A 57341-nucleotide genomic window follows, 5' to 3' on the forward strand; every position below is an offset into this window, starting at 1 on the left:
GGCGGTTCGGTCGCAAACGCCGATCCGGCAGCGGATTATCCTGCTGCACTGGTCGGTCTGGGCGCGACCGTCCACACAAACAGCCGGACCGTAGCCGCCGACGATTTCTTCACCGGGATCTTTGAGACGGATCTGGCGGAGAACGAGATCGTCACCAAGGTCAGCTTTCCGGTACCTCAGGCCGCGGCTTATGTGAAGTTCGCCAATCCGGCTTCGCGCTACGCAATTGTCGGTGTCTTCGTGGCCAAAACGGCGGACGGTGTCCGGGTGGCGGTTACGGGTGCCGGCGGCAGCGTATTTCGTGCAAGCGATATGGAAGCAGCCTTGAACGGCAACTTCTCGGCTTCGTCGCTGGACGGCATCGCAGTTGCCTCGGATGACCTGAACAGCGATCTGCATGCCTCGGCCGATTACCGGGCACACTTGGTTTCGGTGATGGCCAAACGCGCGGTCCAGGCCGCCGGCGGCTGACGGAGCCTCATGGGCTAACAAGCAAGGGGAGGCCTAGCCTCCCCTTGTTCTTTTTGATCTAATCGCCTTCACCTTCAAAGCCCCCGATTACCAAGGATTAACCGCGTTCCATGGCCACTGAGCTTCCGACCTCCATCGATCACGTCGCCGAACTTCTGGGTCAGGCTGACTATGTTGCCGACCGCAGCCTGGCAACAGTTCTATATCTCAGCCTCAAAATGGGGCGCCCCCTGTTCTTGGAAGGCGAGGCCGGCGTTGGTAAAACCGAAATTGCCAAAGTCTTGGCTTCGACTTTGGATCGACCTTTGGTTCGTCTGCAATGCTACGAAGGTCTCGACGTGGGTTCAGCGGTCTACGAGTGGAATTACGCCCGGCAGATGATTGAGATTCGGCTTGCCGAAGCGACCGGTGGTGCCGACCGGCAACAACTCGGGAAAGACATCTTTTCGCAGGACTTTTTGGTTAAACGCCCCTTGATGACGGCGCTCGAGGCCTCACCGCGCGGCGCACCGGTGCTGCTGATCGACGAGTTGGACCGTACTGACGAGCCTTTCGAAGCCTACCTGCTCGAGGTTCTCTCGGATTTTCAGATCACCATTCCCGAGATCGGCACGATCAAGGCCGAAGAACCGCCTATCGTCATCGTGACATCAAATCGGACCCGCGAAATTCACGATGCGCTGAAACGGCGCTGTCTCTATCACTGGGTCGACTATCCCGATGCCGAACGCGAACTTCAAATCCTGCGTCTAAAGGCGCCTGGCGCCGCTGAACGGCTCAGCCAGGAAATCGTCGCTTTCATTCAGAAACTGCGCAAAGATGCGGAGCTCTTTAAACTGCCGGGCATTGCCGAGACCATCGACTGGACTCAGGCCCTCACCCAATTGGATGTCATGTCTCTGGATCCCGGCGTGATCAACGACACTCTTGGAGTCTTGCTGAAATACCAGGACGATATCGCCAAAATTCAGGGATCGGAGGCCGCGACCCTCTTGGGTGAGGTTCAGGCCGAAATGGCTGCCGCACCGCAATGACGGGCGGACGCGACATAGGGCCTGATGGTTCGCTCCCCGAAGCAAATGGCGGAAAATTCGCCGAAAATATCATGCATTTTGCCCGCGTACTGCGGCGCGCCGGGCTGCCTGTCGGTCCCAGTAAGGTAGTCGAAGCTTTGCGGGCAGTGGAAATCGCCGGCTTGCAGAGGCGTGACGACTTTTACTGGACGTTGCACGCAATCTTCGTGAACCGCCGTGACCAGCGCGAGCTGTTCGATCAGACCTTTCACATCTTCTGGCGCAATCCCGAACTGCTTGAAAAGATGATGTCGATGATGCTGCCCACAACATTTTTGGAGGACGGCCCGGAACAGGAGCGGGAGAAGGCCAGCCGGCGTGTGTCCGATGCCATGGCGCCTGAGAGCGAGAGCATGCCTTCGTCCAGGGGCGAAGAAGAAGGCGAGACGATCGAGATTGATGCCACTCTGACGTATTCCGACCAAGAAAACCTGCGCAGTATGGATTTTGAATCCATGTCGGCGGAAGAAGTCGCGCTGGCTAAGAAGGCGATCGCTGGGCTGCGACTGCCCATTGTCGCTGTACCAACCCGCCGTTTTAAACCCGACGCGCGCGGGCAGAAGATCGATATGCGCCGGTCTCTGCGGGCTTCCCTGCGTTCAGGTGGCGACAGCATCCCCTTGCGCCGCCGCGCACGGGTCCATCGGCATCCGCCTCTGGTCGTGCTTTGCGATATTTCCGGTTCCATGAGTCAGTACAGCCGCATGTTCCTGCACTTCCTGCATGCGATCACAAACGACCGCGACCGGGTCCATACTTTTCTGTTCGGCACCCGCCTGACCAACGTGACACGCTACCTGCGAACCAGAGACGTCGATGTAGCACTGGAAAAGATCGGTGAATCGGTTGAGGATTGGTCCGGCGGCACGCGAATTGGGCAAACCCTGTCAGAATTTAATGTCAATTGGTCACGCCGGGTTCTGGGACAGGGCGCGCTGGTGCTGTTTATCTCCGACGGCCTGGACCGTGACGCCGGAACCGGTCTGAGCGAAGAAATGGAGCGCCTACATAAATCCTGCCGACGACTTATTTGGCTGAACCCGCTCTTGCGTTACGATGGCTTCGAACCAAAATCGAAAGGCATCCGGGCAATCCTGCCGCACGTCGACGATTTTCGCTCGGTGCACAGCTTAAACTCCCTGGACGAGCTTGCGGGCGTCCTTAGTCGGCCGCCCAGCCGCGTCCAGGAGGGTCACGTTTCGATTCAGGAAGGGAATTTTGCCGCATGACAGAGTCACCTCTCGTTCAACAGGAAGAAGCCGACATCCTGCGTCAAGCCGCTGCCTGGAAGGCCGAAGGTCGGGATGTTGCCATCGCAACGGTTGTCTCGACCTGGGGCTCTGCCCCCCGCCCCGCCGGCAGCCAACTGGTGGTCGACGGAGCAATGAACATGATCGGATCGGTTAGCGGCGGGTGCGTTGAAAGCGCCGTCGTGCAGGAGGCCCTCGATATCATGGAGAGCGGTACGCCAAAGCTGCTGGAGTTCGGCGTCAGCAACAGCCAGGCCTGGGACGTGGGATTGGCCTGCGGCGGCAAGATCCAGGTGTTTGTCGAGCGGCTTAACTGATGAAGAGCGATACTCTTGGGCAGATTCAGTCAGATAGAGACGGCAAAAAACCAGTCGTACGCGCGCTCGACCTGGCAACCGGCGACGAGCATCTGATTCACCCTTTTCAAGGCAACTCGAACGATCCTTTGATTGAAGCGGCACAGACTGCCGCTCTCGCCGACAAAAGCCAGGTGTTCGAGGCTGACGGCAAACGCATCTTCCTACAGGTGTTCAATCCACCCCTGCGTATGATCGTGGTCGGTGCGGTTCATATCTCACAGGCTTTGGTTCCGATGGCTCAAATTGCCGGTTATGACGTGACGGTGGTCGATCCACGCCGCGCTTTCGGCAGCGATTTGCGCTTTCCTGGCGTCACACTCTCCAACGACTGGCCGGATACCGCCCTGGAGACCCTAACCCCGGACCGGCGGACCGCCATCGTCACCCTGACTCACGATCCGAAGATCGACGACCCGGCACTGAACGCCGCTCTCAAATCGACAGCCTTTTACATCGGCTCACTGGGCAGTCGGAAAACCCATGCCGCACGACTCGCCCGTCTTAGCGCCGCAGGCTTCGACGAAGCGGCGCAGGCGCGCATCGACGGACCGATCGGGCTTGCCATAGGTGCTAAGTCGCCTGCCGAGATTGCCGTCTCAATCCTCGCAAAGATTACCCAGACGCTGCGTCAAGGCGCGACCGAGGCCAAGACGGCATCTGTGACGAGACCAGATAAAGCCGAGGCGTCCGCAATGAGTCCCACTGCATGAAGTTCGGCCGCATAGCGCCAAGCGAAGCCGAGGGCACCGTGCTCGGCCATTCGGTGCTGGCTGGCACGCGTAAATTCAAGAAGGGCCACCGCCTGTCGGTGGAAGATGTCGACGCGCTTCTGGCCGCAGGCGTAACGGAAGTGATGGCGGCCAGGCTCGAACCCGACGACATTCCCGAGGATGCCGCCGCAGCCCAAGTGGCGAAGGCCTCGGCCGGCGACGGAGTCGAGGTCGCCGCCCCCTTCACCGGCCGCTGCAACCTCTATGCAAAAGTTCAGGGTGTTGCCGTAATTGAAACGGAGGCAGTAACGCGTCTGAACCGTATCGATGAAGCCATGACCATCGCGACGCTTTCGCCCTATGAACGTGTCACGACGGGGCAAATGTTGGCGACCATCAAGGTCATTCCCTTATCGGCACCGGCGACCGTGGTTGAATCAGCCTCGCACATCGCCTCGGGTGCTCACCCGCTGGTGCGCGTTGCTGCTTTCGAGTCACGGAATGTGGGTCTTGTTCTGACACGCCTTCCCGACACGCGGACTAAGGTGCTGGATAAAACGGTGGAAGTCATCCGGACCCGGCTGGAAAGCCTTGGGAGTCGTCTCGCCGAGCGCCGAACGGTACCGCATCATGAAACCGATGTGGCCGCCGCAGTGTCTGAATTGCTCGCGGCAGATTGCGGCTTGGTTCTGGTATTCGGAGCTTCTGCAATCACGGACCGGCGCGATGTGGTTCCCTCTGGCATTGTCGCGGCTGGCGGCACGATTGAGCACTTCGGGATGCCGGTCGACCCAGGAAACCTGATGCTGCTCGCCCAGCATGGAGAGGTGCCCGTCATCGGTCTTCCCGGCTGCGCGCGTTCGCCCAAGATGAACGGTTTCGACTGGGTGCTCGAGCGGTTGCTGGCCGGTTTAAGGGTCACACGGGACGACATCACAGCCATGGGCGCCGGAGGTTTACTCAAGGAGATTCCAAGCCGGCCTCAACCCCGAGAAGGCGACAGCCCACTGCACGACGGCATTCCGAGGATTCCAAGAATTGCAGCACTGGTGCTGGCCGCGGGACAATCCAGGCGTATGGGCGTTGCCAATAAGCTGCTGGCCGAGATTGACGGAAAGGCCATGCTGGCGCGAGTACTGGAAACCGCTGCTGAGAGTCAGTGCGTCAAGACGATCCTGGTCACTGGCCACGAAGCCGACAGCGTAGGGTTGCTAGCAGACCATTACGGTGTGCCTCATGTTCACAATCCGGACTACGACCAAGGCCTAAGTACGTCGCTGAAGGCCGGCCTCGCTGCTCTCGGCGAAGACATCGATGGCGTCATTGTCTGTTTGGGCGATATGCCACGCCTGAAAGCTAAGACTCTCAACGGTCTGATCGCGGCCTTCAATCCTATCGAAAGCCGGGCGATCTGCGTTCCGACCCACGAAGGCAAGCGCGGTAATCCCGTCCTTTGGGGCCGCCGGTTTTTTGCGGCGATGCGAGCGCTTGCCGGTGATGTCGGCGCTAAACACCTGATCGGCGAGTTTGCTGAACTGGTTTGCGAAGTCCCCATGGACGGCGCCGAGATCTTTCTGGACATCGACACACCGGAGGCACTGGCTCTGCTGAGGGGAACAACGTCCGACGATCAGGAAAAATCGGCGTGAGTGAAGACCTGTATCATAAAACCCTGCTTGATCTGGCAGGTCTGCCCGAACAGCGTTTGGAAAAGCCCGACCTCAGCACGACCGTCGACAATCCGCTCTGCGGCGACCGCGTGACCATTGACGTAGCGCTGGACGGTGGAAAGGTCGCCGGTATCGGCCGCGAAGTCCGTGCTTGCCTGATCTGTCAGGCGTCTGCTGCGGTACTCAGCCGTACGGCCATCGGTCAAAACGCCGAGCAAGTCGCCGCCGCCGCCCAGTCTATACGGGAAATGTTGAAGTCCGGCGGCTCGGCGCCCGACGGCGATTGGTCGGAGATGGCCAACTTTCAGCCGGTTGCCGACTACCGCAGCCGCCACGGTTGCGTTTTGCTGCCGTTCGACGCCCTGAAAAAAGCCTTATCGGAGATATAGGCGTTATTTCATTTGTAGTCTAACGACTTTTCATTCCGCTTCGCGTTGTGCTAATCTGCTCATTTGCAGTGAGGCAATCTGAGCGCGGTTCCTATGGAAGAGCCAGGCATTGGTTTTTGGCTTCTGCGCATCGCCGCAAGCATCGCGGGGGTGCTGCTGATTTACGCCGCTGCCTTCACCTACCCCCAAGAGCGAGAAGGCTTACACAGTAAACTCGAAGACTGGTGGCTTCAGCTATACGAAGCAGGTGATGAAGCTTTGAAGCGTCACGTGGCTTTCATTCAGAAAACTGCGGCCACCGCCAAGAATGGTTTTGACTGGCTGTTCGGGCCGCCGCTTTCGACAAGATTCTTTGTTGTCTCCGGCTTCCTCTCCATGGGCACCTTCGCCATCGGCATGCTGAGCTTTGGCGATTACGGCTGGGCAGTGCCGACAGGAATTGTGCTTTTCACTATTGGGATCTTTGTATTTGCCCTCCTGATCGGGCGACAACAGGACAAGCTAGCTGCAGAGTTAGAGGAAACATCGCTAAAAACGCTACGCAAGTACACCGACGAACCCTTCAATCTTCCCCGCGTCGATGTTCACAAGGCTCTGTTTGCCGACAAGCCGGGATTTGGACGCAGTGCACAGCAATGGCGAGATCTACAGGACGCCCTTTCAGACGATCCACTTTACCGGCAGAAAAAGCCCTGGTGGCAAGACGCGATCTCTTCGGACAACACCTCGAATTTTATCATGCCGGTCGTAATTGCGACCCTGGCATTTTCCTCGACCGGTCTGGTCTTCGCCGGCGCGCAGGACAAGGGCGTCGGCGAAGGCGTCTTCATGATGTCTCTCATAACCGCGTTTATCTGCGATGCGGTCTGCGTCCTGATTACCGTTTTTTTTCTCGAGAAAATTAGTAAAGCCAAGAGCGCGGTTGCGGCAGCAACCTATTTCCTGATCGACGCCGTCGTTGCGGGCGCCATGTTGGCTGTACCCTGGATGCTGTTCGCCTGGGTCGCAGATCAGGATACGACTTTCGCGCACTACCTGGTTTTTGTTGCTGCCGCCAATCTTTCCACCGCAATCCCCAGCGTGGTCTTTCTCCTGGTTGCTGTGACGACCCTGGCCCACAGATTGTTTTGGCCCATCCTGCTTCGGCCCTGCTACAATCTGATCCACGCTGAGAAAATTACGAAACCCAAGACACTTGGTCTCGCCGGCTTGGCCTGCTTCTCGGTTTGGCTTGAAGTTCCTGAGAGTTACCGGGCCAGCCTGAAAGAGTTTCTGAACCTGCTGTGATCCCGAATGAGCAGCTCACGTCTATCGTGATTTCCTTCAATAATACAGTGTTGCTAACATCTGATCACCATAGCGGATCAGGAGATCGCCATGTCATTGCTCGCCGACCGTCCAAGACGCTGGGCTTGCCTACAAGTTATGGCGGCAGGCATAGCAATAGCTGTATTATCCGGCTGCGATGCTAAATCCATCGACACGAACTTTGCTTTCACGCCTGAGACCAAAACCGGACTGATTATCGGATCCGCGTCATCCAGCCGGGAATACAGTCGCTACGCGGCGACGGTCAGGTTTCTTTACGCCAAGGCCGGGCAACAAAGTTCAGCAAGGCAACAGAATACCGGATTTATCCAGTCGCTACCCGTAGATCCTCTCACGCTGAAACCAGGCTCTTCCGAATTGACTGGCACGGATGGAACGCTTTTCGCCATCTCTCTGACGCCAGGCAACTATATCCTGGAAGGCTGGAATATCGATAGCGGAACGGATGCTGTCGTCCGGCCACCCGACCCAAAGCCATTGACCTTTCAGGTTCACCAAGGCAAAGCCACTTACATCGGCAATTTGCACATGTTCGTGCGTATCGGACAAAGTCCCCAGGGTGTTACCGTGATCTCCGGCGCTCAACCGGTCATAATAGACAAATCCGAACGTGACATCCCTTTGCTGCTCCAGCGCTATCGCAATATCAAACGGGAGGACATCGAAGTTTACATCATCGACGACCGTCCCTGGGGCGGGTTAGGGCCGCCGGAGAGGTTGGAGGTGAAACTCGGGCGGCAGATTGGTCGCTCACCTGAGCTCCGCTAAAAAATCGTTTTCAACCGTTCCACCGCTTCGTCGAGCACTTCATCGCGCTTGCAGAAGCAAAAGCGCACATAGTGGTCGACCGCTTCGTCCTGATAGAAAGCGCTGACCGGCACCGTGGTCACGCCGGCTTCCAGAGTAATATGGCGGCAAAAGGCGACGTCATCGCCGTCAAAACCCAAGGGCCGGAAGTCGGCGGTGATAAAGTAGGTCCCCTCGCAATCAATGATGCCGAAGCCGGCATCCGTCAGGCCGGATGCAATCCGATCGCGTTTTGCCTGCATCTCGGCGGTCAGACCATCGAAATAGCTGAGCTCCATCTCCAGACCAAAAGCGACCGCGCGCTGCAGGTTCGGCGGCGTCGTAAAGGTGACGAACTGATGAGATTTCACCACCGGCGCCAAAAGTTCGGGCGCTGCGGTGATATAGCCAACCTTCCAGCCTGTCAGGGAAAAGCTCTTACCAGCGGATCCAATCCTCAGACAGCGCTCACGCATGTTGGGCAGCGTCATCAGGGGAATGTGCCGGCGCGCGTCAAAGACGATGTGCTCGTAGACCTCGTCGCAGATCGCGTAGGCATCATGCCGCTGCACGAGATCGGCAATAAAGGAAAGTTCATCGCGATCGAACACCTTGGCAGCCGGATTCATGGGGTTGTTCAGCAGGATCAGCTTGGTGCGGTCGCTGAAAGCGTCTTCAAGCGCTTGCCGCGGCAGCGTCCAGTTCGGGGGCTCGACCCGCACCAGCTTGGGAATCCCCCCTGCCCGGCGTACGATCGGCAGATAGCAGTCGTAAAGCGGTTCGATCAAAACCACTTCGTCGCCTGGTTCGATCAAGGCAAATAGGCAGTCTGCCAGTGCCTCCGTTGCGCCCGAGGTCACCATGACCTCGCTCTGCCAATCGATATCCAGGTCGTAGAAGCGCTTGTTATGAGCGGCTACGGCCTGACGCAGTTCCGGCAGACCCATCATGGGGGGATATTGGTTCGGCATCTCCAGCAGCGCCTCAGCGGCCTTACGGCGCACTTCAATTGGGCCGTCGGTATCTGGAAAACCCTGCCCAAGATTGATTGCGCCATGTTCCATCGCCAAACGGGACATGACTTCAAAGACCGTCGTGCCGTATCCGGAAAGGATCGAATTCGCTGCTTTCACCGTATACCGTTCCCCTGAACGTGCCGCATCCAGCGCGGCGGAAACGGCAAGATACATGGGTGACGCGCGCGGGACAAACAGACAAAGCTCGCCAATTGGGCAGAGTCCACCGCGCGTATATCCACGGGATTCCCACTTACAAACTCAGCTATCTTTCATCCGTCGGGCGCAGCACCAGACCGGCGCGGGTGTTTGTCGGCCCAACTTTGAGTTAATTCGCGCGGGTGTGTGTGCGAAAAGGCGATCTCCAGGATCAGCTTCCTGCGGACTGCCTGAGCGAAACTGTTTCGGCCATCGACCGTCATAACGAAGCTTCCGGGGCCACCAATGATCCGTTCCGCAAACGCTGCCTCGAGATCATAGCTTACCGGACGGCCGCTGCAGTCCGCTTCGCGGCAGAGGATCGCCAGACCATTGATGGTAATGCGAGCGTCAAGCGCTGCGGCACGCGCCGTTTCAATGGACAATCCGTTCCAGTTATTGGCGCTATCCGCGGAAAAGTCGATCACACGACGCAACCCAGTAATATCGTTGCCTTCAATGAGGGCCTGCGCTTTGGAAATTGCACTCCCAATGGCATTGTAACCATAGGCCTTGCGAGGTGCCGCCAGCAGCGCCTTGGTGAAGTGCCCGGCGCTCTCCTCACCGTCGATGATAGTCCAGGGCACAACGACGTCCTGCGAGAACTCGTCACCCCACTCCACATAAGTGAGAGCGATCCGCCCGGTAAGGCTGTCGGTGATCGCCGCGAGTACCTGAGGATGAGTAAGAGCGGCCGCGTAGCCTTGACGCTGAAACCGGATCTCCGCATCGTCGATAGATCCCGTTGCGTCGGCAAGTAAGACCAACTCAAGGTCAAGCTCCTCCGCCTGCGCGCCCGCAAGCATGGGCCAAGCCGCAACGACAGCAATAAACACAAAGGTGAGAAAACCTAAGCGCATCCCCTGCTCCTCCAGTCTCCCTTTAAGCACACTATAGCACGCCGGAGCGCGCAGGGCTGTTCTGCGAAGCCGGTAATTTCGAATCTCAGTACCTCATGCTAGCTTTTGTAATTCCAGCAAGGAGAGGAGTTAGACTATGGCAAAACAGCACGCGTATCCGGCCCGTATCGTTTGGACCGGCAACCGGGGCGAAGGAACACAGCATTACAAAGGCTATGACCGGACCTGGGATCTTGCAGTCGACGGCAAGGCGGTCGTGTCCTGCTCCAACGATCCGGTGCTCGGCGGCGATTCCTCCAAGTACAATCCCGAAGACATGCTGATTGCAGCGGTCGCATCCTGCCACATGCTGTGGTACCTGCATCTTTGTTCAACTGCGGGTGTGACTGTTCTTGCCTACGAGGATAATCCGGTGGGCCAAGGGGTCATGAATCCCAACGCATCCGGCAATTTCACCAGTGCAACCCTGCATCCGAAGATCACGGTTGCGAGCGGCTCGGACTTGAATAAAGCCCGTGACCTCCATGACGAAGTTCACAAGTACTGCTTTATCGCCCGCTCGGTGAATTTCCCGATATCCTTCGAGCCTGAGATCATCGAAGCGTAATTCCAATGGATCCGGACGGTAATGTTATACGTACTGTCCGGCGGCATAGCCCGACGCCCAGGCCCATTGAAAATTATAGCCGCCCAGATGGCCGGTCACATCGACGACCTCGCCGATGAAGTACAGCCCCGGCACCTTCTTTGCTTCAAAGGTCTTGGAAGAAAGCTCGTCGGTATCAACCCCACCCAGTGTCACCTCGGCAGTGCGAAAACCCTCCGTTCCCTTAGGAAGGATCCGCCAATCGTTGATCGCGGCGGCGATCCGGCGCAGCTTCTTATCGGAAAGGTCCGCGATCCGGCCGAGTGCGCCGAGATTTGAAGAGGCCGACAGATCCTCAACAATATGCAGCGCCAGACGCCGGGGCAGAAGTTCAGACAGGATCGACTTCAACTCCTGCCTCGGGCGCGCACTGCGCGCCTGCTTTAACAACGCAAATACATCGTCGTCAGGCAGAAGATTGACGCCGATCTCTTCGCCCTCCCGCCAGTAGGAGGAAATCTGCAGGATGACCGGGCCGCTGAGGCCACGATGCGTGAAGAGGAGTGCCTCTGCAAAACGGGTCTTGCCACAGGTTACAACGGCATTCAGTGACACACCGGCCAGGTGCTTCAGTTTCGCCAGAGTCGCCTCATCAAAAGTTAACGGTACCAGGGCCGGTAATGGCGGAACGACTATCAAATCGAAGGCCCGCGCGAGATCGTAGCCGAAACCGGTCGCGCCCATCTTGGGGATCGAAGGTCCGCCAGTCGCAACGACGAGGGAACCGCAGGTGGCTTTATCCCGTTCCCCATCCCGCTCGATCGCCACCGAGAATCCCCCGTTGTGCTTTTGCACCTTGCCGACCTTGGCTCCAGTCCAAAGAACAACACCGGCCTTCCGGCATTCCTGCAGCAGCAGTGAAATGATCTGCTTGGACGATCCATCGCAGAAGAGCTGGCCCAAGGTCTTCTCGTGATAGGCGATTCCGTGTGCTTCGATTAGGGCGATAAAGTCCCGCTGGGTGTAGCGTTTCAATGCAGATACGCAGAATCTCGGGTTTTGCGAAAGAAAGTTGGCCGGTGCAGTATGCAGGTTGGTGAAATTGCAGCGCCCGCCACCGGAGATACGAATCTTTTCCCCGGCGGCCTTTGCATGGTCCAACAGCAGAACCGAACGTTTGCGCTTACCTGCTTCGATGGCTGCCATGAGACCGGCCGCGCCGGCACCGATAATGACTACGTCAAAGGACAACATGTTATTTGGGTCGCTCAGTTACGCGGTTCCGAACCTGCATGCCTGTAGACGTGAAAGTCACGTCCTGGAATCGATTGGCTGCGCTCAAATACCGCGCCAACCCGTTCAGCCAGCCTGACCGAGGCAGAATTTTCCGGTTGAATACAGCTGACCAGGCGTGTCCATCCCAGGGTCTCGAAAGCGTGGCTGCGCACACGCAGGGCCGCTTCCGTCGCGAACCCCTTACCCTCGTGGCCCGCCAATACCATCCAGGTGATCTCGCGTTCCGGCCACCCTTCCGGAAACCAAAGTCCCGCCTGTCCCACGAATTCACCGCTGGCCTTTTCCTCAAGCGCCCAGACACCGTAACCGCGAAGCAGCCAATGCCCGGCAAACATAGACATCCTGCGCCAGGCATCGTTCCGGTCGCAAGAACCGCCATAATAGCGCGCCCTGTCGCTGGCGAAGAAGTCGGCATAGGCGTTAAAATCGCTGTCCTTGTAAGGACGCAGAAGCAGTCGATCGCTCTCAATTATGGGAATCATGCTGTTGTTTAATCCTTCGGCTGCCGTTGCCACCTTCGTCATTGAATAGCGTGGAGAAACCATCCGCGGCAATAGCCGGCAATCCTTGCTTCGCTGTTTATACCAATCTGAAGAGATAGCGACCCATTGAGATCACTCACGAAACTTCACAACAGTCTGATCGCGGCAACTCCATAATTTTGTATAGCCCTATATAAAAATGTATAGACTTGCGCCAATCAAACGAGACTGCAACTTAGGGCATAGATACCAACGACCCTACGAGAACCAGTGTAATCGCTTCGATTCGAGGATGCTGGGTCGGAAGACAAAAATGGCAGGTCATGTGTTCGCCCGGCAGGGCCCTTACGCGGCGGCATGATACAACGCCTGAGAGGGAGGTTCGCTATGCTTAGTTGGGACGACTATCGTTTCTTCCTCGCCGTCGCGCGTTGTGGCAGCCTCTCTGCTGCTGCCCGAACCCTTGCAGTCACCCAACCCACTGTCGGGCGGCGTATCGACCAGATGGAATCCGAACTAAAGGTCAAGCTTTTCACCCGGACCGATGCCGGCTTTTGCCTCACTGACGCAGGCGAAGCCGCGCTAAGTTTTGCCGAAGCCATGGACCGCGAAGCCGAAGGCGCCGGCGATTGCCTGGCACGCTTCCTGAACACACCCAAAGAGATCGTCCGCATCGCAACGACCTTGAATCTGGCAACCTGCTGGCTTACGGAAAAACTGGCTGCTTTCAAAACCACCAATCCAAGCGTCCGTCTAGCGATTCGGGTGGGGCTCCAACGCACCGACGTCAGCCGCTACAAGGCCGATATCGCACTGCGCATGGGCAATCCGGGCGACGACCAGCTATTTGGACGCAGGATCGGACAGGTCCATTGCGGTCTCTATGCCTCACAGGCCTATATCGAGGATCACGGTGCGCCATCTGCACTTGAGGATCTGGCAGGGCATTGCGTCATCGATTCCGAGGGCGAAATCGAGAACTTGCCTCAAGTAGCGGTCCTGCGCGATGCCACAGAAAACAATGAAATCGACTTCGGTGCCGATAACACGACAGTCCAAATGGCAGCGGTCCGTAATGGCTTGGGAATTGCTTCGCTACCTTGTTTCATGGCGGATCCGGCGCCTAACTTCGTCCGCGTTCTACCCGATGCCTTCGATATAGCCGTCGACCTGTGGTTGCTGGTCAACCGCGACTTGAAGGAAACCGGTTCGGTGCGCAGAACCTACGATTTCATCGCACGAGCCATCACTGCCGATGCCGCCCTGTTCAACGGCAGGCAACCGCATCTCGAGCGCCAGCACGCACAGCTTAGGGATAGTGACAGGCATGAACACGATATGATGAGTGGCGGAAACTGAAGCTTGCAGCTTGGCCTCTAGCTTTCGACTCCCGGCCGCTCGTTCAGTAGCCAAGTCCGAAACTTCTCCACAACTGACCGGGGTCGCAGCGTGGTCAGCAGATGAAAGTCACCAAGTTCCGCTGCCGGTGCGTCCGGGAGTTCGACCAGAGAGCCAGCTTGGATTTCCCGCAGAGTCATGACAGGCGGCATCAGGATCATTCCAATTCCCGCGACGGCTCCATGAATTGCGGCGTCATCGGTATCGAATCGGTCGACGACACGGATATGTCCGGCAGCATCATTCAATGCGGCACCGACCGGAATCGGCGGTTGAGTGCCTGCGAGCTGGCTCCAACGCAACCAGTCCCAATCGTCCTCGGTCGCACTCAGAACCGGTATCGAAGCAATATCGCTCAGACTGCGATAACCACTCTTGGCGAGCAAGCTCGGTGACAACACTGGCCGGCTGACGTCCTTCATAAGCACCACCGGCTTACCCGCGCGATTACCCGGGGCGCCAGCCGCCTTCTCACGCCGGCCGGACGGCTTGGTTTCTTTCCGGCCGTAATTGATTGCAAGGTCGACGCCGGGACTGAGTGGCGACTGAGAGAGGTGAGTTGTCTCAAGGCGGATTTGAATATGAGGATGGCGCTTTTTGAAGCTTTCCAGACGTGGAATCAGCCAGCGCACTGCCAACGACATGGCGGCGCGTACAACCACTTCGCTTGCGGAGCGCCGCAACGCCTCCGCAGCTCGTTCGATTGTCCCGATGGCTGGGGCTATATCATCCAGAAACTGCCGGCCTGCATCGCTGAGTAGCACCGCATTGTTGCGCCGTTCGAACAGAACCACGCCCAGCCCTTCTTCCAGTGACTTTATCTGGTGACTGACTGCACTAGGCGTAACCGACAGCTCCAGGGCCGCTAGCTTCAGGCTGCCGTTACGGGCGGCCACTTCGAACACCCGGGCCGCATTAAGTGAAATTTGACGGCTTTTCTGCATCAAAATTTTTTAATCAGGATCGAATTAGATCGTTTGATCAAAGTATAGCTCTGTGACGATTATGCAATGACGATCAACAGCCTCCCAGGCTTAACAGCATGGTCGACCTAACTTTGTCGAAAGCCGCGCATGTCATCCAGTTCAACTCAACGGAATCATCGAAAATCCGATAACACAGTGGGCGTTATATGGGTCACGGCAGGCACCGCCCTCTTCACTGTCGTATTTGCATCCGGCAAGTTCGCGGGCGACACCGCCTCGGCTCTGCAGATTCTTTTTATTCGCTACATCGGGGGATTCGCGACCCTGACAGCGATCGCGATTATGGGTGGCAAGGGTTTAAAATTCTATGCCAGCACCAAACCGGCATCTCACTTTTTCCGCGCGATCTTCGGTGCATTTGGCGGCGCCTCAGCCATCTACGCGGCCGCCAACATGCCGATCGCCGACGCAACCACAATCGGACTTCTGGAAGCCATCTTCACAGTTCTGCTCGGTGTATTGCTGTTGGGAGATCGAATCAGCCGCCCGCACTGGTCAGCAATTTCAATCAGCTGCGCCGGGGCCGCCGTCATGATGGCAAGTAAAGGTGCATTTCAGACCGTAACGGCAACCTATCTATGGCCCGCCGGAATCGCCCTGCTGGGCGCCATTCTCATTGCTTGTGAATCCATCATGATCAAAGTCCTGGCGGTGTCGGAAAAACCGATGACAGTGCTGCTTTACGTCAACGCTTTCGGCATCGTTTTGCTATCAATTCCGGCGATCCTCACTTGGCGTTCGACCGAACTGTACGACAACCTTCAGTTCCTTCTGCTCGGTCCGCTCGCGATCACGGCACAGTATTTCGTTATCAAGGGGTTCCGGGTCGCCGACGTGTCCGTGCTCGGCCCCGTCAGCTACACCTGGATCGTTTTTGCGGCGATTCTTGGCTACGTCCTGTTTGACGAAACCCCTGGCGTAGGCACGATCGTTGGTGCAGTCATCATCGTGATCGGTGGAATCAAACTGGCGCTGCTGAAGCCGACCCAGGACTGACGGTCACAGCTGCCGCCATAATTGGCGTTCGCTCTTAACGGATCAGGTCAAGGAAGCGATACGTCCCTTTTTAGAAGTGAGATAAAGACAGCCTTTCGCTTCTCGCGAAGTCGATGAAGAACGCTCAGACTATAGCGCGCAAAGCTATTCTTCGCCTAACCGACGCATGAACTTTGCAGGTACCCGGTTCGTCAGCCAGACCCCGTTTTCAGATTGAAAAAACCTGTGGCCCTTTGCCTGCATTTCACCGGATGCGATTTCCAAGACGACAACTTTACCGTGGCGCTGCCCAACGGCAATCGCAGTCTCCCGGTCTGCCGATAAGTGGACGTGATGGCGCTGACCGGGACGCAGGCCCTCTTCCTGGATAGAGTCGAGGAAGCGCGTCGCGGTCCCGTGAAAAAGGATCGCAGGTGGAATCTTCGGCACGAGTTCGAGGTCCACCTGAACGGAATGCCCCTGATTCGCGCGGATGCGGTCACCATCGGTGGAAAGCGCAAAGCGTTGCTTTTCACTCGTCTTCACGACCTGCTCGATCAGGTCCGTGGTGAGCGCGATTTCGGAAGAGGCCTTCTCAATCAGTTCGGATAGTGGAACCCAGCCGTTAGCATCAAGTACGATACCAATCGCCTCCGGTTTATGACGTAAGACGAAGCTCAGGAACTTGCTGGTTTTCTCCAATTGTTTCTTAGAGGGCATCGATTGGCCTTCCTGGCTGATTTTACGATTACTCAAGTCCCAGATCCTTCTGACGGCAGCAGTCTTTCCTGCGCGCGAAGTCAGATATATCCCGTCTCAATGGACAATGTAAACGAAACCAGCAGTAGTGATGCAACGGGCAGTAAGCCCAGGCAAGACACACCAGGCAGCGGCTTCCGAGCACCTCAACATTTTTGTATAGGCCTATAAAAAAACGATGATTCTCGGCAAGCAGTCGAGGGATTAGGTTAAGGACACCTGTTTCACCCGTACTGGACGTCGGAGCTTTCGCTCCGACGTTTTTTTTAACCAACAGATCGAACAATCAGCTGTCTGGCGTCATGTGTCCGCCCCGCCACAACAGGACTGCAGCCCAGCAGGCGCCCCCTATGACGACAACTGTTCGTTCAGGACGTCGGCCGATAAAAAAGCGGCCCGCCTGTCGGCAGACCGCTTTCATCGACCTATCGTTAGAGCGCCCTACCTCTTGAACATAACAATCAAGACTGGGAAACGCTCTCAAACACTAGGTTGAGGCAGTGACCTTAAGCGGAAACCCGCTCGTCCAGCCTCTGGCCGATCTTCTCGAGCAGATTCTGGGGGGCGGATTCACCATAAGGATCGCTCTCGCAGTTGTCGGAAAAGCCGGGCTCTTCAAACCAGGCTTCGACCGTACCGTCGTCGACGATTGCGGCATAGCGCCAGGAGCGCATGCCAAAACCCAGGTTATCCTTGCAGACCAACATACCCATCTTGCGGGTAAACTCACCCGACCCATCGGGGATCAGCTTGACGTTGATCAAGCCCTGCTGTTTGCCCCAGGCATTCATAACGAATGCATCATTCACGGAAACACAGTAGATCTCGTCAACGCCCCTGCCCTGAAACTCGCCGAAGAGCTTTTCAAAGTCGGGAAGCTGAAAGGTTGAACAGGTCGGCGTGAAGGCACCCGGCAGCGAAAAGATCGCAACGCGCTTGCCCTTGAAATAGTCGTCGGTTGTCTTGTCTTCCCATCGGTAGGGATTGGATCCGCCCAGTGATTCGTCGCGAACACGGGTACGAAAAGTGACGGCAGGAAGCTTTCTTCCAATCATATCATTCATCCTCATTGATAACGTGCAATGAGGTTTGGCACTCGAGACTCAAACCGTGAACCCACTGCACTTGCTTCTTACAATCATTTTAATTTACACAGTAAATTGTTCTTTTCAAGAAGATAATTGATAAAAATTTTGCACTGCAATATTAACCTTACCACCTGCACTGTCAAAACCTCCGGACGGCGCTAATGCCATAGAATCTCACGATTTTCGAATGAAGTTTCAGACCTGACCCAGATGGTCGGCCGGAGTCCAAAGATCTGATCTGTTCCGCAACTGCGTTGTCGGGCACAAGCCGTCGCCGTTGTGACAGCGTTCGTCCGTCATTTGGAGCATTTAAGATGACTGGGACGACAGATTGTGGGCCGACAGCTTGAGAGCTACGCGCGGGACATAGCTTCCCGCTCGGACATTTCGAATCCGTCCCGTACCGGGACAGGCTTTTTACTGCAGGCTTCAGTGAAAATTATTGTTTGTCTGCGAGTGTTAAGCGATCCGGCATTCGAAACCTCCCCATGAGGCTTCTAACGGCTGGTCAGCAAATCAGGTAACGCGCCGAGCCCTATGTCTCAGTCCCTAACCGACAGGTCGTTGTAAATGCAGTTCCGTGTAAGAGATAACACCGAACGCAGTCCAAGGCATGCCCCTCGTCCATCCGACCGCACGGTCCGGTTTCGGATGGGAAGCAGCCCTGCCCTTGGCCACACAGGTGATAAATTTGGTAACCGTAAGCCACACCAACGTGGCTGGCCGCTACGGTTCCTTCAATGGCTTCTTGCCTCCCTTGAATCCGCGGGATCATCATCCGAACATTGCCAGGAACGCGAATGTGACAATGTCGGCGCCGCCGCAGCACTCGGCGAGGTCAGCGAGTATGATCTCTTTCGGGCGGCCTGGTTTGCTTGGTATGGAACCGATGCCGACGGCGCCGAAACGGAGAAACTCTTTGGCGCCTACCTGAACGGAGCCGATCTCCCTTCACACGTGCGGCATTTCGTCCGGCGCCTTTCCTGTACAGCCAGTGATCCCGCCCTAAGCTTTGATCGGGAGCGTTTCGGTCTTGAAAAATTCAGGAGGAAGGAGCCGCTGATATACCTATAGAATCTGATCGTTCCGGATTGACCCAGCCAAACCGGTGAAACTATCAGTCTGTTAGAGCGGTCAAATTGTTGAGCGGCCCCTCCCAATACCCCGAAGCTGCTCAGTAGGAGATTGCCGGGTCCATCGTTTTCGCTTGTTCGACCCAACCGGATACCTGACTCTCAGAGACCGCACCGTTGGTCAGGTTCTTCTCTTCGTTGATCTCGGTCATCTTCGCTGCAAGATTTGCCGCGTTGCGATGTTTAAGCTCCTTGACCGTGTCAACACCGGCGGCTTCCAGCAATTCAGCGAACTGCTTACCCACGCCGCTGATCCGCATGAGGTCGGCCATGTTAGCCCAGGTCAACAGCATCTTCTCGCTAATCCCGGCACTGTCGGCCAGGGATTTCCGGCCAGCGGGTGTACCGCAGGCTTCGAGCAAATCATCTGTCGTAGCGATGCCCGCCCCCACGAGTTTTTCTCCGTATGTGCTGCCGATTCCTTCAATTTCTTCGATCTTGTAGGTCATATGCTTATCCCAAATGTTTTTATCGTTTGGACAGCATTGTCTATAGTGCGTACACCGACAATTCGGTGAAACACGTATGAAAACCAAGGTAAAACTACCGTGCATGAGCGTCGACTTTTGACCAAACAACCGGGCCGTGCTTGATCTCGGTCGAGAGGCTTCGAAATTGATTCAGAACACACAACAGATCGAACACAGGCACACCAATTGCCTGTCTCGTAATCAATAAAACCAACAGGGGTTTCCATGAAAAACGACGGGCAAAACGACGGGACAATTTTCATTGGGGGCAGTGGAAAGCCACAGACCCTCTCCCTCAAATTTGCGAACCGTCATGGTCTTATCGCGGGCGCGACGGGAACCGGCAAGACCGTGACCCTTCAAATCCTGGCGGAGGGATTTTCCAAGGCCGGCGTACCCGTCTTTCTGTCTGATGCGAAAGGCGACCTTTCCGGCATATCACAAACCGGAAAACCCAATCCAAAACTGGAGCAGCGCGCAGCGGAAATCGGATTGGGAGGCTTTGACTATTCGCCTTCACCGACCGTCTTCTGGGACCTGTTCGGTAAGAAAGGCCATCCGATCCGCACAACAGTGTCGGAGATGGGTCCACTCCTGCTGGCCAGGCTTCTCGAGTTGAACGATACGCAGGAAGGCGTCCTGAACATCGCCTTCGAGTTGGCGGACGATCAGGGTATGCTGATCCTCGATCTCAAGGACCTTCGCGCTCTGCTCGCCCATGTCGCAGAAAACGCACGTGAACTCAGCAAGCACTACGGTAACGTCTCATCCGCTTCGGTCGGAGCGATCCAACGCCGTCTGCTCACGCTGAAACAGCAGGGAGCCGAGAAGTTTTTCGGGGAACCGGCACTGGAATTGTCGGATTTCATGCAGTACGCGCCGGACGGAAGCGGCCAAATCAATATTCTAGCCGCCGACAAGCTCATGATGACCCCGCGGCTCTATGCGACTTTCCTGCTTTGGCTGCTCTCCGAACTCTTCGAAGAACTGCCCGAAATCGGCGACCCGGAAAAGCCCAAGCTCGTCTTCTTTTTTGATGAAGCGCACCTGCTGTTCAATGACGCGCCGAAAGCCTTGGTCGAAAAAGTTGAACAGGTCGTGCGCCTCATCCGCTCAAAGGGTGTCGGCATCTATTTCGTTACGCAGAACCCACTGGATGTGCCGGAATCCATTCTGGGACAGCTTGGCAACCGGGTACAACATGCCCTGCGCGCCTTTACGCCACGCGATCAAAAGGCGGTCAAGGCTGCCGCTGAAACTTTTCGCGCAAACAAGTCCTTCGACGCTGCCGTCGCCATCACGGAACTGGGCGTTGGTGAGGCTCTGGTCTCGACGCTGTCAGGCAAGGGCATACCGACCGTCGTACAGCGCACGAAGATCCGCCCGCCATCATCCCGGATGGGACCGGCCAAACCGGCGGAACGTAAGGCAACGATGGCAAGCAGCCCGCTCGCCGGACACTACGACAAGGCCGTGGACCGCCGCTCCGCCTACGAGGTTTTAAACGAAAAAGCGGACCGGGCTGCCAGAGAAGCAGAAGAGCGCGAAGAAGCGGAACGCGCCGCCAAAAGTCGAAAGGCGAAGGCGAAAACCCGCACTCCAGCCCGTCGGACGCGCCGCAAAAGGTCGTCGAGGCGCCAGTCCGTTGGCGAAACCCTGATGAAGAGCGTCGTACGGTCACTGGGTTCGAACATCGGCCGCCAGTTGGTTCGCGGCCTACTGGGTTCTCTCTTTAAGGGGCGCTGACCAACAGCCTCGCGTTTTTACTTGCCGTGGCGCAGCTTGGGCGCCATTGATCACCCTTGTCAAAAGAGCTTGAACGAAGGTTCCAGAGTGCTGGAAATCTATGTCGACGGCGATGCCTGTCCCGTAAAACAAGAAGTGCTGAAGGTAGCTGAGCGCCACGGCCTGATCGTACATATGGTCGGGAATACCTGGCTACGTGTCGGCGACAGTCCATTGGTAAAACGTGTCGTGGTCCCTGAAGGCCCCGATGCGGCCGACGATTGGATTGCAGACCACATTGGTCACGGCGATGTTGCGATTACGTCCGATATTCCCCTCGCCGATCGTTGCTTGAAGGCCGGTGCCGGTGTCCTTGGCCCAACCGGCAAGCCCTTTACCGAAGACTCTATCGGGATGGCACTGGCAATGAGGGATCTAAAGGCTACGTTACGTGAGACCGGTGAAATCTCCGGTGCAGGACCAAGCTTCTCAAAACGAGATCGTTCACGATTTCTAAGCTCCCTGGAAGACGCTATCCAGGCAGCAAAAAAACAATCCAAACTCGCGAGATAAACTTCCCGCCCTGATCAAAATCAGGTTATAGAGTCGAACCTGACGACAGTCGTAGTCGACCTCTCCCAGACTAGATTTTGTCAGCAGCGCCCCTTACCGCCCCTTATGAGCGAGGTTTCCGCCATGACCGCATGCCCCATCATCATCGACTGCGATCCAGGTCAGGACGATGCGATCATGCTGCTCTTGTCGCTGGCGTCCCCGGATGAGCTCGACGTTCTCGGAATTACCACTGTCGCCGGCAATGTCCCTCTGGCCTTTACCTCCCGCAATGCCAGGATCCTCTGTGATCTGGCAGGCAGGCAGGAACTCGGTGTCTATGCCGGCTGCAGCCGTCCTTTGGTGCGGAGACTGGTAACCGCAGAAGAAGTGCACGGTAAAACTGGCATCGATGGCATTGAGATCACGGAACCCATCACGCCGCTGAGCGACATTCATGCAGTCGATTTCCTTGTCGAAACTCTTTCCGCCGCTGAAAAGAACGCGATCACCTTGGTCCCGATCGGCCCTCTGACCAACATCGCGGCAGCCTTGATCAAGGCACCCGAAATCGCTGAGAAAATCCGCGAGATCGTGCTGATGGGTGGAGCCATGCGCGAGGGCGGCAACACGACACCGTCGGCGGAATTCAATATCTACGTCGATCCGCATGCTGCGGACGTGGTCTTTCGCTGCGGACGGCCCATCGTGGTCATGGGCCTGGACGTTACGCATCAGGTACTCACGACTCAGGCGCGTCTAAAACGCATCAAGGCACTCAACAATCCCGTCGCCGACGCAGCCCACAACATGCTGGCCTTTTTCGACCGGCACGATGTTCAGAAATACGGGTCCGACGGCGCCCCGCTCCATGATCCCTGCACCGCGGCCTATCTGCTTCAGCCTGAACTCTTTAAGGCCAAGACCTGTAACCTGGAAGTCGAAATCCATGCCGAACTGACTATGGGTCACACCGCCGTCGACTTTTGGCAGGTCACGGATCGGCCTAAGAATGTCCAGTGGGTCCACGAGGTCGACAGTGACGGATTTTTCGACCTGCTGATTGAACGCCTGGGGAGATACTAAAAGGCTAAGCGAAACTCCTTCTACTCCGCTCTTCGCAGGCGGATGCCATTGACGGAATCCCATTGAAATGACCGACACCAAGCAGCTTTTCTTTGATGCCGAACGTCGGGCAGAGAGGTTGCTGGGATGGGTCCGGGTTGCAATTTCGCTAATCCTGGCAGTGCTCTTTGCCGCGACGGTGTTGCGGGAATTAACCACGGCCGATCCAATTCTCCGACGACAATTGTCGTTGGCGGCCTTGACCATGGCCGGGTATCTGGTCATCGGCCTCATATCCCTTACCGCAGCGAGGCGGGAAGTCTTTCGGACCTGGCATACCTGGACCTTTGCAACCTGCGACGTCGGTTTCGTTCTGCTGAGCCTGTACATCGGCTTGATCAACACCGGCGCAGACGCCAACTACCTCACTTCCCTGCCCGCCGCCTGGTTGATTCCGCTGGTTCTTGCATTCGGCGCATTGCGCTTTAATCCCTTTCAACAAGCTTATGTGACAGCGCTTATCGGCCTGGGCCTTGCCGTCATTGCCCTATGGGCTGTTTCCTGGGTGGACGCCTCAACCCATGCTTTCCCAGATGGCTTGAACCGCCTGTTCGAGGCACCGCCGAATATCATGCGCCTGGGCATGATCGTGCTTGCCGGCGTTATCCTAACGGTTGCCGTATACAGAACGCGGCAATTCCTAACGCGCGCACTGGAGGAAAATCGGCGCCGTATTCATCTGACCCGTTATCTGCCTCCCGAGCTCAGCGACGAACTTTCCGACAAGGGCACCGCAGAGCTGAGGTCGGGACAGCGGCGCAGAGTTGCTGTTCTTTTCGTCGATGTGCGCGGTTTCACGCACCGGTCTGAAGGTCTGAGCCCGGCAGCGCTCAGCAATTTCGTCACGCGCTTCCGTCGATGTGTCACGGACGCCGCGGCAGCGCACTCGGGAATCGTTGATAAATTCATCGGCGATGCGGCTCTCGTTGTATTCGGTTTAACCGATGACGCCGGAAATCATGGCCGAAATGCCATTGCCTGCGCCCAACAATTACAAGCGAACGTCGAAACCTGGAACCGCGAACCAGGCCCGAAATGTGCGCCGGTTGAAGTCGGTGTCGGCATACATTGGGGTGAGGTGTTCTGCGGCGCCGTGGGCGATGACAAACGTCTTGAGTTCACCGTTCTGGGCGATACCGTCAATGTCGCGGCCCGGATCGAGGAACTCACCAAGAGCGTCCAATCCTGGCTGATCGTTTCCGGGGAGCTGCTCTCAATTGCGGGGGAAGCGGAAGAGGATGGCTGGCAGCCGGTGGAACAGACGACGCTAAGAGGGCGTGACAAGCCAATCAAACTCTTCCAGCCAAGATAAACAATCTGCCAAAAACCAGACCTAGCCACCAGCCTTTGGCCTGCTCTGAACGGGCACCGTCAGATTGACGAACATATCGATCTTGCCGCCATCGTTGGACAGCGGCCAGACACCTCGGACCACAGGGCGCCAATGATAGATCTCGTGAAAAACCGCAGTCTGCCAAAAACTAGGTTGTTCATGGACGAACGTGTAGAGATAGGGCTCGGTGATGACTTGAACATTGCCACCAACGATGACGTCGCGCGTTGTCTTTCCGGTGACATCCTGACCTGCCAGATTAGCGAGTTCGGTACCGCAGAGGCGGTAATAGAAAAAAACGCCGTCCTCGTCTTCCCGCAGCTCGACAAGCAGCATCCATGGCAGCGCTGCAGGCCCCATCGCAACCGGGTCGAGGTCCTTTCTCGAAGGAAAGCGGCCGAGAGCTTGGTGCAATGAAAGCCAATAGCGGTCAAATTTCCCAATGGCATCGTTGTGATGGATGGGCGGTTCATCGACACGAGCCGGTTCGCTATAGAGCGCGATGTGGTTCGATGACGCTGTCTCGGACACTTTTCTTAATCCTCAAGCAAGTGCAAGACCCTGGGGAAATTCACTGATTGGTTGGCGTAGTATGCCTCCGATTGGATAAAGCTCCCTAAAGATTTTTTCGTCCGGAACGGCCTCTTCCCACTAATGGCGTCGATGATGATCGCGCTGGATCCCACAACCGCAGAGAACGGTTGTCTAAAGGTCCTGCGTGGATCTCATAAACTCGGGCGGATCGATCACAAGCTGCTGGAAGGCGAACAGGTCGGCGCCGACCTGATGCGGGTCGAACAGGCCCAAAATCACCTGGAAACCAAGTTGGTGGAAATGGCGCCGGGCGATGCCCTGTTCTTCCACTGCAACACTCTGCACCGTTCAGACCAGAATCGCTCGGACCAGCGCCGCTGGACGTTGCTATGTTGCTTCAACGCCGCCCGCGATGATCCCTATATCGCGCATCACCATCCCGGTTACACCAAGTTGGAGAAGGTCGGCGACGATGCCATCAAACGGGCCGGGCTCAAATTCGCCACCTCTGAAGATCATTCGAGCTTTATGGAAACAGCCGTGGCCCCAGCTGAACTGTCAGATTAGGTTCAGAGTGCCGTTCAGGGTTTTGCCAAAATCAAAGTACCATCATTGAGGCCGTAAAGCAGTTCGGGTTTGTTGTCGCCGTCCAGATCACTCGCCACGACGGCTGTGGTTATCCGCCCTGCGTACTTCGACCCATCCTCTGGCAGACTGGCAATGATCTTTGCCTTGCCTCCGGCCAAGCTGACGATCTGAAGTCGATTGCGTCCGGCGTCGGGAAGCGCCAAGTCGAGCAAACCATCGGCATTCCAGTCAAGCACCGTCGCCATATCCAATTCCCGGCTACCGATGGCGTGATTGGAAAAGCCGTAGAGTGATTGTTCCTCAATCAAACCATCAGATGTGAGCGAAACAAAACGCAGGGTGCCGCCAATGTGCGGGGTTTCGACATAGGCAATCTCAATCACTCCATCGCCGTCGAAATCGGCGGCACCGGCTGGATTGAGCCAACGATGGGAGAGACCGATGGCGGCGGTCTCTCCGAGCGGAACAATCACACCGCTCTCCAATCCATAAACCGCCAGGGCGGCGCCTCCATTCAAGTAGCTGCGGATCACCACGAACTCATCGTCGCCGTCACCGTTCAAATCAAGGACACGGACCCGACGGTCCTCAAAGACAGATGCGTCGTCGAGCTCAAGCCTAGCCGTCTCGCCAACATCGTTTGAAACCGCTAGACCAGACGCCTCGATGGCATCGCCGAGAATGGCGTGATCGTAGCGTCGTGTTGGCCCCGTCAGCCAGGCCATACGTTCTGTTTCGAGACTATGGGTCAAGATCCCATCGGAGAGGATGTCCGCGGGCTCCCCATCCGTTTCTTCTGCGCCGCTCCAGGGTGATATCTCCTCGCTCTCGCCGTTCAGAACGAGCCGGCGGGTAACTCCCTCACAATCCACAAAGGAAACCGTCCGGGCAAGGTCGCCTGTCGATAAACCACCTTGTTTTTCGAACTGCCCCTCGAGGCTTCTGACGCAGAGGTGATTGAAACCAGATTCATGACGTTCCGCAGCACTACCGGCAGAAAAGGGCAAACCGCAGAGGAATAAACCGGCAACTATGTGAGGAACCTGCTTCACTGAAAGTCTGCTTCTCCTGCCAGAGCGGATCGTTGTTTTTTGAAACCATATCGTGGTTTGGTCAAAACCTCTGGACCCACTCCAAATCACATCTTGCATTAAGCCGCCATTAATACGGCAATGGGGAAGGTTCAGACAACCCGCTCGGAAACATAATCTGCAATGACTTGTGTCATCTTCCTCAGAGACTGCTTAAGCGCATCAAAGCGCTCGTTCCGCGTAATCTTGTCTTCATCCATATAGAGAACACGGTTGATTTCGATCTGGATCGAATACCGGTTCGCTGCTGGATCAGAATAGCGTTGAACCAGTTCAACACCTTTATAGGGTTCGTTGAACAGCACCGAGTAACCTTCGTCACGCAGGGTTTTCGCAATCAGTTCAGAAAAGCCTTTTTCGCAAGTCGTCCCATCCCGGTCACCGAGGACAAAGTCGGCCCGCCGGGTCACACCGTCCTCGGTGGTTTCATCGCCCCATTCCGGCATGGAATGGCAGTCGACGTGATAGATGAAACCGTGTTTGGCATGAAAGTGCTCGAACAGGCCCGACAGCGCGGAATGGTAAGGTTGCCAGCAGCAGTCGATGCGGGACTGAACCTCCTGCTGGCTCAAAAGACGGTCATAAATTCTGCCGTAGGTCTTGACCTGCCGCCAAATCAGACCCACGCCGTTGTCCAGTTTAAACGACGGGGTGCTTTCCCCCGGCCAGCCGCCATCGATCATCGCCGGATCGATGTCCAGCAGACCGCGGTTCGGATCGATGTAGCAACGCGGGAACAACGCATGCAGCAGGGTTGCACCCTGATCCGGCACATGATCGTAGAGCTCATCGATAAAAGCATCTTCAGAGCGCCGCAGGAGCGCGCGGTCAAGCACATGATCGAAATCGTCCGGGTAGCGGGCGCCGGAATGCGGACTGTCGAAGATGAGAGGAAGAGGATCGGATTTCGGCGCTTCAATGATGATCTGATCGGTCACGATAACTCGTCTGAAAGGTGAAATGGATTCGGCGAGGACGGTTCAGTCGTTGAGGTGGCAGGCTGAGATTCTATCCGGCCCAATCGACTTCAGGACCGGCCTTGCAGAAGAACAAGGGCCGAAAGACTGGGGGCACCGTGGATGAAAGTGACAGCCGGGCGGCGGATCCAAGGGTGAGGGAATTTCACCCTTGATCGGCTGAAAATCGCGTTTGCGCTGATCAAGACGCGGTACTTCGGAAAGAAGCGCCTGGGCGTAAGGATGATTTGGAGCCGCAAAGAGTGCCTCGGCCTGCGCGGTCTCCACGACCCGCCCAAGATACATGATCACCACCCGTTCCGAGATGTGCTCGACCACCGACAGATCATGGCTGATAAAGAGATACGTCAGATCAAACTCTTCACGCAGGTCCATGAAAAGATTGATTATTTGTGCCTGGATTGAAACGTCCAATGCAGCGATCGCCTCGTCACAGACCAGGAACTTCGGCTTGACCGCCAAGGCCCGCGCAATCCCGATACGCTGGCGCTGACCGCCGGAGAACTGATGGGGATACCGGCGCTTGAGAGCGGGGTCCAAACCAACCTTAGTCAAGATCTCATCGACATAGTCCGACATGCCCTTACGCGGCACCAAACCATGGACCACAGGCGCCTCGCCCACGATATCTTCGACGCGCATACGCGGGTTTAAACTCGAGAAGGGATCCTGGAAAATCATCTGAACGGCGAAGGTCGCCTCCAGCTTGTCATCGCCGCTCAGCGACGCAATGTCCCTCCCCTTGTAGAGCACGGCACCATCACTTGGCGGCATAATGCCAGCCACCATGCGGCCAAGGGTCGACTTGCCGCAACCGGACTCACCAACCAATCCGACAACATCGCCTTCATCGATCGAAAGGTCCACGCCATCGACGGCGTGTACCGTTTCCTCCTCCAGGCCGGCGCCGAGCCGACGTGCGATTTTTCCGGCGATATCCAGCCGTTTCACAAAACGTTTGCTGACGCCCTGAATTTCGATAAGGGGCGGGCCCGCTGACACCAGCTCACTCATGCGCCTGCCTCCTGGCGATGCGGATGGTGGCACCGGATCTCGCGTCCCGGCATTTCTTCTATGACCTCCGGCGTGGCATCACAGTGATCGTCCGCGCGCGGACAGCGTGCCTTGAAAGCGCAACCGGACGGCAAACCGATCAGGCTGGGCGTCATGCCGGGAATCTGATTGAGGCGGTCGCCACGCTTGTTGGCGGACGGCACGGAGCCCAAAAGTCCGACGCTGTAAGGATGAAGCGGGTGATCGATGACCTCATCCGTCTGTCCGGTTTCGACAATGCGGCCCGCGTACATCACCGCAATCCGGTCGGCCAGTCCGGCAACCACGGCAAGGTCATGGGTAATCCAGATCATGGCCGTACCGGTGCGACGGCAAAGCGCCTGCGCCTCGTGCAGAATCTGGGCCTGAATAGTGACGTCGAGCGCGGTTGTGGGTTCATCGGCGATGATCAGGTCCGGCTCATTCAGAAACGCGATGGCGATGGCAACACGTTGCCGCATGCCGCCCGAAAGCTGATGCGGATAGGCATTCAAACGCTCGCCGGGTGACGGAATACCTACCATCTCCAGAGCATCGTAGGCGCGCTGACGGGCCGCCTTCCGGTCCATCTTGCGATGTGCCTGGATCGCCTCAATCATCTGGGTATCGACCCGCAGAACCGGGTTCAGGGTCATCATGGGATCCTGAAAGATCATCGCGATTCGATTGCCACGCAGATCCTGCAGGCGTTCAGGCGACGCTGTGACCAGATCCTCACCGTTGAAACGGATGGCGCCGGAGACGATGCGCCCTGGCGGATCGATCAGGCCGAGCACCGAAAAACCCGTGATCGATTTACCGGAGCCGGACTCGCCGGCGAGTCCCAGAATCTCTCCTGCCTTCACCGAAAAGCTGACATCATCAACCGCCTTCACGGCCCCGGCGCGGGTAAAGAAATGAGTCTTGAGATTCTCGACCACGAGCGTCGGTACCGCGCTGCCGTCGCGCTGACTGCTGGTTTTTTCCAGGGTGTCTTCAGCCACACTCATCGTTTCAGCCTCGGGTTCAAAACATCGCGCAGCTGATCACCCACCAGGTTGATTGAGACAATGGTGATCAGCAACGCGATACCGGGGAAAACACTGATCCAGTATTTTCCGGAAAGCATGTATTCGAAGCCATTTGCGATGAGAACTCCCAAAGAGGGTTCCGTTTGCGGCAGGCCGACTCCGAGGAAGGATAAGGTTGCTTCCAGAGCGATGGCATGAGCGGTCTGGATGGTTCCAACCACGATCAGCGGAGCCAGACAGTTGGGCAGGATATGGCGAAACATGATGCGGGCGTGCGAGAGGCCCAGGGAAGCTGCAGCTTCCACGTACTCCTTACTGCGTTCAACCAATGCGGAACCGCGCACGGTCCGTGCGTAATAGGCCCATTGTGCCACCACCAGCGCGAGGATGATCTTGTCGATCCCCTTTCCCAGCAAGGCCACCAACATCAGCGCGACAAGCGCTGCAGGAAAAGAAAGCTGCAGATCGACGATGCGCATCACGAAGGTCTCGAAACGGCCACCGATGTAGGCCGCGGAGAGCCCCACCGACATGCCGATGGCAATCGCGATGATCCCCGACGTGATGCCGACCGCGAGGGAAATGCGCAGGCCGTAAAGGATGGCGGAATAGAGGTCTCTGCCGGCCCCGTCCGAGCCCAGCCACATGGTGTATTCGGTAAAGGCTTCCGAGCCTGGCGGCAGGCGCCCGTCAAGGATATCGACCTGTGCCAGATCGTAGGGATCCTGCGGCGTGATAAATGGTGCGAAGATCGCCGCGAGAATGATCGCCCCCAGCGTGAATAGCGCCCCAAGTGCCAGTCGGCTTTCCAGAAACTCTGAGACAAAGCGCCGGAAGGGCGTCTCGATCGCGGCTGCGGTTTCTTCCTGGGTGATCGCCAGACCTGCGTCGGCATCGGCACTTTGCTGTGTGATCTCCACCGTCATGCGCCTTGATCCTTCAGACGTACACGCGGATCGAGCAGCGAATAAACGATATCGACCACGAGATTGATTAGGACAAACAGGGCCACGATGATCATCAGATAGGCGACGATCACCGGACGATCCAGAACCAGAATGGATTCGATTAAAAGTTTGCCCATGCCCGGCCAAGCAAAGATGGTCTCAGTCACGACTGAGAAGGCGATCAGGCTCCCGAACTCCAGGCCGATCACGGTTACCACCGGGATCAGAATATTCTTGAGCAGATGAACGCCGACAATCCGACGGCTCGACAGACCCTTGGCCCGGGCGAATTTGATGTAATCCTGATGTACGGCCTCCCGGGTTCCCGCGCGGGTCAGGCGCACCACGAGTGAGATCTTGAGCAGAGCCAGATTGAAGGCCGGCAGGCAGACATGGGAAAGACCATCCAACGTGAAAAGGCTGGAGGTCATGCCCAGGAAGGTCGCGGTATCCCCGCGCCCGGTGGACGGCAACCAGCCGAGTTCGACAGCAAAAATAATGATCATCATGAGACCGACCCAGAAAGTCGGCAGGGAAAAGCCCATGATCGACCCGGCCATGATGCCCTTTGAAACGTTGCTTTCCGGCCGCAAGCCGGCGAAGAGCCCCAGAGGAATTCCGATCACGATGGAAAGAAACAAGGCGGCGAATGCCAGCTCCATGGTGGCCGGCATGCGCTGCAGGATCAGCTGCAACGCCGGTTGACCAAAAATGAAGGACTTGCCGAAGTCGCCGACCCAGATTCCCTTCAGGAAAAACAGGTATTGTTCGCCGATGGGGCGATCCAGGCCGAGTGCCCGGATTGTTGCTTCGATATCCGCCTGGTCGGCTTCGGGATTGATCAGCATGTCGACAGGATCGCCGACGACATTCACGCCGAAAAACACGATGGCCGACATGGCGAGAATTACGATCGCACTCTGCAACAGACGGCGAATCATAAACTCTGACATGGGAAACCTCTCCGTCGTCCAGAGTCTGATCGTTTTCACTGAATCAGTGAAAAATGTGAATCAGCCTCTTCATCATACAGTTAGAGAGCGATTCACGTTCTTGATTAATCTAATCAAGGCCGACCGCACTCTAGAGCACGATCTTGCTCTAGTTCCAATTCACGACAATCGGATCAGGCTGCTATTGACTGCTTTTCCACCTGCTTTTCGCACCCACGGCTCGTTCGGCATCTTGGGTGTGATGCCGGCTCCTCTAAGATAGCACGTACCTGAAAGGAGCCGGACTTCATCTTTCATCGTTGGAGCGACACCTAAGACTGGTGCCGCTCCTACAGACGACTACTGCTTGATCACGTCGTAGGCACGCGTTTGCTCGTCAGTTCTAGCCCGGTAGGCGATGCCCTTTTTAGCAGCCCAGGCATTGACCTGATAGTGCAGCGGAATGATGCCACCATCCTCGATCGCCATGTCCGTTGCCTTGGCCAACAGATCCTGGCGCTTGGCATCGTCAACCGTTGCCAATGCGTCTTCGATCAGTTTGTCGACTTCTGCATTGGAGTAACGGCCGCGGTTGGACGCTCCAAAGCCCTTATCCTTGTTATAGGTATGCAGGAGCGAACGCAGAGGAGAGGATGCTTCACCCGAACCTGCGCCCCAACCGACCAACACAAAGGAGAATTCAGGCAGTCCGTCCTTACCGCCGCGTGATGCCCGCTTGAAGTAGACCGAACGCGGCATGGTCTCGACGTCAGTTTCGATGCCAATCCGGGTCAACATCTGCGCGATTGCCTCTGCAATCTTGGCATCGTTGATGTAGCGGTCGTTCGGACCGTGGATTCGAAGCTTGAAGCCGTCCGGAAAACCTGCATCTGCCAAGAGCTTCTTGGCGCCCTTGGCATCGTAGTCCACCGGCTTCAAATTCTCAGACACGCCGAAGAATCCCTCTGGCAACAGCTGTCCCGCCTTGATTGCCTGGCCTTCCATCACACGCTCGACAATGGCATCGCGATTGATCGCCATGGAGATCGCTTTACGCACCCGTGCATCGCGCAGCGGGTTTTTGATCGGCCCACCGTCTTTCGCCTTCACGAAAGGCGAATCATCCCGGAAGTGATCCAGATGCAGATAGATGACGCGGTTAGAGACGCCTTCGCTGATCTGCAGATCGCCGTTTTCCTTCAGCGTCGCCAGGTCGGCTGTGGGCACACCGTCGATCATGTCTACGTCGCCGGCCAGCAGCGCCGCAACGCGCGATGGGCTGGATTTGATCGGACGCAGCGTAACATCGCTAAAGACCGGCTTGTCGCCCCAATAGTCCGGGTTTCCAGTCAGGACAATCTTTTCGCCCGGCGTGTAGGAGACAAACTTGTAAGGCCCCGTGCCGATGGTCGCTTCGCCGTTGTTGAACTGTTCGGTCGTTCCGCTGCAGCCCTTCTCGTTGGAAACGACGTGGATCAGCGAAACATCGTTCGCCATCAGCGGGTACGGCTTTTCGGTTTTGATGTGAACGGTCATATCATCGACCTTCACGACCGTCTTGCCCTTGGTATAGGTCCCGAAGCTGGATGGCGAATTCGGCACATCAGGTGCCCGGGTAAAGCTGCAGACTACGTCGTCCGCATTGAAGTCGGAACCATCGTGAAATTTTACACCTTCCCGAAGCTTGAATTCCCAGGTCAGATCGTCGATTGGCTTCCAGGAAACCGCCAAACCCGGCAGAAGTTTCTGCTTGCTGTCCTGGTTGATCAGGCCGCCGAATATGTGAGTGGCGATCTGGTTGTTCGGAGTGAGGTTGTGGAAATGCGGATCGACCGAGGTCGCTTCCGACGCTAATCCGATGGTCAGACTCTCGGCAGATACCGAGGTCGCAGCCCCAACCATCAAGGCAACAGCCGCGCAGGCGCATCCCACGCTGGTGGTTAATTTATTCATCAAAGACTCTCCCTGTAACGCCAAACCACTGTTCTAGCCCGCTTTTTCAGGCCACGCGCCGGTATCCGGCTTATCCATGAGTACGGTTGCCACGCGCAATTTCGTCACGGCGGCACCGAATAGTTTCGAAATGCTACCGATTAGTTTATGCATGAGGAACTAAAAACTTTATGCGAAAAGCTCATACACCCATGACAAGCGGGTGGCTTGTTGCGGACCCGAGTGGTGGTGTAGGGAAAATAGAATGCGGACGAATTGGCACAGCCTACGGGAGTTCGAGACTTTGCGTGCGGTGATTTCCGCCGGCTCTACCACGGCCGCCGCCCGTCGGCTCGGAATCTCTCAATCGGCCGTAAGCCGCTCGATTTCCCAACTTGAGAGCCGCATCGGCCAGATGCTGTTCGAGCGCGAACAGGGCAAACTTCAGCCGACCGTGGAAGCGCTGGCACTCAACGAAAACCTTGATCCGCTGTTCGACGCCTTGGCCGGCATCGACGGCGCCAAGTGGAAATCTTCGCCGCAGGAGCCGCTCCGTGTGGCGGCGCCGCCAACCTTGGCTCATCGCTTCCTGGTGCGCAGCGTCGCGAGCTATCTGAAAGCCAACCCGGATCAGATGGTCAGTCTTGAGATCTGTACATCCGATGACCTGATCGGCGGCATTGTCGACGAGCGCTTCGACCTCGGTATCACCAGCGCCGATCAGACTCGCGCGGGCCTAAAGCTCATCCCCTATCGCCTGTCAAAAGGCGTCTGCATCCTTCCGAAAGGGCACAAGCTGACCAAACACGACGTCATGCGTCCGGAATACTTCGACGGGGTCGACTTCATTGCGCTGACCCGCCGGCACCGGGCGAGAATGATCCTGGACCAGCACTTTGCACGCGCCGGGGTTTCGCCGCGCATCATTGTCGAGACCGCAACCTCGGTGGCCGCCTGTGAATTTGTACGCAACGGCCTGGGTATCACTATGACCAATCCCTTTCCGCTGATCAGCGGATCGGACGACGACATCGTGGTCCGCCCCTTCGAACCCGATATCGCCTACCGCACCAGCTTCGCCGTTTCGGCCAGCCGCCCACCGTCGGTTTCCGCCCGCAGCTTTATGCGGCACATCCGGCTTTCAACCCCCAAAAGCGACCTCTGGGAACCCGCATGAATGCCCCAACGCATCCAGATCCGACTCCGAACATTGACAGCATCACGCGTAAGAGCGGTGTCGAACGGACCATAGCCTGCCTTGATGCGCTTGTCGGTTTTGACACCACCAGCCGGGATTCCAATCTTGCCCTAATTGAATGGGTCGAAACCTATCTGGCGGCCTTTGGCGTATCCTCGCAGCGGATCAACGATGACAGCGGTTTAAAAGCAAACCTCTGGGCCAGCATCGGACCTGCCATCGATGGCGGAATCATTCTTTCCGGCCACACCGATGTCGTCCCCGTTGACGGACAGGATTGGGACAGCGACCCCTTCGTTCTGACACCGCAAGACACCAAACTTTTCGGGCGCGGCACCTCAGACATGAAGGGTTTTCTGGCAGCGGTGCTTGCGAAGGTTCCGGAACTCACAAAGGCTGAACTTAAACGTCCCGTGCATATCGCCATGTCCTACGACGAGGAAGTCGGCTGCTTGGGGGTTCGCAGCCTGATCTCTAAGGTGGTTGGTGAAAAGCCACTGCCTTCTGCCTGTATCGTTGGCGAGCCCACCGGTATGGAAGTCGTCGTCGCGCACAAGACCAAACGGTCTCTGCGGGTAACGGTCAACGGCAAGGCCGCGCACTCGTCCCTCGCACCGCAAGCTGTCAACTCAGTCGAGTACGCGGCCCGCCTGGTTGTGTTCATCCGCGAGATCGGCGAACGCCTGAAGCGCGAAGGCCCGCTCGATCCGGACTTCGACGTCGCACACACGACAGCTCATACCGGCATCATCAATGGCGGTACGCAGCTGAATATCGTGCCGGAGCTCTGCAGCTTCGATTTCGAGTTTCGGGCCCTGCCGGCAGTGGATGTCGACGCACTCGTCGACGAGGTCAAAGCCTACGCTGCCAGAGTGCTGGAACCGGAGATGCACGCCGTCGCACCCGAAACCTCGATCGCGTTTGAAGCCATTTCAGGGTTCCCCGGTCTCGAAACGCCACCCGATTCGGATCTGATTGCACTGGTCAAATCTCTTGCCGGAAAGAACCGGCATACCAAGGTCGCCTACGGCACCGAGGCTGGCCTCTTTTCCCAAGCCGAAATTCCGACCGCGATCTGCGGTCCGGGGCACATCGCACAGGCCCACAAACCGAACGAATTCGTCGAGATTGCGCAGCTCGCGGCCTGCGACGCCTTCCTCGACCGCCTCGTCGCCGTCTGCTCAAAGTGAACAGCCCCATGGCATCTGCCTCCAAACTGGATGAAGTAGCGTTGGAGCGCGGTCACCTGGAGGTCGGGGACGGCCATCGGATTGCCTGGTCGGTCAGAGGGCCCCAAGACGGCATTCCGGTCGTGCTGCTGCACGGCGGCCCGGGTTCCGGCTCCGCCGACGAATTGCATGATATCTTTGTCGATCCTCTGTTTGAGGGCACGTGCTTTCGGAGTGTCCTTTTCGATCAGCGCGGCTGCGGCAAGTCGGAACCTCTGGGTAGCATCGAAGCAAACACGACCGGCGATTTGATCGCTGATATGGAACAGCTGCGAACGATGTTCGGGTTCGAACGGTGGTTTGTCGCAGGTGGATCCTGGGGCACGACACTCGCGTTGCGTTACGCGGTCGCCCATCCGGAACGCTGCCACGCTGTGCTGCTGCGGGCGATCACCGTCTGGAGTGATGAAAAGTTTGTCTGGGCACTGGAAGGTCGGCGCAATATCAACGAAACAGCCTGGCGAGCTCTCAGTGACTTCGCCGGGGCAAGTGACTGGCGCAGCATTCTCGACAGCTACCACAAAGCAGCATTCGGTCTTGATGTTGAACGTGCAATCGAAGCCGTAAGAATCTGGGTTGCCTACGAAAACAGCTTTGGATCCACAGAGCCAGGCGACTTCGCCACAACCTACGCCGGGATTGATCCCGAAGCTGCGATGATCAAGGCACAGATCGGTTTACACTATTGGAAGCACCGGGCGTTTCTGCCTGCCGCTCAGGGGCGAGATGGCCTCTTCACCGATGTCGATCGCCTTGCAGCGATTCCCATCGCCATCGTACACGGCACCCAAGACCACATCTGCCATCCGGATTTTCTGACGGCCTGGAGAACCGCCCTGCCCCAGGTCCGGATCGAAATGGTGCCAGGTGCCGGCCATGGCCTGGAACATCCCGGCTTAAAGCAAGCTTTCCGTCAAATCATTGCCGACGCTGTTGCGGCCTATTCAACGAACAGATGAAATCAGGAGACCATTCCATGTCCGCTTCCCCAACCGCCGGTGCCATTAAAATCCCAAACGACTATCCTGTGGAACTGACGGCGCCGGATATCACCCCCTACGCAGCAGGCAATACCGGCACACCCTACATCTGGTCATTTGACAGCGGCGTGCCCGGGGAGCACGTGATGATTTCTGCGCTGGTCCACGGCAACGAAATCTGTGGCGCCATCGCGCTCGACTGGCTGCTGCGTGAAGAAGTGCGGCCTGTCAAAGGCCGCCTCTCGCTCGGTTTCATCAATATCGACGCTTACAGCCGGTTCGATCCGGACGATCCCAACGCCACCCGCTGGGCCGACGAAGACTTCAACCGCCTTTGGTCCGATGCTGTCCTGACCGGCGAGCGCGACAGCAGCGAACTGCGCCGAGCCCGCGAAATCCGACCCTTCATGGATGGCGTGGATATTCTGCTCGACATTCACTCCATGCAACGGCCCAGCCCACCCTTTATGATGGCGGGCATGCGCGCAAAGGGCCGTGAGCTTGCACGGCAGGTCGGCGTTCCGGAAATCGTGATCAGCGACCAGGGCCATGCCGCCGGCGTCCGCATGCGTGACTACGCCGGCTTCTCGGACCCGGACAGCCCGAAGAACGCAGTCCTCATCGAATGCGGACAGCATTGGGAGAAGGCAGCCGGTGACCTCGCCATCGAAACAAGTCTCAGGATTCTGCGTAGTCGGGGCACTATCGACGAAGCCTTCGGCGGCGATATCGGTCGGGCAGCAACACCGCCGCAGACCTTTGTCGAAGTGACTGAAGCAGTCACCGTCAAAAGCGAAAAGGAATTTACCTTTGCACGGGCCTACACAGGCGGTGAAATTATCCCCGAGAAAGGCACTCTATTGGCCCATGACGGCGGCGAGGAAATTCTTACCCCCTACGATAACTGCTTCCTGGTGATGCCCTCCATGCGGCTCTGGCAGGGACAAACCGCCGTCAGGCTGGGAAGAATTATCGACCAGAATTAGAAAGCGCGCGCAGATGTGAAGAGCGGTGTAGTGGCGATTGCACAACACGCGTTGTAGTCTTTCGCGCTACAAACCGTCCCTTCCCTCTTCAGGACCAAACATGCCGCTCTTTACGCCCTTTACCCTGCGCGACGTCACCTTTCCGAACCGGATTGCCGTCTCCCCCATGAGCCAGTATCTGGCCAGGGACGGCTACGTAAACGACTGGCACCTCGTGCACCTGGGCCGCTTCGCGCTCGGCGGAGCCGGACTGGTGTTTACGGAGGCAACAGCGGTCGAAGACCGGGGCCGGCGGACCCACGGTGACCTGGGTTTATGGGAAGACGGACAGATCGAGGGCATGGCCCGCGTCGCGCGTTTTTTGAATGAACAGGGCGCCGTATCAGGCGTGCAACTCGGCCATGCCGGCCGCAAGGCAAGCGAACGGCGGCCCTGGCACGGAGAGACTCCCGTCAACAACGAGGACATCGAACTGCGCGGCGAAGCACCCTGGGAAATGATCGCCCCCTCTGCAGTGCCCTATGGTGCGCATTGGCAAGAACCGACCGAAATGACCCAGGCCGATATCGACGACGTGCTTCAGGCTTTTCGAGACAGCGCCCGGCGGGTCGATGAAGCCGGTTACGATGTCCTCGAAGTCTACGCCGCACACGGATTTCTCGTGCACCAGTTTTACTCACCGCTCACTAACAAACGCCAGGATGCCTACGGCGGCGACCGGAACGGCCGCATGCGCTTTGCCCTGGAAGTGGCCCGTGCGATCCGCGAGACCTGGCCGGGTGGCAAACCACTGTTCTTTCGCCTCTCGGTCACCGACTGGGTCGATGGCGGCTGGGAAACCGAAGATACAGTCGAGCTCGCCAAGGGCCTTAAATCTGCCGGCGTGGACCTGATCGACTGTTCGACCGGTGGAATCGGCGCTGGGCACAACGACAGCTTCACGCCGCGCCGCATGGCCCTTGCACAGGGTTTCCAGTTGCCTTTTGCGGAACGCCTGAAACAGGAAGCGGAGATTGCCGCCATGGGCGTCGGCTTTCTCTGGGATCCCGAAGTTGCGCAGGCCGCCATTGCCGACGGCAAAGTGGATATGGTCGCCCTTGCCCGGGAATTATTGGACAATCCCAACTGGCCGCTGCATGCGTCTCGGTCACTCGGCAAAGACAAAGACTACAGCTTCTGGAAACCGCAATTTGGCTGGTGGCTCAACAAGCGGCAGCGACTGATCGACAAGCTGAGTTTACGCTGAAGACAGATTTCATCTGAAATCGGACAATATTAATACTTATGTCACTTGTTGCACCCGGCCATAAAGGCTTGCGGCAGCAAGGCAGAACGCATCGTCTTTAGCAGAACGAATACTTCAAGCGAAACGCCTAAGCCACTGCGCCAGATCCATTCTTGCTGCACCGCCAAAGTTAAGGCAACGACTCAATTAGGACCACCCTCCTAGTCGCACAACCACGATCTATTGGCGAATTTCCATTAATCTACATAACTTTACCGGCCATTGGGCTGCGTTGAGCTGTGGCATTATGGGACTGGAAAATGACATTTCCTTAGCCCCGATATGCCAAATTGCTGCCGCATTTCAAACGATACTCAGCCCTGCTCATTTTCTGGGCAATCAAAATATTCCTCAAGAAAAAAGGAAGTATATATACGATGGCTACACCAACCGCCTTTGAACAATACATGCTTGAATTGGTAAACCAGGCACGTGCCGACCCGGGTCAGGCTGCTGAGACTTATGGTTTCAGCCTTGGCAGTATTCCGGACACGCCCCTCGAACCGCTGGCGATGAACGAGGATTTGCTTGAAGCAGCACGCGCTCACTCCGAATGGATGGAAGACACCGATACCTTCTCGCACACCGGCGCCGGCGGCTCGAGTCCGTCGCAGCGTGCGGACGCTGCAGGCTGGGATGGCGGCGGTGTCGGCGAAAACATCGCCGGCTGGTTTGCCTTTGGCAACAACAACATTAATCAGCAGGATGTCGTTGAGGAACGGCACGGTGCGCTCCTGCGTTCACCTGGTCACCTTGCCAACATCATGAATGCCAACTGGAGCGAGGCCGGCATCGGCGGCGCGACCGGTGACTGGCAACAGTACACCGACGCCTTCCTCTATACGCAGGCTTTCTCGGACGACGGCAAAAGCTTCCTGACCGGCGTCACGTTCGACGATGGCGATGGCGACAACTTCTACGACGTGGGCGAAGGCCTGGGCGGCGTCAATATCGAAATCACCGACTCGAACGGCAATACCGTCGATACCTCGACCTGGGAAGCCGGCGGCTATCAGATCGCACTGGAGGACGGCGATTACACCGTCCGCTTCTCCGGTGAAGGGATCAATGGCGTGGTCGAGAAACAGGTCACGATCGCAGGTGGCAACGTAAAAGTCGATATCAACACCGACCTCGAAACGCCCATCGTGGTTGGCGAGAACCCGGATTCCGAAAACCCCGGTACGGATGAGCCGACGACGGAAGATCCAGATACGGATGAGCCGACGGCTGAAGACCCGGATACCGACGAGCCGACGGCCGAAGATCCCGACACCGATGAGCCGACGGCTGAAGACCCGGATACCGACGAGCCGACGGCCGAAGATCCCGACACCGATGAGCCGACGGCTGAAGACCCGGATACGGACGAGCCGACAACCGAAGATCCCGACACCGATGAGCCGACGGCTGAGGATCCGGATACCGACGAGCCGACGGCCGAGGATCCCGACACCGATGAGCCGACGGCTGAGGACCCGGATACGGACGAGCCGACGGCCGAGGATCCCGACACCGATGAGCCGACGGCTGAGGATCCGGATACGGACGAGCCAACGGCTGAAGATCCAGATGTAGAAGATCCCGACGCGGAAGATCCCGACATGCCCGATCTGGCTGCCGGTCCTTCGGTCGAGAATGGCACGGATGGCGACGATGTCTTCATGGATATGGATAAAGATCAGATTATCCTGGGCGCCGCGGGTGACGATCGTTTCGAGAGCGAAAGCAGCTTCGACGACTACAACTTCATGCTGCTGCCAAACAACGGCGTGCTGTTGCTTGGTGCTGATTCGACCAAGGTTCTGTTCGATGTGGAGACCATCGAGTTCGCAGATCTTTCGATCGAGTTCAAATCGGAAGACGGTGGAGACGAGCCAGCGGACGAAGGCGATACGCCTGACGATTCTACCGACATGCCGGGCGATCAGACCCCTGTCGCCGAAGATGACAGCCCCGATCAGCCAGGCAGCTTCGGGGGATGCTGCTGCAATGACGATCTGATGGTCGCTTAACACGCGGCCCGAGCGACAGATCTGTCATTCCCACCCGCGCATCTGCGCGGGTGGGTTGGGTGGTGGCCGGAGCAGTCCGGCCACCACACGCCGCCAGCACTTCGGGGACTTGATTGTTCATGCTTTCTCAACAGACCAAAGACCACGCCGCGGACCTCAACAATATGTCAAGACGCGACGAAAGCCCGTCAGCCACGAACGCCCAGGACGACATTCAGGGCATTGCGGGCGACCGTAATCTGATCCGGGCCGCTCTGAAGACTTGCCGATCCGCCTTCGTTGGGATCGGGTTGTTCAGCTGCATCATCAATCTTCTGATGCTGACCGGCCCTTTATTCATGATGCAGGTTTACGACCGGGTGCTGACCAGCGGCAGCCTGCCGACTCTGGCAGCATTGCTGGTTCTGGTCACATTGCTTTATTTCTTTTTCAGCCTTTTCGAGCTCTTGCGGTCTCGGGTCCTGATTCGGGTGGGTCGCCGCCTGGACGAACAGCTTTCACCGGCTGTCTTCCGTGCCGTGCTCGCCTTGCCCTTGCGACAGGGCCAGAAAGGTGAATCGGCGTCGCCGGTCCGTGACATGGACACCCTGCGGCAATTCCTTTCCAGCCAAGGCCCGTTGGCCATCTTCGATATGCCCTGGATCCCACTCTACCTTGGTGTAATCTATCTCTTTCATCCCTTCCTCGGTCTTGTTGCCACCGCCGGCGCCGGGCTGCTGTTCGTACTGGCCATCTTAAGCGAAGCCGTGAACCGTAAACCGCTGCGGGAGGCGGCAAGCCTGGCCAACCAACGCAATACCGTCGCCGCGAGCTGCCGGCGTAACAGTGAGGTCGTGCATGCCATGGGCATGAGCGGACAGCTGGGACGCGTCTGGGGCAGCCTCAACGACCGCTACCTAAACCAACAGGGCAAGGCCAGCGATCGGGCCGGTATGCTGTCCGCGGCGACCCGTGCGATACGGTTGTTGATGCAGTCCGTCATCCTCGCGGCCGGCGCCTGGCTTGCGGTCAAGCAAGAGGTCTCACCCGGTACCATTATCGCGGCTTCGATCATCATGTCCCGCGCATTGGCTCCCATTGAGCTGGCAGTTGCACACTGGCGCGGCTGCATTGCGGCGCGGCAGAGTGCAAAGCGCCTCAAAATGACACTCCGCGGCCAAACACAGACCGTGAAAATGGATCTGCCCCGTCCAATGAAGAGTCTCGATCTCAGCAGTGTGACGGTGGTTCCGCCCGGCAGTTCTAAAACCGCGATCGAGCGGATCAGCTTTGCCCTGCAGGCCGGCGAGGGCCTTGGCATTATTGGGCCCAGTGCCAGCGGCAAATCGACTCTGGCGCGCAGCATCGTCGGCGTATGGCCGACTATTCTGGGTAAAATCTGTCTGGATGGTGCGTCACTCGATCAATGGGATCCGACTAAACTCGGCCGCCATGTCGGCTATCTGCCGCAAGCCGTCGATCTCTTCAATGGTACCGTTGCCGAGAATATCGCCCGCTTCGATCCTGCACGCTGTTCCGAACAGATCATCCAGGCGGCTCAACTGGCTGGAATTCATGACCTGATCCTGAACCTGCCCGACGGTTACGACACCGATATCGGCGAAGGCGGATCGGTCCTTTCAGCGGGCCAACGCCAACGCGTCGGACTGGCGCGCGCACTTTACGATCTGCCCTTCCTCGTCGTGCTCGACGAGCCAAACGCCAACCTGGACGCCGAAGGCGAGGCAGCCTTGACCGGGGCGATCCGCGCCATGCGGAACTATGGCTCTATCGTTATCGTCGTTGCGCACCGGCCGAGTGCGATTGCCGCGGTCGATCATTTATTGCTGCTTAAGGACGGACGTCAGCAGGCTTTTGGCCGCAAAGAAGAGATCATGCGTCAAACCGCAGCCATCGCCCATAAATCCCCCCGTAATTCAACCGCGGCAAAACCAACCGCAACCAAATCCAATGAGAGCAAAACCAAAGACAAGGGAGCGTTGAACGTTGTCACAGAGTCTGCTTGAGCATTCCGGATTCGGACCCGCCGCTATCCGAAACGGCGGTTACGATCTGCCGCCGGCCGTACACCCGACCCGGCGCTCGCTGCGCCGTCACCTGCTGGCAGGCTTCATTGTCGCCGCGGTTCTGATCGGCGGTGTCGGCGGCTGGTCGGCAATCGCCTCTATCTCCAGCGCTGTCATCGCTTCGGGGAAGGTGGTCGTTGAGTCCAACACCAAGCTGGTCCAGCATGCCGAAGGCGGCATCGTCGGTGAAATCGCCGTCCGGGACGGTGACCGGGTGAAGGCAGGTGACCTGCTGGTTCGGCTCGACGGAACCGCAACCAAAGCCAATTTGGCGATCATCACCAAGCAAATGACCGAACTGGAAACCCGACGCACCCGACTGATCGCGGAACGGGACAAAAACGAAGAATTGGTTTTTCCCGTACACCTTCAGGAACAGGCCAAAGCCAACAGCGATTTCGATTTGCTGGAGGGAGAACGCAAACTCTTCCAAGCACGCTGGGCAACTCTCTCGGGACAGCGCGAACAGCTCCAGGAACGCATGACCCAGACTCGCGATGAGATTGCCGGCCTGACCTCGCAACGCAGTGCGAAGTCACGTGAAGTCGAACTGACGGAAAAGGAGCTGGAGCTGATTCGTGGGTTGAAAGAAAAGAAGCTGATTCCAATCACCCAGTACATGGCGCTGGAGCGTGAATCCGTAAAGGTCCAGGGTGAGCACGGTCAGCTGATCGCTGAAATCGCGCGTGCAGAAGGACGTGTCAGCGAGACCCAGCTTCAAGTCCTCCAACTCGACAAGGAGTTCCGCGAAGCTGTGTTGGGTGAACTGCGCGATGCCGAAGCGAAACTGGCCGAACTCGCGGAACGCCGCGTCGCCGCTCTGGATCAACTCAGGCGTCTGGAGATTCAAGCGCCGCAATCAGGCATGGTTCATCAGCTCGCAATCCACACCCGCGGCGGCGTGATCACACCCGGTCAGGCGCTCATGCAGATCGTTCCTCAGGATGACAAGCTGATCGTTGAAGCCCGGGTTGCACCGGGAGATATCGATCAGATCCAGAAGGGCCAGGATGCGGTCATACACTTCACCGCCTTCAACCAGCGCACCACCCCTCAGCTGAATGCGACGCTCTTTTCCGTCGCGGCAGATCTGACCGAGGACGAACGCAGCGGCGAGCAATACTTCCTGGCACGTCTTCGTTTGTCGGAAGAAGAACTGTTGCGGCTGCGAGCCCTGACATTGACTCCGGGCATGCCGGCAGAAGTCTTTATTCAGACCGGCGCGCGCAGCGCGCTCAGCTACCTTGTGAAGCCTTTTGAAGACCAGATCAGCCGGGCGTTTCGAGAGGAATAACGTCGAACCTCAGCGTCTACTTTTTCCCGAAGTCGGATGAGGCAAGCGCCTCGCCGGCTTCGGTTTTCCGCTCTATTTCACAGGGCGCGAGCGGGTTGGCCGGTACGACAGATCGCCATTGGCGATTGCGTCTAACCCGGGTCTGCTTTAGGCGCAGCTGCAACGACCGGGTGGTCCTTATCGGTCTGATACTTGTGATTCCAGCCCTGCGGCGATCCCCAACCGGTAACCTCTTCGCCGAAGAATTCCTTATTGACGACAATGTAGGCGGCCTCTTCCGGTTCGGCATCTAGCTCGTCGCGGATAGCATCGACGGGGCAAATCGATTCGCAGAGTCCACAGTTCACGCATTCTTCCGGATGAATGTAGAACATCCGCCCGCCTTCGTAGATGCAATCGACCGGACAAACTTCCGTGCAGGCGCCGTCTTTAATATCGATGCAGGCTTGGGAGATGATAAAGGCCATGTATTAACGCCTCCCCTCCCCATCCACCTGGACAAAGGTTTTCATCGAACTTACGTCCCGGTCCAGACGGGGGCCCGTTTTTCCCGAAAGGCAAGAACACCTTCCTCACTGTCGTTGGACTGTAAAGCCGCGACAAGGGCCGGTGTGCGCAGGGCCTGGGCATCGCGGGCATTGAGCTGCGCCGTTTTCCCGACCGTATGCTTTACCGCCTTCAGTGAAAGCGGTGCACAGGCTTTGATGTCGGCGACCCATCGATCGACCGCCTCATCGAGATTTTCCAATGTAACAACTTCGTTCACGAGGCCAAAAGACTCCGCGTCAGTTGCCGACATCCGCCGTCCGGTCAGGAGGTAGCCCATAGCGATCTTGTGCGGGATCAGCCGTGGCAGCAGCACCATGCCGCCATCGAGTGGCAAGCGGCCGACCCGGGGTTCCGGCAAGGCAAATTTCGCCGTCTCCGCCGCAATTACAATGTCGCAGCCGAGCACCATCTCGAAACCGCCCCCCATCGCCAGACCGTTGACCCGCGCAATAACGGGAATATCAAGACCGTCGCGCAATGAGATACCGCCAAAGCCATGCGGCCGCGCCTGCCCCCAATACTCAAGGCCATTCACTGCATCGGCCGCCTTCATGTCCGCACCCGCACTGAACGCGCGGTCACCTGCCCCCGTCAGGACCGCACAGCGAAGGTCGGGATTTCCTTCAATCTCGTGCCAGATTTCTTCAAGACGCTCTTCCGTCTCCCGGTCAACTGCGTTCATGCGCTCGGGCCGGTCGATGGTTACCCAAGCAACCTGATCTCGAATCTCGAAGCCAACAGCCATCACGCGGCTCCCGCAGCCTGAGGTTTGGCGACTATATTTTCGCCCGCAGGCTCGTCGCCGCCTGTTTGGCCAAGCCCCAACTCAGCCAGAACCTCGGCCGTATGTTCGCCGATCCGCGGCGGCGGCCGCCGGACGGCAAAGCCGGCATCGGAAAGGTGAACCGGTGAAGCAATGACGCTGGTCTCGCCGTGAAGAGGATGATCGTAGCTCGCCAGCATCCCGTTCTCCGTCGTTTGCGGATCGGTTAAGGCCTTGCCCAAGGGCCGGACCTCGGCACAGAGCAGATCCTGTTCCTCCAGCTTCGTGATCCAGTGTTCCGTCGTGCCGGAGCCGAAACCCTCACGGAAGCGGCGCTGCAGCTCGGCCTTACCCGCACGTTGCGCTGGAAGATCAGGATAGATCTCGGACAGGTCCTCAATCCCCAACGCCCGGCAGATGTCCTGTAGAGGATTGGCCTTGAAGGCGCCGACCAGGACCAATGCACCGTCAGTCGTTTCGAACACGCCGCTGAGTGGCATGGCCGCCCAGTTCAATTCCGTATCCTGCGACATCAGGTGGGAGGCTTCCTGCATCTGCATGGCCAGCATCGAGTCGTAAAGTGACACGGAAACCTCTTGCCCGCGCCCGGTCTTCTCCCGGGCCAGAAGGGCTGCCAGCACACCCTGGACCAGATGCATGCCAGCTGTGTAGTCGCAAAGGGCCGTGGCGTAGATCGTGCGCGGCGTGTCGTCGTCTGCGCGCCGTTCCATAACGCCGGTTAGTGCCTGGGACAGGACGTCCTGTCCCCCTTTGTGCGCATAAGGGCCAGTTGGGCCAAAACCGGTACCCGAAGCAAAAATGATCCGCGGATTGATCTCGCGCAGCTTGTCATAACCAAAGCCCATCCGGTCCATCACGCCGGGACGGAAATTGTTGACCACCACATCGGACTTCCGCACGAGAGCGTAGACAGCCTCCTTAGCCGAAGCTTCGCGGGTGTCCAGGGTCACCGAACGCTTGTTGCGGTTCAGGCTGCAGAAAACCGGATTGTTGCGGTCGACCTCACTGGTGCCGCCGAAAAAGTTCCGGGACAACTCGCCCGACCCGGGACGCTCGATCTTGATCACGTCGGCACCGAAGTCAGCCAGCATCTGGGTCGCACAGGGACCCAGCATAACCTGGGTGAAGTCGACAATCCGGACGCCGTCGAGGGGCAGGTTGCTGTTACTGGACATAAAGGCCTCTTATTTCACTACTTTGCAAATGGATGTTGTGACGTGACGGATCATTCTGCCGGTTCCAGAACCAGGGCATTCGGCGATGGCACATCGCCTGGGTCGGCTCCCTGCGCGCGCATCTGCTTCTGGATGGCCTTGGGGTCGACGTCTCTAAGCGCGGAGTGCGCATTAAGCGCCAATGCCGAGGCAACACCTGCCGCCTCGCCCTGGACCATGCAGGGAGGAATTTCACGCGACATGCGTTGTGCATCCGGCTCAGCCGAATAATGCCGGCCCGCGACGATCAGATTGTCCAGTCCGCGCGGCAGCAGAGCCCCGTACGGCGTGTAGTAGTCGCGGCCACGGCAGACCGTGTCGGCGAAGTGCCGGCGGTTGACGACATCGTCCTTTGTGACGACATACTCGCCGCGCAGCTGTCGGGTCTGCCGGACGCCGATCTGTTCGGCCGTACCCAGCAGGTTTGCGTTCTGGAAGCCCGGCAGATTTTCACGGGCATATTCGAACAGCCGCATGATGCGCTCGCGCCCTTCGTACTCCGCCTTCGTCAGTGCTTCGACGGAAATGCCGTCGTAGCCCGGCATATGCGGACAGTTGCACCAGACCACGCCGGGGATCGGCGTCTTGAGCCACCACATTTCCCAGGCGCCACCGATCAGGCGGCGGGCCTGCCGGTCCAGCTTCTTGAAGGCCGCCGGCTCTTCGTACTGAAAACGCTCTGCCTCGTCGGTATCGACATTGGACAAGCGGAACACGGTGGTGACGATGTACTGCCCCTGGATGAACTCGGCGCCTGCGGATGCCGCAACATCCAGATCGCCGGTCGCATCGATCACGACATCACCTAGAATTGCCTGCCGGCCGGTCTTGGTCTGGCAGACCACGCCCTTCACTTGACCGCCGTCGACAATGGTGTCAGCAAACCAGCTATGCAGGCGTAAATTGACTCCGGCTTCGCGGGCAAGATCCAATGAAACTCGCTTCCAGGCATCGGGATCGAAGGCGACGGCATGAATGATCGGCTGCGGATGTTCCTGGACATGGAAGTCATGCACGCCCCAACGCGACCACTTGCGCCACATCTCCCAATCCGCCCGGCAGTCTTCTGGGGGCGGGAAAACGGCACCATTCTGCCTGGCCATGCGCTCGACGAATTCCGAGACGATGCCGGTACAGGTAATCTCGGAACCGTTGGTCATGTCATCCAGAACCAGCACCATACCACCGGAGGCCATGCCGCCGAGGTGGTGATAGCGTTCGAGCAAGGTCACCGAACAGCCATTGCGGGCCGCCGAGACCGCCGCTGTCAGGCCCGCGGCCCCACCGCCCACGACGATGACATCGGACTGTGCGACGACGGGCACGTCCCGGGCAGCTTCGCGAACCGATTTATCCTGAAATTGAGACATGACTTTCCTCCTTACGGCGACGGCGCCGCAATCATTGTGGTGTACATATTTGCGCGCGGCGTTATCCCGCCTGCTCCGGCTTCCAGCGGATCACCATCCGCTCGGCCAACGTCACCGCCGTAAACAGCAGGACGGCAAGGCCGGAAGAGACAAAAACGGTGGCATAGAGCAAGGCCGAGCGAAAATTGAAGGTGGCTTCGATGATGAGCGCGCCAAGCCCAACGTCCGCACCGACCCACTCGCCGACGATGGCACCAATGACGCAAGTGGTTGAAGCGATCTTCAGCGCCGAGAAGAGATAGGGAAGCGACGACTGCAGCCGGATCTTCCAGAATATTTCCCACTTCGAGGCGGAGAGAATGCGCGCCAGCTCTAAAGTTTGCGGACTGACTGACTGCAGTCCCCGCACCATATTCACCAGCGTTGGGAAAAAGCAGATCAGCGCTGCGATCACCACTTTGGCCAGCAAGCCGTTTCCGAACAGCAGCACCAGGATCGGCGCAATCGCCAGGATCGGAATGGTGTTGATGAAGACGGCCAAAGGATAGAAAGCCTTTTCCACCGACTTGTGGTGCACGAACATCACCGCCGCCGAGATCGCGATCAGATTGCCGATCAGAAAACCCAGCACACTCTCCAAAAGCGTCGGCAGAAAGTTGCGGAACAGAAGCGCCGATTCCTCTGACAGAGTTGCCGCAACGTCGCTCGGTGCCGGCGCGATGTAGGCCGGCACACCGAAGATCCGCACGCCGCCTTCCCAAGCCAGCAGGATGCCGGCCACTGCCAGAAACGGCGGAAGGTAACGCCCCGTGAACAGCAGACTTATGAAAGAGCGTTCCTTATTGCCGGATACCCCGGTATCGAGATTGCCTGCAACAGACATCAGCAAGCCTCCAGCAAGCTGCGAAGCCGGGACGCGATTTCCATGAATTCCGGAGTTTCGCGCATCTTGAGGCGCCTCGGAAAAGGCAAGTCGACTTCGACAATGTCATGAATCCGGCCGGGGTGCGCCGCCAGCATCAGGACGCGCTGTCCCAGAAACGCCGCTTCCGGAATTGAGTGGGTAACAAAGAGAATCGTGGTTTTGGTTTCCTGCCAGATCTGCAGGATCTGTTCGTTGAGGCGATCGCGGGTGATTTCGTCCAGCGCACCAAACGGCTCGTCCATCAGCAGCAGGCGTGGTTTGCAGACCAACGCCCGAGCGATGGCCACGCGTTGCCGCATCCCGCCCGATAGTTCGTGCGGCAAGGCGTTTTCCCTGCCCTTCAACCCGACCAGGTCGAGCAGCTCTTCGGGCGACAGATCGCTCTTGGGAACCGTCGAGCTCTGCTTCAAACCCATTTCCAACGGCAGGCGAACGTTCTCGATCGCGGTGCGCCAAGGCAGCAGCGTCGCATCCTGGAAAACGAAGGAAAACTCACGCGCCAGGCGGGCTTGTTCGGTTTCCTTACCAAAGATCAGGACCTTCCCTGCCGAGGCCGGCACCAGATCAGACACAACCCGCAGCAAGGTCGACTTGCCGCAGCCCGAGGGACCGAGGATGGTCAGAAACTCACCCTCGGCGACGCTCAAGGTAATATCCTTGAGCGCCTGAAGGGCACCGAAGGAAACCGATACCTCTTCGAGGTCTGCCGCGACGGTTCTGGCCTCCGTCGCGGCAACCTGAAGAGGCTGGATGGCAAGTGGCTTGAGCATGGCAGGTTCGGGCATGAGAAACCTCAACCGGCTTTTGGACGATCAGCCGCCGTGGCTTCGAGAATAGATGTGGTCATAACGTCATCAACGCTCGGCACATCGTTTTTGAACTGCCCCAGATCGGCATAGGTCTTGATCTGGCTTTCCCAGTTCTCGCGCTTCATCGTACCCCAGCCGCCGGCCTTGGTTTCAGCATTAAACACGTAGTTGAGGATGAGCCCGACCGCCTGCCGCTCAGCAGCGGCATCCATGTTTGGATAGCGTTCGACCAGCGCATCGACCGCAGCGTCGGGATTCTGTCGTACCCAGTCCCAACCGCGTGCCGTCGCGCTGATAAAGGCAGCCAGTTTATCAGAGTGCTTTTCCAGCGTTTCATCGGTCACATAGTAAGGATTGGCGTAGAGCTGAATACCCGCATCCCAAAGCCGCATATCGACGCGTTGATCCCCAAGAATCTTCAAAGCATTGATGTTGGATTGCCAGCCGGTAACCGCCTGAACCTGGCCGGTCATGAGGGGGCCCATATCACCGCCCATGACCACGACCTTCACATCGCCCTCTGAAATGCCGTGCTTGGCCAGAAGCGCACGCAGAAGAATGCGTGCCGTGCCCTGCGTTGCGATGGTTTTACCGATCATGTCTTTGGGCTCGTTGATCGGATCTTTCTTGAGCGAGAAATAGGTGAAGGGATGCTGCTGATAACCGGCAGCAATACACTTAATCGGAATGCCGGCGGAGCGTGCCAGCATCAAGGACGGGCTGGACGAGAGCTGCCCGACATTTGAACGGCCTGAGGCAACCGAGGCAACGCCGTCGACATTGGGACCGCCAGCGACGATGTTCAGCGACAGACCTGCGTCCTTGTAGTAACCCAGCTTGTCGGCTGCGACCTCGCCAAGCTGACCGTTGGATATCAGCCAGCCCAGCTGCATGGAAATCTCGAAATCGTCGGCGCGTGCCGAACGGGAAACGCCGATCATGCTGCCGGTCAGTGCCGCACCGGTCGCGAGACCCATGCCCTGAATGACCTGCCGGCGATTGAACCTGCTCTTTAGTGATTTTGCCATCCTGTCCTCCTGCTCCGCCGGCCGGGGTTCTTCATCTTGTTTTAGGCCGGTCGTTTCGTTGCTTTCGTAGAAGCTCACGTCCCCCTGAACGCGCAGAAACAACTATATCGCGAAGCTATGTGATGCGTGATGAAGTTTTTTTCGTCTATAGTGATGCCGTTTCGGCATCGGCCACCCGAAAAAGGAGATGATAGACGTGCACCATCCTTTGCTCCGATACATCGACGAAGTCGCCCGTCAGGGTTCAATCCGTAAGGCTGCGAAGGTTCTGAACGTGGCTTCCTCGGCCGTGAACCGGCAGATTCTCAAAATCGAGGCTGAGTTCGACACGCGCATTTTCGACCGTCTTCCCGAGGGCGTAGAGCTTACGGCTGCAGGTCGTGTCGTGGTCGAGCACTGCCGTCGGACACTCTATGATTACCGAAACCTGCGCGCCGCCATCGACGACATCCGTGATCTGCGGAGCGGACACGTCCATGTCTCGACTCTCGATTCCATGACTTTCGGTTTCCTGCCACAGGTCATGGACGACTTTAACAATGAGTATCCCGGCATCTCCTTTACCGTGGCAACAGCGGGGCCGGAGGAAACCATCGATGCTGTCGCCAAGGGCACGGTCCATGTCGGACTGAGCTTTACGCGTGATCTGCATCCGGACGTGCGGGTCGTGGCGGAAAAGCCCTCGCCCTTCGGCGTGATCATGCGCCCGGACCATCCTCTTGCCGACCGCCACTACGTCACGGTCGAGGACTGCGTCTCCTTTCCACTGGTTCGTACGGTAGACGCACGAGGCAAGACGTCGATCATTGATCAGGAAATGGATTCCGCCGTGCTGCCGCTGTCGACGATTTTCTACACCAATGCTCTAATTATGGCGAAGCATGCAATCACGGCCAACCGGGGCGTCGGCATCTATACGAAGGTCGGATTCCTATCCGAAATTGACGCTGGCGAGTTGCGATTCGTGCCCTTGGCTGAGCGTACGCTGAGTGAATACAAAATCGGTGCCGTCATCTCCGCCCACAAGAACATCGAAACCTCAGCCCACCTCTTCGTTAGCACGATCGAACGGCATTTCCGAAAGGTGGATTTCACCTAAACCTCTTCACGCAAGTTTCAGGCAGTCGGACGGGACCCAACCTTCCTGCCCGGAATCGTTCCGACACCAGTCCCAGCCGTTACGGTGCTTGTTGCCTTCGACCGTCTGGCCGGCAAGGACGGTGAGTTCCCCCGTGTCGAAAGCTTCCAGCGTTTTCGCTATCCCGCCGCCTTCAGCTTTCCCGCCGCCTTCATTAGACGACAGAAGTTCCTCCGGAAGCCAACCGCCAAGCCCGCTGTCGTTCCTGCACCAGATCCAGCCTGGCCACGCCTCGTCCCTGACGCCGGTCTCCACCTGCTCGCCCTTCTTAACCGACAGAGCCGGCGAATAGCTCCGTTCCCACGATCGGATAACCAAGAACCTTTCCGGCTTTGTCATCAGATAAAATCACTTGTAGGAGGCCGCCGCCAGCTTCCGGAATTCAGGCCGGAGGTCGCTGGGCAATCCCCAGGAAAGGTCAGCAAGAATGATGCGATAAACCATTTCCCAGGCAGGCGAGCCAGGGTCGGAGAGATCGCTTTTATGCTTTTTAAGAAGTTTCTGGATCTCAGAAACGTTGTGGTAGTCGGGCCAGGCTTCAAAAGCTTCGCCGAAAGCCTGCAGCGCGCCACCGACATCACGTTCAAGCAAGGCCTCGAAGCCACGGCGCTCCATTCCCGAGACCTTCTGAACACGCGTTGCCGCGGCCACCGCCGGCGCCGGGGCTTGCGTTTGGGCCGTAGCAGGTGCGGTTCGCTGGATCTGTTCAACCTCGCGCGTGAGATTGCGTGAGAGCTTTGCCAGTTTATTTTCAATGTCGGCCGTCACCTGTTCAGTCACTTCAGGGGCTGCTTCCCCCTCTCCCGCCTGTTGCGCCTGAAGGAGGGCGCGAATGTCGGCGATTTCTTCATTCGCCTGTTTTTCCAACTGCTCGATTTGCGGTCCGATCCGGACCACGCCTGCCAACTCGACTTCCCGGCTTTCCAGAATCTTCCTTACATCGTCCTGAAACAGAATAACGACCGCGAAGGCAATCGCCGGCCACATGAAGGTCCGCAGGTAATCCAGGATCAAGCGGCCAAGTGCGTAACGATCGCCGGCTTCGGAGGCCATGTCTTTTATCTCCTATATCCCGCCGTTCGTTTCAGCGAGTATTTTGTCGTTCAGCAGGACGATGATCCTATCACCAATCCTGTGCGCGCAGGAATGGTAGCTGCAATTGAGCTCGTATACGAGATGCCGCAACCTTCTTAGGCCCCATCGAGTCCGCAGCAGTCACGATGACCCGAACCGGCAGCCTGAATAAGAACACAGCCCAAATTCCTGCCGCTTTCCTTGCTTGAACTTGCGTGAATGGTTTAAGCACTGCCTTTCTCTGGAACAGACGTCGCCACCTGATGAAATTTTTGAAACGACTCGGCAAGAAGGCCTTCAAGCTGCTTGGGCTCGCTGTGCTGCTCGTGGCTGTGCTGGTCCTTCTGTTTCGGATAGTACCGGTGCCGTTCACGCCGCTGATGCTGCTGCGCGATGCACCGATCAATAAGCGCTGGGTTCCATTGACGGAGATATCGCCTGCACTGCCGCGTGCGGTGATCGCGGCCGAAGACAATCTCTTCTGTTCACACTGGGGTTTCGATCTGAAATCGCTCCAGGCTGCAGCCGTCGCCTTCGCCAGCGGCGAGAAGGCAGGTGGCGGCTCGACTATCTCCATGCAAACCGCCAAGAACCTCTTTCTCTGGCCGAAGCGGAGTGTCGTGCGGAAATTGCTGGAAGCGCCGCTGACCCTCGCGATCGAAGCCACCTGGCCCAAGACGAGAATTCTCGAAGTCTACCTCAACGTCGCGGAGTGGGCTCCCGGCGTATACGGTGCGGAAGCCGCCGCCCGCCACCACTTCGGAAAATCCGCCAAGTCACTGACCAGAACTGAAGCCGCACGCCTCGCCGCCGTTCTGCCCAGCCCGTTAAAATGGTCGGCAGGCAAACCAGGAAATTATGTGCGCCGGCGTACCGAGACGATCAATCGCCGCGTAGGTCAGCTCGGCCCTTTGCTGGACTGCGCCAACCCCTGACAAACAGGCATCAACCCGCATTTTTTAGCAGTCATCCAGCGTATTTCCTGTGCAACGCCGGAACACGACCGCATTGACATATATTCGTCTCTATATATGAATGACAGCGGCTTTGCCTCAAACGGCGGTCGTTCGCTGCGCAGAACGCGGACAAAACGGCCTGACAGGGTCGACATGCTGGATTGATTGTTTCGGACCAAAACGGTGACAGAAAATTCGAATCTCGCCTCGAACGGCGAAGTGCAGCTTTTAGACGGCGACACTCAATCCATGGAAGAAATGGTTTCGAACGCGCGCGCGGCGAGCGATTTTCTGAAAGCCATCGCCCATGAACACCGTTTGCTGATCCTCTGCATCCTTGCGGAGGGCGAGAAGTCGGTCCGGGAGCTTGAGCTGAAGCTGAACATGCGCCAACCCAGCGTTTCGCAGCAGTTGGCCCGTCTGCGGGCCGAGCGACTTGTTGCCACTCGTCGGGAAGGCAAGACCATCTACTATTCGCTGGCAAGCGAACATGCACGTGAGTTGATCTCTGTGCTGTACCGAATGTTCTGCGGCCCCAAGCCCTGACGTGTTTCAAAGGTACGCGCAGTATGCGGGCATAATTTGCAACCACCGACAGCGGTAAGACGCTTGCTCATAAGAAGGGGCGCTTCACGCTCCTGATTAACTCAATCACTATCGATTGCACTCAATTGTCACAAAAATCGGTTTTGCAGCAGGCATCTGTGCTTGAAGAACGGCTGTTCTCTCGCAAAGCCAGCAATTTCGAATTTGTGTTTGATATTATTTACCGTAAATTGAAATATAACCGCGATACTGAAGGTCCGCGGGTGCTTTTCATTCCACGATCGATATCATGACACTGCTGTACGGTAAATTTTCGACAGAAGAGATCCTCTGCGAGTCGCTAAGGTGCTTCTATACGCTCTGGCTCGATAAACATGGACCTAACGGCGCCCTCCCGGCACGCGCCGATTTTGATCCAATCGAGATACCGGCGAACATTCTCCCATATCTGACGATCTTTGATGTAATTCGATCCGATGATGGATTACGGTTTCACATTCGCCTGGCCGGAACCGGCGTCGTCGATGAAATCGGAAGAGATACAACCGGCCTGTTTCTGGACAATTTACCGAATACTGAATCGATCATCGAACGTGCGGAGTGGATCGTAGAGAACCGGAAACCGGTTTACGTTACGGATTTGCCGATAAGCTGGACATCTGTGGACTTCAAAACCTACGACGCACTGGGTGTTCCGCTCGCTTCCGACGGCAAGACCGTTGATAAGGTCTTCTACCAAATGTCGTTTTCCTAGAGCACCATTCCCGTTTATCACCAATTCTGCGCAATCCAATCAAGCTCTTGGGGACGACTTGCGCAGGTTTCACTCGGATGCCGTTAGGCACTTCGGGGTGCCTGATGCCTTTCATCGGTGGCGCGAACTCGACTCTTTGGCAAGCATATCAAGGCTTTGGTGCCCTGTCCCTTATCGCTTTCGATCAAAAAAGTACCGCCGTGGAGTTCGATCAGTCGCGACACGATCGACAATCCGAGGCCGGTACCCTGAATACCTTGCTTGACGTCACTGGCACGTCGTTGGAACGGCTGCATCAGGCGTTCAATTGACTCTCGCGGAATGCCCGGGCCGTTGTCTTCGATAACAATCTCCAAATCTCCGGACGCGCGCAAACTGGAGCGTAAGATCACGCGGCCACCAATCTGGGTATAGCGCAGCGCATTCGACAACAGGTTTAAAACCGCCTGCTTGATCACACGTTCGTCGGCAAAGAGTGACACCGTCCCAGCCAGTTCTTCGATTGACAGATCCATCTCCCGTTCGCGCGCCGCCGTCCCGACCAGTGTGATGGCATCCCTCAGTAGATCAGAGAGATCCGTCGGTTCTTCGTACAGCTCGAACTGCCCTGCTTCGATCTTCGAAAGATCAAGCAGGTCGTCGATAAGCGCGTGAAGATGCTTTGCAGACTTCGAGATGTCGTTCACATATTCCTGGCGCTTATCATGCCCCAGCAACTTGAGTGGCGACGCCAGCATCATGTCGGCAAAACCGATGATCGCGTTAAGTGGTGTGCGAAGCTCATGGCTCATGTTTGCCAGAAACAGCGATTTTGTCTCGTTCGCTTTTTCCGCGCGCTGCCGTGCCTCAAGTTCGCGGGATGAAACCTCTTCGATCCTGTCGCCCATTTTGTTAAAGGCCGTCTTAAGGTTTTCGATTTCGTCAAAGCCGAATACACGGTCACCCGCAGCCGCCCGCGCAGAGGAATCACCGCTGGCCATGGCTCTAGCGGCCAAGGTGACAGTCTTGAGCGAACGCACCAGCGCAAAAGAAAGCACCGCGGCCAAAACGGCAGCCAAAGCAAGTCCGGCCGCGAACACCACCATTGCCGAAAGCTGTATGCCTGCGGCTTTTTCCTTAAGCTCCGCTACGGGCTGAGGCACCATGACTCCCCAGCCAGGCCCGTCAACAGCAGTGAACCCGGCGACCATATCATCCTTCAGAGCGGGTGAATAAAAGGTCTCGACCCCGGTTTCCCCCGCCAGCATCCGCTGCACGACGGAGACTTTCGAGATGTCGCGCATCTCGGCGATCCAGCTATCCAACGGATGAGCCAGAACCCGGCCGTTCTGATCGACAATCGCCGCATGCCCAAGACGCCCGAAGCTGATCTGCTTGCCGAGCTTGACGAAGTAATCTGTAAAGACCGCGCCCACGACGAGCCTATCGCCATAAATCTTCAGAAAGTAGAGCGTCGGCTGTCCGTCAGGTGCTGGCAAAACACCGGTTAGAATGGTCCGTTCTTCTTTCGCCACGGACTGGAAATAGGCGAAGCGTTTTGCAGGAATGATCTCCGGGCAGGGAAAGGCTTGCGTGTCGACTTCGGAAACCACTCGGCCGCCTTTCAATTCGGCGACGCAGATATGACGAAAGCTCAGATTAGTAAGCAACTCATCGGCAAAGGCGAAATCTTTGCCATCAACCAAATTGCGCGACACTATTTCGTAACCTGCAACCGCATCACGATAGTAACGCGACAGCGCCGAACTGAGGTTATTGGCTAAAAGAAGATGCCTCTCGTGAACTTCCTTGAATTCACTGTCGAGCGCTTTGGAATGAGGCCAGAGCCAAAAAAGGCAAAGTGGGACTACAGTGATCGCAAGAAAGATCACCATTAACCCCCAAACGATTCGGACCCGCACTTTCACGACCGCTCACATTCATTGCTTTGATGTCCTCGATACGGCAAAGAAATGAATATTTAATAAACGTTAAGCATTGGCGAATTGGCGGTGATGGATCTTGAATTCCTTTCTAGCCTTGCGTTTTCAGCCGATATCAAAGAAATTATTGATTGTA

The 57341-nt window shown here is 57.4% G+C and carries 54 protein-coding genes and 1 pseudogene (1 of these 55 running past the window's edge); 29 read left to right on the forward strand and 26 right to left on the reverse strand.

Features of this window, described 5'->3' with window-relative positions; translation table 11 throughout:
* The 9 genes from QMZ18_RS31165 to QMZ18_RS31205 form a co-directional block, all read left to right on the forward strand.
* Positions 1-471, forward strand: the 3' portion of a protein-coding gene (locus QMZ18_RS31165) for a xanthine dehydrogenase family protein subunit M (RefSeq protein WP_282610334.1). 321 nt of this gene lie to the left of the window's left edge; the window shows 471 of its 792 coding nt (coding positions 322-792); its start codon lies beyond the left edge, outside the window; its stop codon occupies positions 469-471.
* A 110-nt stretch (positions 472-581) separates the two neighbouring features.
* Positions 582-1505 carry a MoxR family ATPase gene (locus tag QMZ18_RS31170; RefSeq protein ID WP_282610335.1) on the forward strand — a complete coding sequence of 308 codons (924 nt, stop codon included), beginning with the start codon at positions 582-584 and terminating at the stop codon, positions 1503-1505.
* On the forward strand, positions 1502-2773 hold the full coding sequence (locus tag QMZ18_RS31175) for a VWA domain-containing protein (protein WP_282610336.1): 1272 nt from the start codon (positions 1502-1504) through the stop codon (positions 2771-2773). The genes QMZ18_RS31170 and QMZ18_RS31175 overlap by 4 nt, the downstream gene beginning before the upstream one ends.
* The gene (locus tag QMZ18_RS31180) at positions 2770-3111 is read left to right on the forward strand and encodes an XdhC family protein (protein ID WP_282610337.1); all 342 of its coding nucleotides are present in this window, start codon (positions 2770-2772) and stop codon (positions 3109-3111) included. Before QMZ18_RS31175 ends, QMZ18_RS31180 begins: the two co-directional genes overlap by 4 nt.
* On the forward strand, positions 3111-3863 hold the full coding sequence (locus tag QMZ18_RS31185; RefSeq protein WP_282610338.1) for an XdhC family protein: 753 nt from the start codon (positions 3111-3113) through the stop codon (positions 3861-3863). Before QMZ18_RS31180 ends, QMZ18_RS31185 begins: the two co-directional genes overlap by 1 nt.
* Positions 3860-5512, forward strand: coding sequence for a molybdopterin-binding/glycosyltransferase family 2 protein (locus QMZ18_RS31190; protein WP_282610339.1), 1653 nt, complete (start codon positions 3860-3862; stop codon positions 5510-5512). Before QMZ18_RS31185 ends, QMZ18_RS31190 begins: the two co-directional genes overlap by 4 nt.
* Positions 5509-5922, forward strand: a complete 414-nt coding sequence (locus tag QMZ18_RS31195) for an iron-sulfur cluster assembly scaffold protein (RefSeq protein ID WP_282610340.1) — start codon at positions 5509-5511, stop codon at positions 5920-5922. The genes QMZ18_RS31190 and QMZ18_RS31195 overlap by 4 nt, the downstream gene beginning before the upstream one ends.
* A 93-nt stretch (positions 5923-6015) precedes the next feature.
* Positions 6016-7209: a hypothetical protein gene (locus tag QMZ18_RS31200; protein ID WP_282610341.1), complete on the forward strand. Its 1194-nt coding sequence runs from the start codon at positions 6016-6018 to the stop codon at positions 7207-7209.
* 90 nt (positions 7210-7299) lie between these two features.
* On the forward strand, positions 7300-8019 hold the full coding sequence (locus tag QMZ18_RS31205) for a hypothetical protein (RefSeq protein WP_282610342.1): 720 nt from the start codon (positions 7300-7302) through the stop codon (positions 8017-8019).
* Here QMZ18_RS31205 and QMZ18_RS31210 read toward each other — a convergent pair.
* Positions 8016-9170 carry an aminotransferase gene (locus tag QMZ18_RS31210; RefSeq protein WP_282610343.1) on the reverse strand — a complete coding sequence of 385 codons (1155 nt, stop codon included), beginning with the start codon at positions 9168-9170 and terminating at the stop codon, positions 8016-8018. The two genes, QMZ18_RS31205 and QMZ18_RS31210, sit on opposite strands and share 4 nt — an antisense overlap.
* 155 nt (positions 9171-9325) lie before the next feature.
* A complete protein-coding gene (locus QMZ18_RS31215) occupies positions 9326-10111 on the reverse strand; it encodes a DUF1194 domain-containing protein (RefSeq protein ID WP_282610344.1) in 786 nt (261 codons plus the stop codon).
* Between the two features lie 136 nt (positions 10112-10247).
* On the opposite strand from QMZ18_RS31215, the gene QMZ18_RS31220 reads away from it, so the two are divergent.
* Positions 10248-10718 (forward strand): OsmC family protein, encoded by a 471-nt coding sequence (locus QMZ18_RS31220; protein WP_282610345.1) that lies wholly within the window; start codon positions 10248-10250, stop codon positions 10716-10718.
* 24 nt (positions 10719-10742) lie between these two features.
* On the opposite strand, the gene QMZ18_RS31225 is transcribed toward QMZ18_RS31220, so the two are convergent.
* Together QMZ18_RS31225 and QMZ18_RS31230 are read right to left on the reverse strand one after the other, a co-directional pair.
* Positions 10743-11951 carry an NAD(P)/FAD-dependent oxidoreductase gene (locus tag QMZ18_RS31225; RefSeq protein WP_282610346.1) on the reverse strand — a complete coding sequence of 403 codons (1209 nt, stop codon included), beginning with the start codon at positions 11949-11951 and terminating at the stop codon, positions 10743-10745.
* A 14-nt stretch (positions 11952-11965) separates the two neighbouring features.
* Positions 11966-12475: a GNAT family N-acetyltransferase gene (locus tag QMZ18_RS31230; protein ID WP_282610347.1), complete on the reverse strand. Its 510-nt coding sequence runs from the start codon at positions 12473-12475 to the stop codon at positions 11966-11968.
* 387 nt (positions 12476-12862) lie between these two features.
* Between QMZ18_RS31230 and QMZ18_RS31235 the strand changes: the two genes are divergently transcribed.
* Positions 12863-13834 (forward strand): LysR family transcriptional regulator, encoded by a 972-nt coding sequence (locus tag QMZ18_RS31235; RefSeq protein ID WP_282610348.1) that lies wholly within the window; start codon positions 12863-12865, stop codon positions 13832-13834.
* A 17-nt stretch (positions 13835-13851) separates the two neighbouring features.
* Here the strand turns inward: QMZ18_RS31235 and QMZ18_RS31240 are convergent, their stop codons facing one another.
* A complete protein-coding gene (locus QMZ18_RS31240; RefSeq protein ID WP_282610349.1) occupies positions 13852-14817 on the reverse strand; it encodes a LysR family transcriptional regulator in 966 nt (321 codons plus the stop codon).
* 129 nt (positions 14818-14946) lie between these two features.
* On the opposite strand from QMZ18_RS31240, the gene QMZ18_RS31245 reads away from it, so the two are divergent.
* The gene (locus tag QMZ18_RS31245; protein ID WP_282610350.1) at positions 14947-15855 is read left to right on the forward strand and encodes a DMT family transporter; all 909 of its coding nucleotides are present in this window, start codon (positions 14947-14949) and stop codon (positions 15853-15855) included.
* Positions 15856-15999: 144 nt separating this feature from the next.
* Here the strand turns inward: QMZ18_RS31245 and QMZ18_RS31250 are convergent, their stop codons facing one another.
* From QMZ18_RS31250 to QMZ18_RS31260, 3 genes are all read right to left on the reverse strand, one after another.
* Positions 16000-16554, reverse strand: a complete 555-nt coding sequence (locus QMZ18_RS31250; protein ID WP_282610351.1) for an RNA 2'-phosphotransferase — start codon at positions 16552-16554, stop codon at positions 16000-16002.
* A gap of 545 nt (positions 16555-17099) precedes the next feature.
* A complete protein-coding gene (locus tag QMZ18_RS31255; protein ID WP_282610352.1) occupies positions 17100-17648 on the reverse strand; it encodes a peroxiredoxin in 549 nt (182 codons plus the stop codon).
* 1207 nt (positions 17649-18855) lie between these two features.
* The gene (locus tag QMZ18_RS31260; RefSeq protein ID WP_282610353.1) at positions 18856-19263 is read right to left on the reverse strand and encodes a DUF4332 domain-containing protein; all 408 of its coding nucleotides are present in this window, start codon (positions 19261-19263) and stop codon (positions 18856-18858) included.
* 246 nt (positions 19264-19509) lie between these two features.
* Here QMZ18_RS31260 and QMZ18_RS31265 point away from each other — a divergent pair, with 246 nt between their 5' ends.
* From QMZ18_RS31265 to QMZ18_RS31280, 4 genes are all read left to right on the forward strand, one after another.
* A complete protein-coding gene (locus QMZ18_RS31265) occupies positions 19510-21030 on the forward strand; it encodes a helicase HerA-like domain-containing protein (protein ID WP_282610354.1) in 1521 nt (506 codons plus the stop codon).
* Positions 21031-21120: 90 nt separating this feature from the next.
* Entirely contained in the window at positions 21121-21582 is a 462-nt protein-coding gene (locus QMZ18_RS31270) for a YaiI/YqxD family protein (protein ID WP_322097518.1), read from the forward strand.
* Positions 21583-21705: 123 nt separating this feature from the next.
* Positions 21706-22647, forward strand: a complete 942-nt coding sequence (locus QMZ18_RS31275; protein WP_282610356.1) for a nucleoside hydrolase — start codon at positions 21706-21708, stop codon at positions 22645-22647.
* Between the two features lie 67 nt (positions 22648-22714).
* Positions 22715-23998, forward strand: a complete 1284-nt coding sequence (locus QMZ18_RS31280) for an adenylate/guanylate cyclase domain-containing protein (RefSeq protein ID WP_282610357.1) — start codon at positions 22715-22717, stop codon at positions 23996-23998.
* A 21-nt stretch (positions 23999-24019) separates the two neighbouring features.
* Here QMZ18_RS31280 and QMZ18_RS31285 read toward each other — a convergent pair whose 3' ends face one another.
* Positions 24020-24550, reverse strand: coding sequence for a PAS domain-containing protein (locus QMZ18_RS31285; RefSeq protein ID WP_282610358.1), 531 nt, complete (start codon positions 24548-24550; stop codon positions 24020-24022).
* A gap of 123 nt (positions 24551-24673) precedes the next feature.
* On the opposite strand from QMZ18_RS31285, the gene QMZ18_RS31290 reads away from it, so the two are divergent.
* The gene (locus tag QMZ18_RS31290; protein ID WP_282610359.1) at positions 24674-25120 is read left to right on the forward strand and encodes a phytanoyl-CoA dioxygenase family protein; all 447 of its coding nucleotides are present in this window, start codon (positions 24674-24676) and stop codon (positions 25118-25120) included.
* 14 nt (positions 25121-25134) lie between these two features.
* Here the strand turns inward: QMZ18_RS31290 and QMZ18_RS31295 are convergent, their stop codons facing one another.
* The 7 genes and pseudogenes from QMZ18_RS31295 to QMZ18_RS31325 form a co-directional block, all read right to left on the reverse strand.
* Positions 25135-26193, reverse strand: a complete 1059-nt coding sequence (locus QMZ18_RS31295; protein WP_282610360.1) for a VCBS repeat-containing protein — start codon at positions 26191-26193, stop codon at positions 25135-25137.
* A gap of 131 nt (positions 26194-26324) precedes the next feature.
* Positions 26325-27170, reverse strand: coding sequence for an N-formylglutamate amidohydrolase (locus tag QMZ18_RS31300; protein WP_282610361.1), 846 nt, complete (start codon positions 27168-27170; stop codon positions 26325-26327).
* A gap of 42 nt (positions 27171-27212) precedes the next feature.
* Positions 27213-28223: an ABC transporter ATP-binding protein gene (locus QMZ18_RS31305; RefSeq protein ID WP_282610362.1), complete on the reverse strand. Its 1011-nt coding sequence runs from the start codon at positions 28221-28223 to the stop codon at positions 27213-27215.
* A complete protein-coding gene (locus QMZ18_RS31310; RefSeq protein WP_282610363.1) occupies positions 28220-29251 on the reverse strand; it encodes an ABC transporter ATP-binding protein in 1032 nt (343 codons plus the stop codon). Before QMZ18_RS31310 ends, QMZ18_RS31305 begins: the two co-directional genes overlap by 4 nt.
* Positions 29248-30198, reverse strand: coding sequence for an ABC transporter permease (locus tag QMZ18_RS31315; RefSeq protein WP_282610364.1), 951 nt, complete (start codon positions 30196-30198; stop codon positions 29248-29250). Before QMZ18_RS31315 ends, QMZ18_RS31310 begins: the two co-directional genes overlap by 4 nt.
* A 29-nt stretch (positions 30199-30227) precedes the next feature.
* A pseudogene (locus tag QMZ18_RS31320) lies at positions 30228-31172 on the reverse strand (ABC transporter permease); the annotation flags it as partial.
* Between the two features lie 339 nt (positions 31173-31511).
* Positions 31512-33104 (reverse strand): ABC transporter substrate-binding protein, encoded by a 1593-nt coding sequence (locus tag QMZ18_RS31325; RefSeq protein ID WP_282610366.1) that lies wholly within the window; start codon positions 33102-33104, stop codon positions 31512-31514.
* Positions 33105-33348: 244 nt separating this feature from the next.
* On the opposite strand from QMZ18_RS31325, the gene QMZ18_RS31330 reads away from it, so the two are divergent.
* The 8 genes from QMZ18_RS31330 (at position 33349) to QMZ18_RS31365 (ending at position 44136) form a co-directional block, all read left to right on the forward strand.
* The gene (locus QMZ18_RS31330) at positions 33349-34260 is read left to right on the forward strand and encodes a LysR substrate-binding domain-containing protein (RefSeq protein ID WP_282610367.1); all 912 of its coding nucleotides are present in this window, start codon (positions 33349-33351) and stop codon (positions 34258-34260) included.
* The gene (gene argE / locus QMZ18_RS31335; RefSeq protein ID WP_282610368.1) at positions 34257-35471 is read left to right on the forward strand and encodes an acetylornithine deacetylase; all 1215 of its coding nucleotides are present in this window, start codon (positions 34257-34259) and stop codon (positions 35469-35471) included. Before QMZ18_RS31330 ends, argE begins: the two co-directional genes overlap by 4 nt.
* A gap of 8 nt (positions 35472-35479) precedes the next feature.
* On the forward strand, positions 35480-36469 hold the full coding sequence (locus QMZ18_RS31340) for an alpha/beta fold hydrolase (protein WP_282610369.1): 990 nt from the start codon (positions 35480-35482) through the stop codon (positions 36467-36469).
* A gap of 17 nt (positions 36470-36486) precedes the next feature.
* On the forward strand, positions 36487-37476 hold the full coding sequence (locus QMZ18_RS31345; protein WP_282610370.1) for a M14 family metallopeptidase: 990 nt from the start codon (positions 36487-36489) through the stop codon (positions 37474-37476).
* A gap of 100 nt (positions 37477-37576) precedes the next feature.
* A complete protein-coding gene (locus QMZ18_RS31350) occupies positions 37577-38722 on the forward strand; it encodes an NADH:flavin oxidoreductase/NADH oxidase (protein ID WP_282610371.1) in 1146 nt (381 codons plus the stop codon).
* A 416-nt stretch (positions 38723-39138) separates the two neighbouring features.
* The gene (locus QMZ18_RS31355; RefSeq protein WP_282610372.1) at positions 39139-40776 is read left to right on the forward strand and encodes a CAP domain-containing protein; all 1638 of its coding nucleotides are present in this window, start codon (positions 39139-39141) and stop codon (positions 40774-40776) included.
* A gap of 119 nt (positions 40777-40895) precedes the next feature.
* Positions 40896-42782 (forward strand): type I secretion system permease/ATPase, encoded by a 1887-nt coding sequence (locus QMZ18_RS31360; protein WP_282610373.1) that lies wholly within the window; start codon positions 40896-40898, stop codon positions 42780-42782.
* Positions 42763-44136, forward strand: coding sequence for an HlyD family type I secretion periplasmic adaptor subunit (locus QMZ18_RS31365; protein WP_282610374.1), 1374 nt, complete (start codon positions 42763-42765; stop codon positions 44134-44136). The genes QMZ18_RS31360 and QMZ18_RS31365 overlap by 20 nt, the downstream gene beginning before the upstream one ends.
* A 131-nt stretch (positions 44137-44267) precedes the next feature.
* Here QMZ18_RS31365 and QMZ18_RS31370 read toward each other — a convergent pair whose 3' ends face one another.
* From QMZ18_RS31370 to QMZ18_RS31400, 7 genes are all read right to left on the reverse strand, one after another.
* On the reverse strand, positions 44268-44603 hold the full coding sequence (locus QMZ18_RS31370) for a ferredoxin family protein (protein ID WP_282610375.1): 336 nt from the start codon (positions 44601-44603) through the stop codon (positions 44268-44270).
* A gap of 50 nt (positions 44604-44653) precedes the next feature.
* Positions 44654-45430 (reverse strand): enoyl-CoA hydratase-related protein, encoded by a 777-nt coding sequence (locus QMZ18_RS31375; RefSeq protein ID WP_282610376.1) that lies wholly within the window; start codon positions 45428-45430, stop codon positions 44654-44656.
* Positions 45430-46644, reverse strand: a complete 1215-nt coding sequence (locus QMZ18_RS31380; RefSeq protein WP_282610377.1) for a CaiB/BaiF CoA-transferase family protein — start codon at positions 46642-46644, stop codon at positions 45430-45432. The genes QMZ18_RS31375 and QMZ18_RS31380 overlap by 1 nt, the downstream gene beginning before the upstream one ends.
* Positions 46645-46694: 50 nt before the next feature.
* Entirely contained in the window at positions 46695-48053 is a 1359-nt protein-coding gene (locus QMZ18_RS31385) for an FAD-dependent oxidoreductase (RefSeq protein WP_282610378.1), read from the reverse strand.
* 61 nt (positions 48054-48114) lie between these two features.
* Positions 48115-48936, reverse strand: a complete 822-nt coding sequence (locus QMZ18_RS31390) for an ABC transporter permease (RefSeq protein ID WP_282610379.1) — start codon at positions 48934-48936, stop codon at positions 48115-48117.
* The gene (locus QMZ18_RS31395; RefSeq protein ID WP_282610380.1) at positions 48936-49763 is read right to left on the reverse strand and encodes an ABC transporter ATP-binding protein; all 828 of its coding nucleotides are present in this window, start codon (positions 49761-49763) and stop codon (positions 48936-48938) included. The genes QMZ18_RS31390 and QMZ18_RS31395 overlap by 1 nt, the downstream gene beginning before the upstream one ends.
* Positions 49764-49771: 8 nt before the next feature.
* Entirely contained in the window at positions 49772-50815 is a 1044-nt protein-coding gene (locus tag QMZ18_RS31400) for an ABC transporter substrate-binding protein (RefSeq protein ID WP_322097490.1), read from the reverse strand.
* A 196-nt stretch (positions 50816-51011) separates the two neighbouring features.
* Here QMZ18_RS31400 and QMZ18_RS31405 point away from each other — a divergent pair, with 196 nt between their 5' ends.
* Complete coding sequence (locus QMZ18_RS31405; RefSeq protein WP_282610381.1) at positions 51012-51914, forward strand: LysR family transcriptional regulator; 903 nt, start codon at positions 51012-51014, stop codon at positions 51912-51914.
* A gap of 6 nt (positions 51915-51920) precedes the next feature.
* On the opposite strand, the gene QMZ18_RS31410 is transcribed toward QMZ18_RS31405, so the two are convergent.
* A complete protein-coding gene (locus QMZ18_RS31410; protein WP_282610382.1) occupies positions 51921-52271 on the reverse strand; it encodes an SH3 domain-containing protein in 351 nt (116 codons plus the stop codon).
* A gap of 30 nt (positions 52272-52301) precedes the next feature.
* Positions 52302-53006, reverse strand: coding sequence for a hypothetical protein (locus tag QMZ18_RS31415; protein WP_282610383.1), 705 nt, complete (start codon positions 53004-53006; stop codon positions 52302-52304).
* Positions 53007-53290: 284 nt separating this feature from the next.
* On the opposite strand from QMZ18_RS31415, the gene mtgA reads away from it, so the two are divergent.
* From mtgA to QMZ18_RS31430, 3 genes are all read left to right on the forward strand, one after another.
* A complete protein-coding gene (gene mtgA, locus QMZ18_RS31420) occupies positions 53291-53962 on the forward strand; it encodes a monofunctional biosynthetic peptidoglycan transglycosylase (protein ID WP_282610384.1) in 672 nt (223 codons plus the stop codon).
* 204 nt (positions 53963-54166) lie between these two features.
* Positions 54167-54529: a metalloregulator ArsR/SmtB family transcription factor gene (locus QMZ18_RS31425; RefSeq protein WP_322097492.1), complete on the forward strand. Its 363-nt coding sequence runs from the start codon at positions 54167-54169 to the stop codon at positions 54527-54529.
* Positions 54530-54818: 289 nt separating this feature from the next.
* The gene (locus QMZ18_RS31430; protein ID WP_282610385.1) at positions 54819-55283 is read left to right on the forward strand and encodes a PAS domain-containing protein; all 465 of its coding nucleotides are present in this window, start codon (positions 54819-54821) and stop codon (positions 55281-55283) included.
* Between the two features lie 83 nt (positions 55284-55366).
* Here the strand turns inward: QMZ18_RS31430 and QMZ18_RS31435 are convergent, their stop codons facing one another.
* Complete coding sequence (locus QMZ18_RS31435) at positions 55367-57157, reverse strand: sensor histidine kinase (protein ID WP_282610386.1); 1791 nt, start codon at positions 57155-57157, stop codon at positions 55367-55369.
* Between the last annotated feature and the right edge of the window lie 184 nt (positions 57158-57341).

It is taken from the genome of Pelagibius sp. Alg239-R121 (assembly GCF_947331435.1).
In the GTDB taxonomy this organism is placed as follows: domain Bacteria; phylum Pseudomonadota; class Alphaproteobacteria; order Kiloniellales; family Kiloniellaceae; genus Denitrobaculum.

What these genes read in the sequence shown, in the direction of transcription:
- QMZ18_RS31170 (WP_282610335.1), top strand. Translation starts at nt 582, where the DNA reads ATGGCCACTGAGCTTCCGACCTCCATCGATCACGTCGCCGAACTTCTG.
- QMZ18_RS31175 (WP_282610336.1), top strand. Translation starts at nt 1,502, where the DNA reads ATGACGGGCGGACGCGACATAGGGCCTGATGGTTCGCTCCCCGAAGCA.
- QMZ18_RS31180 (WP_282610337.1), top strand. Translation starts at nt 2,770, where the DNA reads ATGACAGAGTCACCTCTCGTTCAACAGGAAGAAGCCGACATCCTGCGT.
- QMZ18_RS31185 (WP_282610338.1), top strand. Translation starts at nt 3,111, where the DNA reads ATGAAGAGCGATACTCTTGGGCAGATTCAGTCAGATAGAGACGGCAAA.
- QMZ18_RS31190 (WP_282610339.1), top strand. Translation starts at nt 3,860, where the DNA reads ATGAAGTTCGGCCGCATAGCGCCAAGCGAAGCCGAGGGCACCGTGCTC.
- QMZ18_RS31200 (WP_282610341.1), top strand. Translation starts at nt 6,016, where the DNA reads ATGGAAGAGCCAGGCATTGGTTTTTGGCTTCTGCGCATCGCCGCAAGC.
- QMZ18_RS31205 (WP_282610342.1), top strand. Translation starts at nt 7,300, where the DNA reads ATGTCATTGCTCGCCGACCGTCCAAGACGCTGGGCTTGCCTACAAGTT.
- QMZ18_RS31215 (WP_282610344.1), bottom strand. Translation starts at nt 10,111, where the DNA reads ATGCGCTTAGGTTTTCTCACCTTTGTGTTTATTGCTGTCGTTGCGGCT.
- QMZ18_RS31220 (WP_282610345.1), top strand. Translation starts at nt 10,248, where the DNA reads ATGGCAAAACAGCACGCGTATCCGGCCCGTATCGTTTGGACCGGCAAC.
- QMZ18_RS31225 (WP_282610346.1), bottom strand. Translation starts at nt 11,951, where the DNA reads ATGTTGTCCTTTGACGTAGTCATTATCGGTGCCGGCGCGGCCGGTCTC.
- QMZ18_RS31230 (WP_282610347.1), bottom strand. Translation starts at nt 12,475, where the DNA reads ATGATTCCCATAATTGAGAGCGATCGACTGCTTCTGCGTCCTTACAAG.
- QMZ18_RS31235 (WP_282610348.1), top strand. Translation starts at nt 12,863, where the DNA reads ATGCTTAGTTGGGACGACTATCGTTTCTTCCTCGCCGTCGCGCGTTGT.
- QMZ18_RS31240 (WP_282610349.1), bottom strand. Translation starts at nt 14,817, where the DNA reads ATGCAGAAAAGCCGTCAAATTTCACTTAATGCGGCCCGGGTGTTCGAA.
- QMZ18_RS31245 (WP_282610350.1), top strand. Translation starts at nt 14,947, where the DNA reads ATGTCATCCAGTTCAACTCAACGGAATCATCGAAAATCCGATAACACA.
- QMZ18_RS31250 (WP_282610351.1), bottom strand. Translation starts at nt 16,554, where the DNA reads ATGCCCTCTAAGAAACAATTGGAGAAAACCAGCAAGTTCCTGAGCTTC.
- QMZ18_RS31255 (WP_282610352.1), bottom strand. Translation starts at nt 17,648, where the DNA reads ATGATTGGAAGAAAGCTTCCTGCCGTCACTTTTCGTACCCGTGTTCGC.
- QMZ18_RS31260 (WP_282610353.1), bottom strand. Translation starts at nt 19,263, where the DNA reads ATGACCTACAAGATCGAAGAAATTGAAGGAATCGGCAGCACATACGGA.
- QMZ18_RS31265 (WP_282610354.1), top strand. Translation starts at nt 19,510, where the DNA reads ATGAAAAACGACGGGCAAAACGACGGGACAATTTTCATTGGGGGCAGT.
- QMZ18_RS31275 (WP_282610356.1), top strand. Translation starts at nt 21,706, where the DNA reads ATGACCGCATGCCCCATCATCATCGACTGCGATCCAGGTCAGGACGAT.
- QMZ18_RS31280 (WP_282610357.1), top strand. Translation starts at nt 22,715, where the DNA reads ATGACCGACACCAAGCAGCTTTTCTTTGATGCCGAACGTCGGGCAGAG.
- QMZ18_RS31290 (WP_282610359.1), top strand. Translation starts at nt 24,674, where the DNA reads ATGGCGTCGATGATGATCGCGCTGGATCCCACAACCGCAGAGAACGGT.
- QMZ18_RS31305 (WP_282610362.1), bottom strand. Translation starts at nt 28,223, where the DNA reads ATGAGTGAGCTGGTGTCAGCGGGCCCGCCCCTTATCGAAATTCAGGGC.
- QMZ18_RS31310 (WP_282610363.1), bottom strand. Translation starts at nt 29,251, where the DNA reads ATGAGTGTGGCTGAAGACACCCTGGAAAAAACCAGCAGTCAGCGCGAC.
- QMZ18_RS31315 (WP_282610364.1), bottom strand. Translation starts at nt 30,198, where the DNA reads ATGACGGTGGAGATCACACAGCAAAGTGCCGATGCCGACGCAGGTCTG.
- QMZ18_RS31325 (WP_282610366.1), bottom strand. Translation starts at nt 33,104, where the DNA reads ATGAATAAATTAACCACCAGCGTGGGATGCGCCTGCGCGGCTGTTGCC.
- QMZ18_RS31330 (WP_282610367.1), top strand. Translation starts at nt 33,349, where the DNA reads ATGCGGACGAATTGGCACAGCCTACGGGAGTTCGAGACTTTGCGTGCG.
- argE (WP_282610368.1), top strand. Translation starts at nt 34,257, where the DNA reads ATGAATGCCCCAACGCATCCAGATCCGACTCCGAACATTGACAGCATC.
- QMZ18_RS31340 (WP_282610369.1), top strand. Translation starts at nt 35,480, where the DNA reads ATGGCATCTGCCTCCAAACTGGATGAAGTAGCGTTGGAGCGCGGTCAC.
- QMZ18_RS31345 (WP_282610370.1), top strand. Translation starts at nt 36,487, where the DNA reads ATGTCCGCTTCCCCAACCGCCGGTGCCATTAAAATCCCAAACGACTAT.
- QMZ18_RS31350 (WP_282610371.1), top strand. Translation starts at nt 37,577, where the DNA reads ATGCCGCTCTTTACGCCCTTTACCCTGCGCGACGTCACCTTTCCGAAC.
- QMZ18_RS31355 (WP_282610372.1), top strand. Translation starts at nt 39,139, where the DNA reads ATGGCTACACCAACCGCCTTTGAACAATACATGCTTGAATTGGTAAAC.
- QMZ18_RS31360 (WP_282610373.1), top strand. Translation starts at nt 40,896, where the DNA reads ATGCTTTCTCAACAGACCAAAGACCACGCCGCGGACCTCAACAATATG.
- QMZ18_RS31370 (WP_282610375.1), bottom strand. Translation starts at nt 44,603, where the DNA reads ATGGCCTTTATCATCTCCCAAGCCTGCATCGATATTAAAGACGGCGCC.
- QMZ18_RS31375 (WP_282610376.1), bottom strand. Translation starts at nt 45,430, where the DNA reads ATGGCTGTTGGCTTCGAGATTCGAGATCAGGTTGCTTGGGTAACCATC.
- QMZ18_RS31380 (WP_282610377.1), bottom strand. Translation starts at nt 46,644, where the DNA reads ATGTCCAGTAACAGCAACCTGCCCCTCGACGGCGTCCGGATTGTCGAC.
- QMZ18_RS31385 (WP_282610378.1), bottom strand. Translation starts at nt 48,053, where the DNA reads ATGTCTCAATTTCAGGATAAATCGGTTCGCGAAGCTGCCCGGGACGTG.
- QMZ18_RS31390 (WP_282610379.1), bottom strand. Translation starts at nt 48,936, where the DNA reads ATGTCTGTTGCAGGCAATCTCGATACCGGGGTATCCGGCAATAAGGAA.
- QMZ18_RS31395 (WP_282610380.1), bottom strand. Translation starts at nt 49,763, where the DNA reads ATGCCCGAACCTGCCATGCTCAAGCCACTTGCCATCCAGCCTCTTCAG.
- QMZ18_RS31400 (WP_322097490.1), bottom strand. Translation starts at nt 50,815, where the DNA reads ATGGCAAAATCACTAAAGAGCAGGTTCAATCGCCGGCAGGTCATTCAG.
- QMZ18_RS31415 (WP_282610383.1), bottom strand. Translation starts at nt 53,006, where the DNA reads ATGGCCTCCGAAGCCGGCGATCGTTACGCACTTGGCCGCTTGATCCTG.
- mtgA (WP_282610384.1), top strand. Translation starts at nt 53,291, where the DNA reads ATGAAATTTTTGAAACGACTCGGCAAGAAGGCCTTCAAGCTGCTTGGG.
- QMZ18_RS31430 (WP_282610385.1), top strand. Translation starts at nt 54,819, where the DNA reads ATGACACTGCTGTACGGTAAATTTTCGACAGAAGAGATCCTCTGCGAG.
- QMZ18_RS31435 (WP_282610386.1), bottom strand. Translation starts at nt 57,157, where the DNA reads ATGGTGATCTTTCTTGCGATCACTGTAGTCCCACTTTGCCTTTTTTGG.